This is a genomic window from Corynebacterium falsenii (assembly GCF_020099275.1).
In the GTDB taxonomy this organism is placed as follows: domain Bacteria; phylum Actinomycetota; class Actinomycetes; order Mycobacteriales; family Mycobacteriaceae; genus Corynebacterium; species Corynebacterium falsenii.
Genome location: NZ_CP083646.1, coordinates 1,094,833 through 1,152,378, shown reverse-complemented (window position 1 = coordinate 1,152,378; position 57,546 = coordinate 1,094,833). Strand labels below are relative to the sequence as shown.

Annotated in this window: 52 protein-coding genes and 4 tRNA genes (1 of these 56 only partly in view); 21 read left to right on the top strand and 35 right to left on the bottom strand. The window is 62.5% G+C overall.

Annotation, left to right across the window (positions count from 1 at the left end; all coding sequences use genetic code 11):
* The 3 genes in view from pepN to LA343_RS05100 are tightly spaced (at most 40 nt apart) and all read left to right on the top strand, a layout consistent with a single transcriptional unit that may run on beyond the window.
* Positions 1–814: the 3' end of an aminopeptidase N gene (gene pepN / locus LA343_RS05110; RefSeq protein ID WP_025402275.1), read on the top strand. It extends 1,913 nt beyond the left edge of the window; the window shows 814 of its 2,727 coding nt (coding positions 1,914–2,727); the start codon falls outside the window, past its left edge; it ends in the stop codon at positions 812–814.
* Between the two features lie 40 nt (positions 815–854).
* Entirely contained in the window at positions 855–1,244 is a 390-nt protein-coding gene (locus LA343_RS05105; protein ID WP_025402274.1) for a globin, read from the top strand.
* Between the two features lie 26 nt (positions 1,245–1,270).
* Positions 1,271–2,044 (top strand): TSUP family transporter, encoded by a 774-nt coding sequence (locus LA343_RS05100; RefSeq protein ID WP_025402273.1) that lies wholly within the window; start codon positions 1,271–1,273, stop codon positions 2,042–2,044.
* A 63-nt stretch (positions 2,045–2,107) separates the two neighbouring features.
* Here LA343_RS05100 and LA343_RS05095 read toward each other — a convergent pair whose 3' ends face one another.
* From LA343_RS05095 to LA343_RS05075, 5 genes are all read right to left on the bottom strand, one after another.
* On the bottom strand, positions 2,108–2,854 hold the full coding sequence (locus tag LA343_RS05095) for a DUF8185 domain-containing protein (protein ID WP_224209223.1): 747 nt from the start codon (positions 2,852–2,854) through the stop codon (positions 2,108–2,110).
* 21 nt (positions 2,855–2,875) lie between these two features.
* Complete coding sequence (locus LA343_RS05090) at positions 2,876–3,391, bottom strand: acyl-CoA thioesterase (RefSeq protein WP_025402272.1); 516 nt, start codon at positions 3,389–3,391, stop codon at positions 2,876–2,878.
* 231 nt (positions 3,392–3,622) lie between these two features.
* A complete protein-coding gene (gene ettA, locus LA343_RS05085; RefSeq protein ID WP_025402271.1) occupies positions 3,623–5,293 on the bottom strand; it encodes an energy-dependent translational throttle protein EttA in 1,671 nt (556 codons plus the stop codon).
* Between the two features lie 422 nt (positions 5,294–5,715).
* Positions 5,716–6,330, bottom strand: coding sequence for a single-stranded DNA-binding protein (locus LA343_RS05080; RefSeq protein WP_025402270.1), 615 nt, complete (start codon positions 6,328–6,330; stop codon positions 5,716–5,718).
* A 207-nt stretch (positions 6,331–6,537) separates the two neighbouring features.
* Positions 6,538–8,790, bottom strand: coding sequence for a cytochrome c oxidase assembly protein (locus tag LA343_RS05075; RefSeq protein ID WP_025402269.1), 2,253 nt, complete (start codon positions 8,788–8,790; stop codon positions 6,538–6,540).
* Positions 8,791–8,969: 179 nt separating this feature from the next.
* Here LA343_RS05075 and LA343_RS05070 point away from each other — a divergent pair.
* The 5 genes from LA343_RS05070 to LA343_RS05050 all read left to right on the top strand — a co-directional run bounded on the left by LA343_RS05070 (position 8,970) and on the right by LA343_RS05050 (position 11,770).
* A tRNA-Arg gene (locus LA343_RS05070) sits at positions 8,970–9,043 on the top strand.
* 121 nt (positions 9,044–9,164) lie between these two features.
* The gene (gene cmrA / locus LA343_RS05065; protein WP_025402268.1) at positions 9,165–10,067 is read left to right on the top strand and encodes a mycolate reductase; all 903 of its coding nucleotides are present in this window, start codon (positions 9,165–9,167) and stop codon (positions 10,065–10,067) included.
* Positions 10,068–10,130: 63 nt separating this feature from the next.
* Positions 10,131–10,703, top strand: coding sequence for an oligoribonuclease (gene orn / locus LA343_RS05060; RefSeq protein ID WP_052337630.1), 573 nt, complete (start codon positions 10,131–10,133; stop codon positions 10,701–10,703).
* A 162-nt stretch (positions 10,704–10,865) separates the two neighbouring features.
* Positions 10,866–10,941, top strand: a tRNA-His gene (locus LA343_RS05055).
* Between the two features lie 229 nt (positions 10,942–11,170).
* Positions 11,171–11,770: a flavin reductase family protein gene (locus LA343_RS05050; protein ID WP_025402266.1), complete on the top strand. Its 600-nt coding sequence runs from the start codon at positions 11,171–11,173 to the stop codon at positions 11,768–11,770.
* A 27-nt stretch (positions 11,771–11,797) separates the two neighbouring features.
* Here the strand turns inward: LA343_RS05050 and LA343_RS05045 are convergent, their stop codons facing one another.
* Together LA343_RS05045 and LA343_RS05040 are read right to left on the bottom strand one after the other, a co-directional pair.
* Positions 11,798–12,022, bottom strand: coding sequence for a heavy-metal-associated domain-containing protein (locus LA343_RS05045; protein ID WP_025402265.1), 225 nt, complete (start codon positions 12,020–12,022; stop codon positions 11,798–11,800).
* Positions 12,023–12,160: 138 nt separating this feature from the next.
* Positions 12,161–13,387, bottom strand: coding sequence for a L,D-transpeptidase (locus tag LA343_RS05040; protein WP_052337629.1), 1,227 nt, complete (start codon positions 13,385–13,387; stop codon positions 12,161–12,163).
* Between the two features lie 590 nt (positions 13,388–13,977).
* Here LA343_RS05040 and LA343_RS05035 point away from each other — a divergent pair.
* Positions 13,978–14,050: transfer RNA gene (locus LA343_RS05035), tRNA-Lys, on the top strand.
* Positions 14,051–14,322: 272 nt separating this feature from the next.
* Here LA343_RS05035 and LA343_RS05030 read toward each other — a convergent pair.
* From LA343_RS05030 to LA343_RS05020, 3 genes are all read right to left on the bottom strand, one after another.
* On the bottom strand, positions 14,323–16,197 hold the full coding sequence (locus tag LA343_RS05030) for an HNH endonuclease signature motif containing protein (protein ID WP_025402263.1): 1,875 nt from the start codon (positions 16,195–16,197) through the stop codon (positions 14,323–14,325).
* Between the two features lie 331 nt (positions 16,198–16,528).
* Positions 16,529–17,818, bottom strand: a complete 1,290-nt coding sequence (locus LA343_RS05025; RefSeq protein ID WP_025402262.1) for an MFS transporter — start codon at positions 17,816–17,818, stop codon at positions 16,529–16,531.
* Complete coding sequence (locus LA343_RS05020; RefSeq protein WP_081737276.1) at positions 17,815–19,398, bottom strand: glycoside hydrolase family 1 protein; 1,584 nt, start codon at positions 19,396–19,398, stop codon at positions 17,815–17,817. Before LA343_RS05020 ends, LA343_RS05025 begins: the two co-directional genes overlap by 4 nt.
* A 183-nt stretch (positions 19,399–19,581) precedes the next feature.
* Between LA343_RS05020 and LA343_RS05015 the strand changes: the two genes are divergently transcribed.
* Positions 19,582–20,577: an LLM class flavin-dependent oxidoreductase gene (locus LA343_RS05015; RefSeq protein WP_025402260.1), complete on the top strand. Its 996-nt coding sequence runs from the start codon at positions 19,582–19,584 to the stop codon at positions 20,575–20,577.
* A gap of 30 nt (positions 20,578–20,607) precedes the next feature.
* Here LA343_RS05015 and LA343_RS05010 read toward each other — a convergent pair whose 3' ends face one another.
* Both LA343_RS05010 and LA343_RS05005 read right to left on the bottom strand, forming a co-directional pair.
* Complete coding sequence (locus LA343_RS05010; protein WP_396021878.1) at positions 20,608–21,648, bottom strand: AbrB family transcriptional regulator; 1,041 nt, start codon at positions 21,646–21,648, stop codon at positions 20,608–20,610.
* 63 nt (positions 21,649–21,711) lie between these two features.
* On the bottom strand, positions 21,712–21,990 hold the full coding sequence (locus tag LA343_RS05005) for a DUF3618 domain-containing protein (protein ID WP_025402258.1): 279 nt from the start codon (positions 21,988–21,990) through the stop codon (positions 21,712–21,714).
* Between the two features lie 222 nt (positions 21,991–22,212).
* Here LA343_RS05005 and bcp point away from each other — a divergent pair, with 222 nt between their 5' ends.
* Positions 22,213–22,719 carry a thioredoxin-dependent thiol peroxidase gene (bcp, locus tag LA343_RS05000; RefSeq protein WP_039911196.1) on the top strand — a complete coding sequence of 169 codons (507 nt, stop codon included), beginning with the start codon at positions 22,213–22,215 and terminating at the stop codon, positions 22,717–22,719.
* Positions 22,720–22,919: 200 nt separating this feature from the next.
* On the opposite strand, the gene LA343_RS04995 is transcribed toward bcp, so the two are convergent.
* Positions 22,920–23,789, bottom strand: coding sequence for a hypothetical protein (locus tag LA343_RS04995; RefSeq protein ID WP_144084482.1), 870 nt, complete (start codon positions 23,787–23,789; stop codon positions 22,920–22,922).
* A gap of 421 nt (positions 23,790–24,210) precedes the next feature.
* On the opposite strand from LA343_RS04995, the gene LA343_RS04990 reads away from it, so the two are divergent.
* Entirely contained in the window at positions 24,211–24,630 is a 420-nt protein-coding gene (locus LA343_RS04990) for a hypothetical protein (protein WP_025402255.1), read from the top strand.
* Positions 24,631–24,923: 293 nt separating this feature from the next.
* On the opposite strand, the gene LA343_RS04985 is transcribed toward LA343_RS04990, so the two are convergent.
* Positions 24,924–25,008: transfer RNA gene (locus LA343_RS04985), tRNA-Leu, on the bottom strand.
* 172 nt (positions 25,009–25,180) lie between these two features.
* Here LA343_RS04985 and LA343_RS04980 point away from each other — a divergent pair.
* Complete coding sequence (locus tag LA343_RS04980) at positions 25,181–25,672, top strand: hypothetical protein (protein ID WP_025402254.1); 492 nt, start codon at positions 25,181–25,183, stop codon at positions 25,670–25,672.
* Positions 25,672–26,046 carry a DUF3817 domain-containing protein gene (locus LA343_RS04975; protein WP_025402253.1) on the top strand — a complete coding sequence of 125 codons (375 nt, stop codon included), beginning with the start codon at positions 25,672–25,674 and terminating at the stop codon, positions 26,044–26,046. Before LA343_RS04980 ends, LA343_RS04975 begins: the two co-directional genes overlap by 1 nt.
* Positions 26,047–26,079: 33 nt before the next feature.
* On the opposite strand, the gene LA343_RS04970 is transcribed toward LA343_RS04975, so the two are convergent.
* The 9 genes from LA343_RS04970 to clpS form a co-directional block, all read right to left on the bottom strand.
* Positions 26,080–27,456 carry an amidohydrolase gene (locus LA343_RS04970; protein ID WP_025402252.1) on the bottom strand — a complete coding sequence of 459 codons (1,377 nt, stop codon included), beginning with the start codon at positions 27,454–27,456 and terminating at the stop codon, positions 26,080–26,082.
* A 118-nt stretch (positions 27,457–27,574) separates the two neighbouring features.
* Positions 27,575–28,213 carry a non-canonical purine NTP pyrophosphatase gene (locus tag LA343_RS04965; protein WP_025402251.1) on the bottom strand — a complete coding sequence of 213 codons (639 nt, stop codon included), beginning with the start codon at positions 28,211–28,213 and terminating at the stop codon, positions 27,575–27,577.
* 10 nt (positions 28,214–28,223) lie between these two features.
* Positions 28,224–28,994: a ribonuclease PH gene (gene rph, locus LA343_RS04960; protein ID WP_025402250.1), complete on the bottom strand. Its 771-nt coding sequence runs from the start codon at positions 28,992–28,994 to the stop codon at positions 28,224–28,226.
* A gap of 75 nt (positions 28,995–29,069) precedes the next feature.
* On the bottom strand, positions 29,070–29,867 hold the full coding sequence (locus LA343_RS04955) for an MBL fold metallo-hydrolase (protein ID WP_025402249.1): 798 nt from the start codon (positions 29,865–29,867) through the stop codon (positions 29,070–29,072).
* 118 nt (positions 29,868–29,985) lie between these two features.
* Positions 29,986–30,813: a glutamate racemase gene (gene murI / locus LA343_RS04950; RefSeq protein WP_039910876.1), complete on the bottom strand. Its 828-nt coding sequence runs from the start codon at positions 30,811–30,813 to the stop codon at positions 29,986–29,988.
* A 109-nt stretch (positions 30,814–30,922) separates the two neighbouring features.
* Positions 30,923–31,591 (bottom strand): rhomboid family intramembrane serine protease, encoded by a 669-nt coding sequence (locus LA343_RS04945; protein ID WP_025402248.1) that lies wholly within the window; start codon positions 31,589–31,591, stop codon positions 30,923–30,925.
* Complete coding sequence (locus tag LA343_RS04940; RefSeq protein WP_025402247.1) at positions 31,592–32,737, bottom strand: P1 family peptidase; 1,146 nt, start codon at positions 32,735–32,737, stop codon at positions 31,592–31,594.
* 23 nt (positions 32,738–32,760) lie between these two features.
* The gene (locus LA343_RS04935; protein WP_025402246.1) at positions 32,761–33,336 is read right to left on the bottom strand and encodes a DUF2017 domain-containing protein; all 576 of its coding nucleotides are present in this window, start codon (positions 33,334–33,336) and stop codon (positions 32,761–32,763) included.
* A 135-nt stretch (positions 33,337–33,471) separates the two neighbouring features.
* Positions 33,472–33,777, bottom strand: a complete 306-nt coding sequence (gene clpS / locus LA343_RS04930) for an ATP-dependent Clp protease adapter ClpS (RefSeq protein WP_025402245.1) — start codon at positions 33,775–33,777, stop codon at positions 33,472–33,474.
* 244 nt (positions 33,778–34,021) lie between these two features.
* Between clpS and LA343_RS04925 the strand changes: the two genes are divergently transcribed.
* From LA343_RS04925 to LA343_RS04915, 3 genes are all read left to right on the top strand, one after another.
* A complete protein-coding gene (locus LA343_RS04925) occupies positions 34,022–35,335 on the top strand; it encodes a nicotinate phosphoribosyltransferase (RefSeq protein WP_039911193.1) in 1,314 nt (437 codons plus the stop codon).
* A gap of 9 nt (positions 35,336–35,344) precedes the next feature.
* On the top strand, positions 35,345–37,348 hold the full coding sequence (locus tag LA343_RS04920; protein WP_025402243.1) for an ATP-dependent DNA helicase: 2,004 nt from the start codon (positions 35,345–35,347) through the stop codon (positions 37,346–37,348).
* Between the two features lie 120 nt (positions 37,349–37,468).
* On the top strand, positions 37,469–37,798 hold the full coding sequence (locus LA343_RS04915) for a hypothetical protein (RefSeq protein ID WP_025402242.1): 330 nt from the start codon (positions 37,469–37,471) through the stop codon (positions 37,796–37,798).
* 68 nt (positions 37,799–37,866) lie between these two features.
* Here LA343_RS04915 and LA343_RS04910 read toward each other — a convergent pair whose 3' ends face one another.
* The 4 genes from LA343_RS04910 to LA343_RS04895 form a co-directional block, all read right to left on the bottom strand.
* Positions 37,867–39,285 carry a hypothetical protein gene (locus tag LA343_RS04910; RefSeq protein ID WP_144084481.1) on the bottom strand — a complete coding sequence of 473 codons (1,419 nt, stop codon included), beginning with the start codon at positions 39,283–39,285 and terminating at the stop codon, positions 37,867–37,869.
* Between the two features lie 131 nt (positions 39,286–39,416).
* Positions 39,417–40,868 (bottom strand): dicarboxylate/amino acid:cation symporter, encoded by a 1,452-nt coding sequence (locus LA343_RS04905; protein ID WP_025402240.1) that lies wholly within the window; start codon positions 40,866–40,868, stop codon positions 39,417–39,419.
* 148 nt (positions 40,869–41,016) lie between these two features.
* A complete protein-coding gene (locus LA343_RS04900; protein ID WP_025402239.1) occupies positions 41,017–41,217 on the bottom strand; it encodes a rubredoxin in 201 nt (66 codons plus the stop codon).
* Positions 41,218–41,569: 352 nt separating this feature from the next.
* Positions 41,570–42,796 carry an alkane 1-monooxygenase gene (locus tag LA343_RS04895; RefSeq protein ID WP_025402237.1) on the bottom strand — a complete coding sequence of 409 codons (1,227 nt, stop codon included), beginning with the start codon at positions 42,794–42,796 and terminating at the stop codon, positions 41,570–41,572.
* A gap of 436 nt (positions 42,797–43,232) precedes the next feature.
* Between LA343_RS04895 and LA343_RS04890 the strand changes: the two genes are divergently transcribed.
* The 3 genes from LA343_RS04890 (at position 43,233) to LA343_RS04880 (ending at position 46,530) form a co-directional block, all read left to right on the top strand.
* A complete protein-coding gene (locus LA343_RS04890) occupies positions 43,233–44,039 on the top strand; it encodes a PaaI family thioesterase (RefSeq protein WP_025402236.1) in 807 nt (268 codons plus the stop codon).
* Between the two features lie 32 nt (positions 44,040–44,071).
* On the top strand, positions 44,072–44,857 hold the full coding sequence (locus tag LA343_RS04885; RefSeq protein WP_081737274.1) for a CPBP family intramembrane glutamic endopeptidase: 786 nt from the start codon (positions 44,072–44,074) through the stop codon (positions 44,855–44,857).
* 113 nt (positions 44,858–44,970) lie between these two features.
* Positions 44,971–46,530: an AMP-binding protein gene (locus LA343_RS04880; protein ID WP_025402234.1), complete on the top strand. Its 1,560-nt coding sequence runs from the start codon at positions 44,971–44,973 to the stop codon at positions 46,528–46,530.
* Here the strand turns inward: LA343_RS04880 and LA343_RS04875 are convergent.
* The 4 genes from LA343_RS04875 to nrdF form a co-directional block, all read right to left on the bottom strand.
* Entirely contained in the window at positions 46,527–47,288 is a 762-nt protein-coding gene (locus LA343_RS04875) for an aminoacyl-tRNA hydrolase (RefSeq protein WP_025402233.1), read from the bottom strand. The genes LA343_RS04880 and LA343_RS04875 overlap by 4 nt on opposite strands.
* Before the next feature lie 31 nt (positions 47,289–47,319).
* Positions 47,320–48,636, bottom strand: coding sequence for a phosphoserine phosphatase SerB (serB, locus tag LA343_RS04870; RefSeq protein ID WP_396021877.1), 1,317 nt, complete (start codon positions 48,634–48,636; stop codon positions 47,320–47,322).
* Between the two features lie 228 nt (positions 48,637–48,864).
* Positions 48,865–50,562 carry an aa3-type cytochrome oxidase subunit I gene (ctaD, locus tag LA343_RS04865; protein WP_025402231.1) on the bottom strand — a complete coding sequence of 566 codons (1,698 nt, stop codon included), beginning with the start codon at positions 50,560–50,562 and terminating at the stop codon, positions 48,865–48,867.
* Between the two features lie 394 nt (positions 50,563–50,956).
* Positions 50,957–51,952, bottom strand: coding sequence for a class 1b ribonucleoside-diphosphate reductase subunit beta (gene nrdF / locus LA343_RS04860; protein WP_025402230.1), 996 nt, complete (start codon positions 51,950–51,952; stop codon positions 50,957–50,959).
* 248 nt (positions 51,953–52,200) lie between these two features.
* On the opposite strand from nrdF, the gene LA343_RS04855 reads away from it, so the two are divergent.
* The gene (locus LA343_RS04855) at positions 52,201–52,695 is read left to right on the top strand and encodes a ferritin (protein ID WP_025402229.1); all 495 of its coding nucleotides are present in this window, start codon (positions 52,201–52,203) and stop codon (positions 52,693–52,695) included.
* A gap of 123 nt (positions 52,696–52,818) precedes the next feature.
* Here the strand turns inward: LA343_RS04855 and nrdE are convergent, their stop codons facing one another.
* From nrdE to nrdH, 4 genes are all read right to left on the bottom strand, one after another.
* Positions 52,819–54,981 (bottom strand): class 1b ribonucleoside-diphosphate reductase subunit alpha, encoded by a 2,163-nt coding sequence (gene nrdE / locus LA343_RS04850; protein WP_025402228.1) that lies wholly within the window; start codon positions 54,979–54,981, stop codon positions 52,819–52,821.
* 57 nt (positions 54,982–55,038) lie between these two features.
* Positions 55,039–55,506, bottom strand: coding sequence for a class Ib ribonucleoside-diphosphate reductase assembly flavoprotein NrdI (gene nrdI / locus LA343_RS04845; protein ID WP_025402227.1), 468 nt, complete (start codon positions 55,504–55,506; stop codon positions 55,039–55,041).
* Complete coding sequence (locus LA343_RS04840) at positions 55,506–56,894, bottom strand: MFS transporter (protein ID WP_025402226.1); 1,389 nt, start codon at positions 56,892–56,894, stop codon at positions 55,506–55,508. The genes nrdI and LA343_RS04840 overlap by 1 nt, the downstream gene beginning before the upstream one ends.
* Positions 56,895–57,089: 195 nt before the next feature.
* Complete coding sequence (gene nrdH / locus LA343_RS04835; protein WP_025402225.1) at positions 57,090–57,320, bottom strand: glutaredoxin-like protein NrdH; 231 nt, start codon at positions 57,318–57,320, stop codon at positions 57,090–57,092.
* Positions 57,321–57,546 lie beyond the last annotated feature (226 nt).

The window sequence follows — 57,546 nt, the reverse complement described above, 5'->3', positions numbered from 1 at the left end:
AGCCGTGCTGGAGCAGATCCTCGCGCAGAGCCGCCTCGCAGTGCAGCGTTACGCCGATCCGGACTGGGCGGAGCAGGAGGGCTGGAAGATTCTCCGCGACGCTTTCCTGGATGGGGCTCGCTCCACGACCGGGCAGGCTCAGCTCTCCTTCATCCGCGCGTACGCCGGGTGTGTGCACACGGCTGAGTCCGCCGCGGTACTGCGCGGGCTTCTTGGCGAGGAGGCCGGTGGGCAGTCCAATGAGCAGACCAGTGAGCACTCCGCCGAGCTGCCCCAGCTGGATGTGGACCAGGATCTGCGCTGGACTCTTATCACCGCGCTGACTGCCTCTGCCCGGGCAACCGGCGAATCGGTCGACGAGCTGCGGGCCCGCATTTCCCGCGAGGCGGAGAAGGACACCTCCTCCACGGGCGCGATGGCTGCACTGCAGGCAGAATCTGCCATCCCCACCCAAGAGGCGAAGCGCGAGGTGTGGGAGGAGCTAACCACCAACGGTGCGTCCCAGACCAACCTGCAGCTGCGCCACCGCAACGCGGGATTCGTCCACGTGGGCCACGATGATCTGCTCGCGGAATTCGGTCCGAAGTATGCTGAGATCGCAGCAGATCTGTGGCGGGGCCTGTCTTCCGAGATGGCTCTGCGCACCCTCGAGGGGCTCTACCCCGCGTGGGATTACTCAGAGAGCACGGATGCGGCTATCGCGAAGGTCATCGAGGCGGAGGACACTCCCGCCGGCCTGCGCCGCGTGCTCAAGGAGGGCCGCGACGGAGTTGCTCGTGCCAAGAAGGCTCGGGCGGCCGACAGCGCCCAGTAGCAGCCTGCGTGACAAACCAACCAGTGTGAAAGGTGACACCATGACCAGCTTCTACGATGCCGTCGGTGGCGATGCCACGTTCCGGGCTCTCGTCCACGGTTTCTACGAGCAGGTGAAGACGGACGATATCCTGGGCCCCATGTATCCCGCCGAGGATCTCGAGGGTGCCGAGGATCGCCTGCGCTGGTTCCTCGCCCAGTACTGGGGCGGTCCGGAAGAGTTCAACGAAAAGCGTGGGCACCCGCGCCTGCGGATGCGCCACGCCCGCTTCCCCATCGACACCGCCGCCAGGGATCGCTGGCTCGAGCTCATGGCTAACTCCATGGCCACCATCGATTCCAACACCCTCCCCGACGAGCATCGAGCAGCCATGTGGGATCACATGGAACGAGTGGCACAGATGCTGGTCAACAAGCCCGACCACATTTAGCCACCACACAACGCACTGGATTACAGATGCTCGCTGCCCTCATCGCCGGTTCGGCCATGGCCGGGTTCGTCGACGCCGTCGTGGGCGGTGGCGGGCTCATCCTCATCCCGCTGCTCATGGTTTTTCTGCCCGGCACTCCTGCGGTGTCGGCCATCGCCACGAACAAGGTGGCATCAGTCAGCGGCACGGCTTCGGCGACGGTGAGCCTGCTGCGCACCGTCCGCGTCGACCGCAGGCTCGTCTCCGTGGGAGTTCCCATCGCCCTGCTCAGCGCGGCAATCGGTGCCCTGCTCGCCTCACTGATGAGCAATGCGGTGTTGCGCCCAATCGCCATCATCCTTCTTGTTGCCGTCGGCTGCTACGTGGCTCTGAAACCCAGCTTCGGCCAAGCCGTCACCGGCCCACACGCTCGGGGCACGAAACCCATCACCGGCGGGTGGCGTTGGGCGATCGCCCTCATCGCCATCGGCATCATCGCTATCTACGACGGCTTTTTCGGCCCCGGCACCGGCACCTTCCTCATCATCGTGCTCACTGCTCTTCTCGGCCGCAATTTCATCGAATCCGTCACGATGGCAAAAATCTTCAACACGTCCACGAACCTTGGCGCCCTCGTGGTGTTCACCCTCAGCGGCGTGGTGATGTGGAAATTGGGGATCATCCTCGCTGTGGCCAACATCGTCGGCGCGCAGATCGGGGCTCGCATGGTGATCACGAAGGGCACGGGCTTTGTCCGCGCCATGCTGCTCGTGGTCGTGACGGTCATGGCGATCAAGCTCACCGTTGACCTCCTGATGTAGATCCCCTTCCCAGATTCCCCCAGATTCCCCCCAGATTCCCCCCCAGAGTCCCCTCGGCCCCACTCACGGCACGCGCGCCAGCCCACCGGGCCGCGGCGCATAGATGCTTCCATACAGCCCATCGACGCGAATCCACGACCCCGTCACCGACACCCGCGCGAAGTCGTAGCGGCTCATCGCACCCGTCGGCTGCTGCACGAGCCCCAGCGCCCCCATCGCGGCTACGATTCGTCCCTCCAGCGCCACCTCGTTACCGTCGTTTTCTTCGTTCGACGCCACCCCCAGCACCTTCTGCTCCAGCAAGCTCCGGGCAATCCCCAGTGGTCCCCCGTGTTGTGAGTTTTCCGCAGCCATGTCTGCGTGCAGGGTGCGGATCGCCTCGGCGGGGATGGTGTCTACCAGGGTGTAACCGGCCTCCGGGGGCAGTCCACCCCGCCAGAGCAGGGGGCATTCGGGGCCGAAATCCAGCGGCTCGTCCCCCGTGAACGCGCCCAGTGCCGTGAGCGCGCCCGCTAGGTGGGCCACCGTCGGCGCATCGACGCTCGGGAGTCTACCGGGAATGCGCTGGGCGGCAACGCAGCCTAGTGGCGTCGAAATAAAAAGATCCACCGACTTCGCACCGACTGGGCGCAGGCGGACAACGGCTGCGGGATCCATGGCGGCTGCGCGGGAGGCGACGGTGCGGGCGCGGCGGACGGCTCCCAGCGCGGCGGCCGCGGTCTTGGTTGGGTTGGTGGAGTCTGTGGAGTCTGTGGAGTTGGTGGGTCCAGCGGGTCCAGTGGGTTCGGCGAGGTCGACCAGCACGTTCATGCGACCCATCCTAGGGAAGGGTCAGCTGAAGGACTCGATGGGGCGGGTGTTCTCAATTTTTCCCAGTTCGTGCTCGGGTTCGTCGAGCTCGTCGGCGTCGTCGACTGGGATGAGGAAGCGGTTGAGATTCTCGATGTCGCTGGGGGTCCACTCGCGAGACTTGCCGGTCATCATGTCGATGCCCACCATGACGGTGTCGATGGTGCAGGCGACTTGGCCGAGCGAATCGCGGACCTGCTGGCGCATGGTGCAGGATTTGCGGCCGACCTTGGTGAAGAAGCTGCTCACGGCGACTTCGGCCTCCCCGGGCGACAGCGGACGCGGGTAGTCGATGGTCGTGTAGCGGACGAAGAACGGCGGCACGGCGATGTCCATTTCCATGAGGACGTCCTTGAGGAACACCATGCGGGCGTCTTGCCCGAACTCCAGGTACTTGGCGTTGTTGACGTGCTGGTACTGATCGAAGTCGGACCACCGGAGTTCCCGGTGGCAGGTGTGCCAGCGGGTGCCGGTGGCGTCGTTGTCAATAAACGGCATAGCTTGATTCACCCTCGTTTAGTTTTTGCGTCAAAACCTATACTTACACACAACGACGGGAAAGTGTAAAAGTTACGGATGTTACTGCTGTTTTCTACTGTTAATTTTGTGACTGTCGTGGCTGCATGCGCTGGGAGGTAGGCCAACGCAAAAGACCCCTCGCGAACGTCTCGATGACGATCGGCGAGGGGTCTCAGTACGTTGAGTCAGCAAGCAAGCCGACGGGCCGACTTAGCGGGTCAGCTTGCGGTGGGTCACGCGGTGCGGGCGGGCGGCCTCGGCACCGAGGCGCTCAACCTTGTTCTTCTCGTAATCCTCGAAGTTACCCTCGAACCAGTACCACTGGCCCTCGGCAACGTTGCCCTCCCAGGCGAGGATGTGGGTACAGGTGCGGTCCAGGAACCAGCGGTCGTGCGAGATGACCACGGCACAACCCGGGAACTGCTGCAGAGCGTTCTCCAGCGAGGACAGGGTCTCCACGTCCAGGTCGTTGGTCGGCTCATCGAGCAGGATCAGGTTTCCGCCCTGCTTTAGCGTCAGTGCCAGGTTCAGGCGGTTGCGCTCACCACCGGACAGCACCTTGGACGGCTTCTGCTGATCCGGACCCTTGAAGCCGAAAGCAGACAGGTAAGCGCGCGACGGCATCTCGTTCTGGCCAACGTGGATGTAATCCAGGCCATCGGAGACGACCTCCCACACGGTCTTTTCCGGGTCGATGTTGGCGCGGTTCTGGTCCACGTAGCTGAGCTGCACGGTGGAGCCGACCTTCACCTCGCCGGAATCGGGCTCTTCTAGCCCCACGATGGTCTTGAACAGCGTGGTCTTACCGACGCCGTTAGGGCCGATCACGCCAACAATGCCGTTGCGCGGCAGGGTGAAGGACAGATCCTTGATGAGGGTACGGCCATCGAAGCCCTTGGTGAGGTTCGTGACCTCCACGACCTGATTACCCAGACGCGGCGGGGTGGGGATCTGGATCTCTTCGAAGTCGAGCTTCTTGTACTGCTCCGCCTCGGCGGCCATTTCCTCGTAACGCTGCAGGCGGGCCTTGTTCTTGGCCTGGCGAGCCTTGGCGCCGGAACGCACCCAGGCGAGCTCTTCCTTCAGGCGCTTCTGCAGCTTGGCATCCTTCTTGCCTGCGACCTCGAGGCGCTTAGCCTTGGTCTCCAGGTAGGTGGAGTAGTTGCCCTCGTAGGGGTAGAGCTTGCCGCGGTCGACCTCACAGATCCAGCCCGCAACGTGGTCGAGGAAGTAACGGTCGTGGGTCACGGCCAGGACGGCGCCGGGGTACTTGGCCAGGTGCTGCTCGAGCCACAGCACGGACTCGGCATCCAAGTGGTTGGTGGGCTCGTCGAGGAGCAGCAGGTCCGGCTCGCTGAGCAGCAGCTTGGCCAGGGCCACGCGGCGGCGCTCACCACCGGACAGGTTGGTGACGGGGGCATCGGCCGGCGGGCAGCGCAGGGCGTCCATGGCCTGCTCCACCTTGGAGTCGAGCTCCCAGGCATCAGCCGCGTCGATCTTCTCCTGGAGGGTGGTCATCTCCTCCATGAGCTCATCGGTGTAGTTGGTGGCCATTTCCTCGGCGATCTCCTCGTAGCGCTGGCGCACCTGGAAGATCTCACCCATGCCCTCTTCGACGTTCTCGCGAACGGTCTTTTCCTCATTCAGCGGAGGCTCCTGCTGGAGGATGCCCACGGATGCGCCCGGGTCGAGGAAGGCCTCGCCGTTGGAGGGCTGGTCGAGGCCCGCCATGATCTTCAGGATCGAGGACTTACCGGCGCCGTTGGGGCCAACCACGCCGATCTTCGCCCCGGGGTAGAAGGCCATCGTGACGTTGTCGAGGATGACCTTATCGCCGTGCGCCTTGCGCACGTTCTTCATGGTGTAAATGAATTCGCCCACGGTGAACTTCAGTGACCTTTCCACGAGTCGTTTCAACTGTTGAACGGTTTACGCGCGGATGCGCGCAAATACTCGTTCGTTGGCTGTTTCTAGCTCTTTTGGCAACCGTGAGCCCCGACCCGGTGTTTGCTCGTTTGGGGGTCGGCTGGCGACAACGCTGGGTAAAGCAAAACACTAGGGGCGGCGGCTCGGTAGCCACACAATCCCCTAGTGTACGTTGTCCCCGCCCCAACGCGATCGATAGCGTGCCGGCGGTTGCCAGCACTTCCCCACCGTGGCCGCTGCTCGCCTGGGTGCTCCCCCACACGCACTGCACGCGGGCTCCCGCACTGCGCTCCCCCAAGCGCACTGCGGAACCTATCCTGCGCGAGCAATCAGACGCCCGACCCCCTATGATCGCGTCAACGCGCCTTCTCGAGCTCCTAGAACGGGGGCTTCCCGTCGGCGCCAGCAGCCACGAGCGAGCCCTCCTGCTCCGCTGCCGGCATGGAGCCATCCGCCGCCGGGTAGTCGGGCTCACCGGGCTGGCCGGGCTGACTGGGGTGACTGGGGTGACTGGGGTGACTCGGCTGGCCGGGCCGGCCCGGTCGCTCCTGCTGACCCTGCTGACCCTGCTGACCCTCCGATGCGCCCGTTTGCTCGGCATCCTCATCGGTGAACGGCTTGAACGTGCGCGCCATTCGGTTGTTCAGATCCGGACCCACGTGGCTGGCCTTGACGCGCAAAACGCTGCGACGCTGGGTGCTGCCGTCGTCGTTCGTGGACTCCCACGTGGACTGCACGAGCCGTCCGATCACGATGATGGGCATGCCCTTCTTCACGGAAAAATCCACGTTGACGCCCAACTTGTTCCAACACTGGACTTCCACATAGGTGGTATCCCCATCGGTCCACTTACCGTCGTTGGCAAGGTATCGGCTGTTGACTGCCATGCGAACGCTCACGAGGCCCCGGCCTTGGTCGTCCGCATGGAAAATGGTTTCTGGATCTTTGACTGCGTTGCCCACGAGGTGGACGCTTGCAAGGTTGCTCGACATGATGCCGTGTCAACTCCTTCACTGAGTTTGCTGAGTGTTACTGAGTTCCCCCGCCAGCGGCTTATTCCCCCGGCGCGTGGCCCCAGTGTGGCAAGCTCCGACCGCGACGGCGACACCCTCTGCTCGCCCCTGTGGACAACACAAAGCAAAACCCCCGCTGTCCACAGGTGGGGACAGCGGGGGTTGACATTTTCACGTCACGAGCGCCTAGAGGTGCTTCTCATGGTCGTGCTCACGGTCGTGCTCATGGTCGTGCTCGTGGTCACGCCCTGAGTCCTGCTCCGGGTCGTGCTCTGAATCGTGCTCCAGGTCGTGCTCCAGATCATGGTGATACTTATGCTTGCGCATCTTCTGCTTGTAGCTGTTGGAGTGCAGGGCGCTTTGCACCTCGCTGTCGTGGTAATCGTCGCCGTAGTACCCACGATTGCCGGTGTCCGTGGTGCCCGCCGCCAGGCCGGCGAGCATCGCGTTGTACGCCTCCAGCTCCTGGTCGCCGGACCGCTCTTCCTTGCGGTCGTGCCGCTTGGCGTCCTTCTGGTCGGAGCGCAGCCACTGGAAACCGTGTGCGATCGTCACGATCAACAGCGGGATCTCGCCCAGGCCCCACGTGATACCGCCGCCAAGGTTCTGCTGCTGCGCCAAATCCACGTCGAAGGGGAAGTTCAGTTGGTTGTAGAAGTCAGCATTCAGTGGCTCCGACATTTGCATCATGGCGATGCCGAACCACGCGTGGAACGTGACCATGCCAAACAGTGTCAGCATCTTGATAAATGGAGACAGCTGACGCGGTGCGGCGTCGACGCCAATAACCACCCAATAGAAGATGTATCCCGAGATCAGGAAGTGCAGCATCATGAACAGGTGGCCTGCGTGCTCCGGTGCCATCCAGTTGAACAGCGGCGAGAGGTACAGGTAGTAGAACCCGACCACGAACTGCGTTGCGGCCACGATGGGGTTGGTGAGGAAACGCGAAACCGGGTTGTTGATGAACACCACCAGCCATTCGCGCGGTCCCGGTGGCTGATTCTTGCCTGCGGGAGGGAGCGCACGCAGCAGCAGAGTCATCGGGCCGCCGAGGACCCAGAACACCGGGATGACCATCGACAGGATCACGTGCTGCAGCATGTGCGGCGCGAACATCGCCATGGAGTACATGCCCAGCCCGGAAGACGTCGCAAAAATCAACGTCACGTTACCGGCCGTCCACCACCACAGTCGGGAGATGGGCCAGGCGTCGCCGCGCTTACGCAGCGTCCACCACGCCCACATGTAACCGGCCTGCAGTAGCAGAGCACCAGTACCAAACACCAGATCAAACCGGAACATCGTGAAGTAATTCAGCACGCTCGGCGGCTCGGTCAGGGTGTAGCCGAGCAGCACGTCCTGCTGCGTGAGGTTCGCGTTGCGCTCCACGGGCGGGGGGATGCGCGAGAGGCTCACGGCCACGCCGATGGTGGCGGCCATGATCATGACCTCCACGGTGGCGAAGCGGATGAATGGCCAGCGCTGCTCCATCGTGGCCTTGCCGCCTTCTGCCTCGGCGGCCTCCAGCTGCGGGATGATCTTCTCGCGGTGGACCCAGCCACACCACGCCAGCGCCAGGGTCAGTGCCATCTTGGTGAGGATCACCCAGCCGTACTGCGTGGTCACCAGCTCCACCGGCTTCACGCGCAGCAGCGCGTTGATGACACCAGAAACCGCCAGAGCAATGATGGAAAACAGCGCCAGAAAGCTGTAGCGCTTCACGATGAGCGCCAGGTGCGGGCCGCGGCGGCCGGCGTAGGCGATCAGGGCCATGAGGCCACCGACCCACAGGCTGGTGAACACGATGTGCCACAGCAGGGAGTTCACGCCGTAATCGTGATTGCCGCCGGCCGCAGAGTGCCCCTCCAGCGCCAGCGGGATGAGCGACAGAATGGAAATAGCCAGGAAGATCGGCTGCCAGATCCACTTGCGCGTCAGCAGGCTCACCACGCCCACGAACGCGGCGAAGATGCTGACCCACAGCCACGACTTCGCCGCAGACACCTGTTCCAAGGCGATGCCCCAGTACCGCGGCTTGAGGGTCTCCTTGAGAGGGGAGCCTGAGACGTCGGACATGTACATCGGGATGAGCATGAACGAACACGCCGCCCACAGGATCATCGACCAGCTGCCCGTGCGGGCGGCCTTGAAGCCGTCGAGGTCGAGAGTCCCATCCTTGCGCGGCGCTGCCCCGAAGGCAGCCATGAGGAACCCGCCGATGCCGATACACGCGATGAAGATGCCCGCCGAGCGCAGGAATGGCAGGCCGATGGTGGTGGGCTCGCCGGGATCGGGGATGCCCAGCAGCGCCAGTGATTCACCCAGGAAGCTGTAGCCGATGATCGCGCCAATCGCGGCGGAAACCAGCACACCCAGCACGTATACCGTGCGCGGATTGTGCAGCTTCTGCGCGGGTTGGGGTTGTGCATCTACCATGCACTTGACCTTACCGCTGATTGCCCCGCCTTCCTATCCGCGTGCTGTCCGCTTCCCGTCCGCGTGCTATCTGCGTCCTATCTCCGTGCTATCTGCATCCTGTCTGTGTGCTACCCGCCCCCCTTTAGCGCCGCCGCGATCGACGGTGCATTAGTCTAGGTGTGTTCACATTGGACGTTGCCTCCGTAGCTCAGTGGATGAGAGCAGTGGGTTTCTACCCCATGTGTCGCGGGTTCGAATCCTGCCGGGGGCACATTTTTTTGCGTAGCATCAGGTGTGTCGACACCATCGCCCGGCGCACCCGCGCAACCGGCGGTAACGGCGCTGGCTCAGCCAGTTCAGTTCCAGTTCAGCTAAGGAGCACCCTGATTTTTATGGCAGACAAGCATCTTCCCTCCCCCGCGCCTGGTAAATGGGCGGTGATAACTGGGGCGTCGTCGGGCATCGGCAAGGCGATCGCCTTGGAGCTCGGCCGCCGAGGCCACGACCTGATCCTCGTTGCTCGCTCCACGGGCCCGATGGAGGAGGTCGCCGCCGCCCTTCCTGGCCGGGAGGTTCGGGTTCGGTCTGTCGATCTATCCGACGCCACCCCCCGCGCCGAATTCCTCGAAGAATTGAAGGGACTGGACGTAAACATCATCGTCAACAGCGCAGGTATTGCGACCTTCGGCAACTTCTCCGATCTCGATTACGGGTACGAGCGCTCGCAGTTTGAACTCAACGCGACTGCTCTGTTTGAGCTCACCGCCGCGGTGATCCCGGGGATGATCGCTGCGGGCGAGGGCGGCATTGTCAACGTCGGCTCGGCCGCCGGAAACATGGCGATTCCCGGCAACGCCACCTACGTGGGCACGAAGGCAATGGTGAACACCTTCACCGAGTCCCTGCACTACGAGCTGAAGCCGCACGGCGTCCACTGCACGCTACTGGCTCCGGGGCCGGTGCGGGAGGCGCGCAAGGACGACGATGAGCGCACCGAGGTCGACGACGCGGTGCCGGACTTCCTGTGGACCACCTACGAGGACTGCGCCGTGGAGACGCTCGAGGCGCTAGCGGCGAACAAGCTGCGCGTGGTGCCCGGCCCGCTGTCGAAGGCGATGAACGTGGCGTCGACTTACCTGCCGCGGCGCCTGACTGCGCCGATCATGGGCAAGTTCTACTCCAAGATGGCTGCGGACGCCGCAGAGGACGCTGCACACACTGCCGACGCCGCAGTAAACACCGCAGGCGCCGCACACGCCACAGACGCAGCAGACGCCGCAGATAAGGGAAGGTAAAAAGTGCCAAACACACCCAACCAGGTATCGAAGAACGACCGCATCGTCTGGGCCGATTGCGAGATGACTGGGCTCGATCCGGATCAGCACGTGCTGGTGGAGATCGCCGTGATCGTCACGGATGCCCAGCTCAACCCCCTCGATGAGGGCATCGACCTGGTCATTCACGCCACCGAGGACGAGCTGTCGCGCATGGACGATTTCGTGCGCAAGATGCACGGTGGCTCGGGACTAACGGAGCAGATCCGCGAGTCGCAGATCAGCCTGGCCGAGGCTGAGCGACAGGTGCTGGAGTATGTGAAGAAGTTCGTGCCGGTGGCGCGGATGGCCCCGCTGGCGGGCAACTCGATCGGCACGGATCGTACCTTCATTGCCCGCTATATGCCCACGCTGAATGAGTACCTGCACTATCGCATGATCGACGTCTCCAGCGTGAAGGAGCTCGCTCGGCGCTGGTACCCGCGGGTGTACAACGGTCAGCCGGAAAAGGGCATGGCGCACCGCGCGTTGGCTGACATCAAGGAATCGATCCGCGAGCTGGCGTACTACCGCTCGGCGCTGATGGTTCCGGAGCAGCCGGAGCTGGAGGCGATCACTGCGGCGCGGCGCGAGGCGGAGGACCGCTTCCCGATCTAGCTTGGGGCTCGGGTCTGGGGCTGGCTCGGGTCTGGGGCTGGCTCGGGCTGGCTGGGTTGGCTCGGGCTGGCTGGGCTCGTGCGCGGCGCGCGTCGTGACCTGCCCTTTTGGAACAGGTAGGGTGCGTGGTCTAACATAAGTCCCGCTGCTACAACAGCGATGGTGACTGTAGTTCAGCTGGTAGAGCACTAGGTTGTGATCCTAGGTGTCGCGGGTTCGAGTCCCGTCAGTCACCCCATATCCGGGCCGGACAATTTCCTTCAATGGAAGTTGCCCGGCCCGGTTTTCGTCTGTGCACATCGTTCTGCTCGCTGTACTGCATCCCGGCGGCACATCCCGGCGGCACATCCCGGCGGCACATCCCGGCGGCACATCCCGGTACTGCGTCTCCGCAAGTCGCTATTGCCGTGCCACCGAGACCATGCCCCTGTGCGCCTAGTATCCGGTGGCGGCTAGGGTGGATGGTCATGAGCTCACAACAGCAAGCGCAGTTCCGGGACGTCTTCCGCGGCCACCCGGCCGGGGTCACTCTCATCAGCGCCACCGTCGACGGTCGGCCGGTGGGGCTCACGGCATCGTCGGTGTCGTCGCTGTCGCTGGATCCGCTCTCGGTGAGTTTCTCCTTCATGAAGGACACGGGCTCGGCCGGTGAGCTGCTGCGCGCCGATAGCGTCCTCATCCACTTCCTCACCCAGGATCAGGCAGACGTGGCGGCTACCTTCGCGGCACCGTCGGGTGGCGGGGCTGTGGCGTCGACAATGAAAACAGAGAAAACGACCACGCAAACGACCACCAAATCGGAAGACCCCCACACAGACGCAACCGTGAGCGACCGTTTCGCTGCCGCTCACGGTTGGACCACCTCCCCCACCGGTGAGCCGCTGCTGCCCGGGTGCCGGGCGGTGATGCGGGCGCGGTACATCTCGACCATGCCGGCGGGACATTCCACGCTGGTGGCGGCGGAGGTGCTTGACGTGCTGGAGCAGGACCCCGAGACGGAGCCGCTGCTGTTTATGGGGCACAAGTTTTACGGCACGAAGCCGCTGGCCCCTGTGCTGGACAGTTAACTCAGCTGACTCAGCTAAGTCAGCAAGTTACTGAGCAGGCTTGGCCTCGTAGCCGGCTTCGTCGACGGCGTCGAGGATGGCCTGCTCGCTGGCGGAGCCGTCGTTGTCGAGCACGAGGGTGCCCTCGGAGGCGCTGACCTTCACGTTGCTCACGCCTTCGACGCGGGAGACTTCCTCCAGGACGGCGTTTTCGCAGTGGTCGCAGCTCATGCCGGTGACGGTGAATGTCTGCTCGGTGGTTCCTTCGCTCATGATTGCTCAGCTCCCTTGTGGGGTTGGGGTTTATGCGTACTCTTTCGAGTTATACCCTTGTTCGCCGAAACTATCAGGCGATGCGATCCAGAGGACCCTGTTCGCTGTTGAACACGCCGTTACTCGGTGGCCGGCACCCTAAGAGTTGTCGTTGCCACCCTTCCAGGTGCTCCACGGGATGTTCCAGTCGCCGAGACCATCGGCGCCGTTGAGGGTGCCGCCGGTGGTGTTCTTCACCTCGACGATGTCGCCGCGGCCCATGTTGTTCAGCACCCACAGGGCGTTTTCCGGAGACACGTTCACGCAGCCGTGCGAGGTGTTCGTGTTGCCCTGTGCCCACACGCTCCACGGGGCGGAGTGGATGTAAATACCGGAGTAGCTCATCTGGGTGGCGTAGGCGACGTCCTGCTTGTAGCCGCCGGCCTCCAGGGGCAGGCCATAGGTGCGGGAGTCCATGACGATCGACTGGTGCTGGTCGCCGATCATGTAGATGCCGTTGGGGGTCGGGTACTGATCGTCGCGGCCGAGGGAGACCGGCATGGTCTTGATGACCTCACCGTTGTGGTAGACGGTCATGGTCTTGGTGTTGTCGTCGACGACGGCACGGGTCTCGTCGCCGATGGTGAACTTCGCGCTCATGTCGGCATCGCCGTAGGCGCCGTCGCCAAGATCGACGCCGTAAAGATCCACCTTCACCGAGACCTTCGTTCCGGGCTTCCAGAAGTGCTCTGGGCGCCAGCGAACTTCCTGATTGGTGATCCAGTAGAAGGCGCCCTCCACGTGCGGGTCGGTTTCGATGGAGATGGCCTTTTCGATGGCCTTGCGGTCGGTGGGTACGCCTTCGAAGCGGATGGCGATGGTCTGGCCGACGCCCACGGTGGATCCGTCCATCGGGGACAGCGAGTAGCCGAGGGTGTAGTCGGGAGTGACGGTGGTGAAGGTCTCATTCAGCTTCTCGGAGCCGGACTTCGCCTCGAGGGTGTAGGTGCGCCCGAACCCGAGCTTCTCGTTGGCGGTCCACTTGGTGTGATCGTCGTTGAAGGTGCCTTTCACTTCGACGCCCTCAGGATTGACCAGCGACACGGAGTCGATCTTCTCGTCAGCGGTGACCTCGACTGGCTTGGTGATGTCCGCGGAGGTTGCACCGTCCTTGAAGTTAGACTTCAGGTGAGCCTTGGACTTTTGCTCGCGGTCACCGTTGCTCGAGTTCGCCGCCTGGCTGCTGTCCACATTCGCGCTGTCGTTGCCGATGGTGCAGGCGCTGGTGAGGGCAAGGGCGCTCACGGCGATGACTGCACCGATGGCACGTGCGGATGTGGCGGTCTTGCGACCGCGGAATGGTGAACGGCGGGAACCGGTGGTGATACGCAATGTTTCTCCGAGAACTTCTTTGTATGGCTCTTAGGCTATAACGACTCTAGCCCTTCTTTTTCAGTAACTGTTAAGCGTTGACGGGTGTTTGGACAGGTTGTGGCCGAACTGTTACGAACTGCTCAGGAAGCACTACGGTTGGGTGGCTTTTTGTGCACTACTTCGTGCGTTTTGCGCATCGTTGTGTCCACCTATTTGCATCGGTGGTATTTGCATCGGTGGTATTTGCATCGGTGGTCTTTGCATCGGTGGTCGCAGATTGGCTGTTGTGCATTAGTTGGTGCGCATCCATCATTGCCGACGCGTTCTTGCCTATCGATCTTTCGCCACCGAGCTTCCCTGCCGACCTTTGCCCGTGGCGACCCCGCCTGAGGGTCCCGCCTGTAGTTGTCGCCAGCAACCGCCGACTGGGCACAGAAACAACGAAAGCCAACAGAAATCGACGGAACCACTGTCTTTCCACCGAAAAGGTAGCTCTTCAGTACCCCGTATTATCCGCTCTGAGCAGGCGATTTGTGTAACGGGTCGAGTGCGTTATAAAGTTCTCTTCGTTGCAGCGAGCGAGAGCACGCAGACAACAGACTGGGTCATTAGCTCAATTGGCAGAGCAGCTGACTCTTAATCAGCGGGTTCGGGGTTCGAGTCCCTGATGACCCACAGTCCGCCCTCACCGGGGTTATTCCTGGTGGGGGCTTTTCCAATTTCTCAGAACTGGACGCGTGTGAACTTAGCCACTCGCCTCAGAGAAGACTACGGAGGATGACAGTTTCCAACTGCTGAATGAGCATACCGGGCCGCACAGTGGACTGCTGGATGTGTTCTCTGGTCTCTATCTAGCTTCATGATTGCGTCCGGATTCCGGATCGGCTCGGATTGGGTTTGGGTTTGGGGTGGGGCTCGGTGCTGGGTTGCTGGGTGTTGGTGGTGGGTCATGATGCTCGATCACCGTGGTGTCCTGGGGACTGTGGTTGTGGTGGGTCGAACAGTGCCTGAACCTCCGTGCTGCCCCAGTCCTGGTCCGGTACTTTGGCGCCGGGGGCTTGGCTGGCGGTGGTGGACGTGTTCACCACCACCGTGTCACTCAACCGAGGATGCGGACGCGGGCGCACGCGCGGGCCCGACCCTGAAGGTTCGGTGACCGGTGACCCAGACGAGGACGGATCGGTTCCTGTTGGGGTTGTTGGTGGTGGCGCCCCGGGCAGGTCCGGTAGACCCTCATGGTGGTGGCGGGCTTCCCTCCACCCGACGCGTCCGGAATCCGGATCAACCTCGGCATGACCCATACCCACACCACCATCATGCTGATCCCTATTCATCCGATGATGCGTGCGACACAGCAACGTCAAATTATCGATGGTCGTTCGTCCCCCATGGGACCAAGCTGTGATGTGGTGAACATCGCAGTCCACCGCTGCACGGTTACACCCCGGATACGCACAACACAACTGCTCAGCAACAAGCATGAGCTTCTGCTCCACCGTGGCATGCCGCTTCATCCGCGCGGCAGTGATGGCGCGTCCGGAATCCGGATCAAGCACTACCCCGAGATCATGCTCGGCCAAACCCAACCGGAGAATATCGATCGGGTGCAGCCGTGCATTCGTGTTCGTGGGGAACCACACACCAGGTGTGGTGAGCGATGTGTTGGATGCCGCGGGTGGTGATCCAATCCCGTCCGGATCAGAGGCGGACTGGATCGTGGGGCTGGCTTTCACGCCAGGGTCCGCATCAGCATCAGTGGTGTTGGTGGGCAGTGTGGTGAGGTCCTTGGCAGACAACGCCACCACCAAAGAGGCCAGCCCGCGTGTGCGTGGGGCGGTGGCGGCGTCAGCATCCTCGGCCCAGGTTTCCAACATGGACATGAACATATCCGCCCGGCGTTGCGGCATGGTCCTACGGTCCTCGTCTGTGTTCACCCCACGACTGCGGTCGAAGGCCGCTAACCGTGCTGGGGACATCAGGGTTTCCAACAATGCGTGCCCAGTCCGGGGTAGCACGGCGGTCACCCGCACGTTGCCGTGGGTGTCGGCGGGTGACCAGAGGAGTTTACGTGCCCGATAGTCAGCGGTTGGATCCACCACAGTGCTATTCAACGTGCGGACTTGGGTGCGCAGGTGAAGTTTGAGGTCTTCGACGGTGGTGGTTGTTGCCATGGTGGTGGCGTTGTCGAACAGGATGTGGTGATGCTCGGTGTGCAGGCTGGGGTGGAGGTGTTCGAGTTCGCGGTTGATCTCAGCCAGTTTCGCATCGCTAAGCTTCCGGGCTTGTTTCCGCGCCTGGGCCTGAGCAGCCAGGTGGGCTTGGTGGGCCTCGTGCGCCCGGCGGCGTTCGGCGAGTCGGTCGGCACGATGCTGGGCATCGTCGGTGTCATCGTCGTCACCGTCGGCTGTGTCACCTTCAGGGGCGGTGGTCTTATCTGTGGGTGGTTCGGGTGGTTTGTACAGGCTTATCCCAAGGTTGATCCATTGGCGTGCTTGGTATTCGGACGTGTCCAACAACCTCGCGAGGTAGGTCGACGTGCGTGTCGTGCCCGCCACACGGGAAACGTGTGCTTCGTGGGCAGCGTAGGCGAATGCCGCATACAGGGTGTCGGTGTGGCTGATGGTTGTCAACAGGCGGATGATGTCAGCACGGTGAGAGTGGAATAGCTCGGCGGTGGGGGTGGTGAGGATGTCGGTGACCGCTGTCATGGATGCTTCGATGAGATCAACATGCGTGGCCAGATCAATGACACCATCATTACTGGTATCGTTTGTGCGTTCGTCTTTCCTGGTTGGTTCTGTGGCGTATGGTGTGGTGGTCATGATGGTAATTCCCCGACGATTCCCCTGTTGTGGTCCCTGACTTGGCCTGAAATGCAACCCGATATACCTGCTGAAATCCAGCATATCCGGATGTTACCTGGCGTTTCCCCGCGGTGCGGTGTCCCCGTGTGGTGTTGTTGGTTTCTATAGTACAGGCGTGTGCGACACCCGGCAAGTGGTTTAGGTAATATTTTCGAAAAATATTTTGTCCCCTGACCAGATCGAAAAAGATGCAGCGAGCGCCCAGAATGTCTGTGCAGGCACTACCTGCAACCACCCGCGCTCAACCCAACAAAAACAGGCTGGTGGCGTCGGCGGAAAAGAACCCCGACTACCGAACCGTCCGCACGCGCATGATCAACACCGCCCCCACCGCGCTCAACACGCCAGCGAACAAGTAGAGCCCCGGGTAGCCACCGAGCAAGCTGAGCGACGCCGCAGCCAACACCGGCGCCGCCATATTCGGCCCGGCCACCGCCACGTTCATCAGCCCCAGGTCGCGACCGCGCTGCCCCGCCTGCGGCAGAACTTCGTTGATCAGCGCCTGATCGACGGCCATGTACACTCCCCACGACAGCCCCAGCAGAACCGCCGCCCCCACCACCACGGCAAACGTGCTGGCCACAGCCATCATCGCGCACGCGGCAGCCACGCCGAGGGAGGCGACGATGACGTAGATTTTTCGGCGTCCGCTGGCATCGGAGCGTCGCCCGGACACCACCGCTGTCAGCACCACACAGACGGCATACACGACCGTGAGGATCAGCACTCCCCCGTCGGGATTCGCGTAGCCAATCCCATCGCGCAGGAAGTAGAAGAGGTAGAACAGCGCCACCATGTTGCCTGCCGTCACGAGGAACCGCGCCACGAACACCCACCAAAAGTCCGCGTACCGTCGTCCCACTCCCCCGTTTGCTCCACCAATGGCCGGTGCATCGGGGGCGGCTGGTGGCGTCGAACCAATCGAACCTGTCGAGCCAACCGAGCCAACCGACCCAGCCGAACCACAACACCGAGAACGACCACCCGGCCGAAAGAACACCACGAACTGCACCACGCCCACAACCACCGCCGCGGCCGTGATCCAATAAGCCGGCGCCAAAGGTACCGCCGCGGCCACGCCCGTGCCGACCACAATCGCCAAGGTGTACGTCAAACCCATCACACCGGAGACCACACCGTACTGCCTCTCCGGAACCTCATCCGGAGGTATCGCCTGACCTGCATTAATGGACCCAGCGATGGCCAGCTGGAACACCGCCCACAACGCAGTGAGCGCCACAAACCCACCCGCCAGCGGCATGAGCACCAGCATCACGGCAGCCACCACGGCTCCGCCCAATACCCACGGAATCCGGTTGCCCCAGCGCCCTCTCGTGCGATCGGATAGCCACCCCGTCAGCGGATGCCCCACCACGCTGCACACCCCGCCGATCGCCATGAGCAGCGCGAGTTTCTGCTCCTTATTCTCCGGATACCAGGCCAAAATCTGCTGCGCCAACAGCAACTGACTCGGCGCGGACCAAGACATATTCTGCGCCAGGTAGAGCAGTCCGAACCGCGTGATCCACTGTCGCGATACCGGCGCGCGCCCCTCCAAACGCCCATCCGCCACACTCACGACACACCACCCTCCCCCGGAAACACCGGATAACTCTGCCCAGCCGCGTACGTCCGCCACATCTCGCGAGTAATCCGCCCCGTCGCCGCGAGCTCCGCCAGCAACCGCCCGGACGGCTTCACCACCCGCTCGCCCGTCCCCTCGACCATCCCGACCACGCCGAACCGCGGCCAATATCCCTCTGACCACTCCCAATTGTCCACGAAACACCAGTGGTAATAGCGCTCAATCGGCGCCTCCGACCCCGCGATCGCCTGCAGGTGCTCCAGAATAAACCGACTGCGGAAGGACTCCGATCCCGCATCTTCTTTGTTCCCGACGACGCCCCCAGCCGCCCAATTGTCACACGTGCCGTTTTCGGTCACCCACACAGGCGCGCCAAAACGGCGGTGCAGCCACTCCGCTTGCTCGGCCAGGCCGCGCGGATAGATTTCCCAGTCCAGATCGTTGACGGGCACGTCGGGGAGGGTGCCGTCCGAGATGCCGCGCACAGCAGTGCGGGAGTAGTAGTTCAGGCCGAGGAAGTCGTAGTACCTGCCCCTGCCCACTTTGCGGCTGATGCGAGGCCCGCCGAGGAGGGGGTGGAAGTGGCCGGTGAGGGCGGCGTCGGCGATGATGTCTTGAAACAATGTGCGGTCAATGGTGGTCATGAGCCGGTGGATGGGGTTGCGGGGACGCAGCGGTGTGAAGGAGCGAGCGTGGTGAGCAAAGCCGACCTGGATGCGCCGCTGCGCGCGGGAGGCCCCACCCGCCTCGGCACCCGGGGTTTCGGTGTGGATGATGCGGTACGCCGCGATGTGCGCCAGCGCCATGTGCCGGAGGGTCAGCATGGCGTCGCGCCACGATGCGTTGCCGGGCGGGGCCTCGCGGAACAGGTGCGCTTGGGTGGCGTACACGTTGGGTTCGTTGATGGTGATCCATTCAGAGACGATGTCACCGAGCTCGGCCACGACTTTCCGCACGTAGCGGCTAAAAATCCCCACGGAGTCTGCCGTGCAGAATCCTCCACGGTCGGTGAACCAGAGGGGGTTGACGAAGTGGTGGAGGGTCACCAGCGGCTCGATTCCCCGCGCCTGGAGGTCGGCGATCTCGTCCCGGTAGCGAGCGATGACGGCCTGATCGAAGCACCCCGGTTCAGGCTCGATGCGGGCCCATTCCAGGCCGATGCGCGCTATAGGGAAACCGAGCTGCTCCATGAGCGCGTTGTCCTCGCGCCACCGTGACCAGTGATGGGTGGCGGGTTCGGGCGTGGAGCCGTCGGCAATCGCACCGGGGATCTGTGCCCACCTCGACCAATCGTTCGGGGCGCACTCTCCCTCGATCTGCAGCGCCGCCGAGGCCGTGCCGATGAGGAGGCCTGCGAGATCCACCTCTGCCCCTTCCCCGCTGTGGGACTGATTGCTGTGGGACTGGTTGCTCGCGCCCGATAACCGCGGTCGTAGCGTCCGCGGTTGGCGCGGCTCGGGTGGCGTGACAGGTTGCAGCGGCCGGTTCGCTAGTGCTCGTCGCGACGTCACCGCGAGGACAATGCCTCCAGCAATGAGCGCCCCACCGCGGCGCAGACCATCTTTCAGTTTCATAGCCAAAACCATAACCAGCCGCGCGGGCTGATTCGCTCACATTGCGGGAATCGCCCCCAACTCACCCAACGGAATATCCCAGTCCTCCCCGGCGTTGCCACCACACGGACGAAAAACGTAGAAAACGTAGATCAAAAAAACACATCACAACGCACCTACTGGCCCCCGGAAGGAAAACGCACCTTGACCATCCCACTGTCCCTCATTGACTTCGCAACCGTGTACAAGGGCGAGCGCCCCGGCGATGCTTTCCGCCGATCCGTGGAGTGGGCTCAGAACGCCGAGCGCCTCGGCTACCGGCGCATTTGGTATTCCGAGCACCACAACATGAAGTCCATCGCCAGCTCCGCCCCGGCGGTGCTGATCGCACACGTCGGCGCACATACCGAATCCATCAACCTGGGCTCCGGCGGAGTGATGCTGCCGAACCACGCCCCGTTGGTCATCGCTGAGCAGTTCGGCACCCTCGCCGAGCTTTACCCTGGCCGCATCGACCTTGGTCTCGGCCGCGCACCCGGCACCGACCAGATGACACTGCGCGCCCTGCGCCGCGATGCCCGCGCCGCCGAGCGTTTCCCCCAGGATGTGCAGGAACTCAACGGCTACCTCAACGGCGATTCCCTCATCCCCGGCGTGGAGGCCACTCCCGGCAAGGGCACCAACGTGCCGCTCTACATCCTCGGCAGTTCCCTGTTCGGCGCCCAACTGGCCGCCCAGCTGGGCATGCCGTACAGCTTCGCCTCGCACTTCGCCCCGGCGGCGCTCACCCAAGCGGTACGGGTGTACCGCGAGACGTATCAGCCCAGCGAGCGGCACCCCGAGCCCTACGTCATCGCGGCTGTGAACGTCACCGCCGCCGACTCCGAGGAGGAGGCGGAGGAGCAAAACCGCATCGTGAGGCGCAACCGTGTGCAGACCATGGCCGCTCGCGGCAAGTCTCTCACCGATGAGGAGCTCGATCTGCTCGTGGACTCCCCCGCCGGCCGGCAGATCCTCGGCATGCTGCAGTACTCCGCTGTGGGCACCGGCGAGCAGGTCGCGGATTACCTCACCGACTTCGCCGAGCATGCGCAGGCGGATGAGCTCATGGTGTCTCTCAATTCCCCGTCTACCGCGGAGTCGCTGCGGTCGATGGAGGTGCTGGCCGACTCCTGGTACGGCAAGGACAACAACGCCTAGCACGCCCTAGTACCCCCGCCTAGCGCATCCTTAGCGCGCCTTCTGCCGCCCAAAGAGCAGCCGGATGATCTGCGGCGCATACGCGCCCACGACCAGCATGGTGATCATGCGCATCACCTGAATGACGGTCACAATCGGTGCGGAGCCCGCGTCGTGCGCGAACGCGAGCACCGCGTAGATCCCGCCGGGCACGGTCGCCAGGTAGGCGTCGAGAACCCGAAAATTCCACAGCCCAGCGATCACAAAAGCGGTGACAATCGACAGCCCGATCATCAGCGCAATCACCGAAATGATGATCGGCAGGGCCTTAATGAACTGCCGCAACGCGCCCTTCGTGAGGGTGCCGCCCGCCTGCACACCAATGAGTGCGTAGGCGATTTTCACCAGCACACCGTCTGGCGTGATGAAGGCGTGGGGCACGCCGAAGACCATCACCGCGATCATGGCGAATGCGATACTGACCAGCAGGTATGGGCTGCTGATCGTGAACCATCGGCTCGTCAGCTTCGTAAACGCCCACACGGCGCAACCGACCACGAGGCAGCCCACGACTCCCTGCCAGCTGGTCGATAGGTCAAGGAGTTGATTATCCGACGCCGCAACGCTCCCCTCACTCGAGGTTCCCCCGAGACTGCCCAGGATCCCCACGATCGCGGGCAACGTGAGCACCACGATCGACACGCGCAGATACTGCGTGAGGGTGACGAAGCGGGTGTCCGCCTTCAGTTCGGTGGACAGCATGACCATGGCGCTGGCGCCGCCGGCCAGCGTGGACAGCACAGCGGTCTGGGGGCTGGTGCGGTGCACGCGCACGAGCAGCCAGGCAGCGAGCGCGCAGACGGACAACGTCACGACCAGAGAGATAATCGTGGGCCCCGCGTAGGACACGATGGTGCCAACGGTGGTGGTCGTCAACGGCGCGGTACATAGCAGCGCGATGATCACCTGCGAGGGGATCATGGCCTTGCGCGGGGGCGAGACCTGGCGGTCGCCGAAGATGGCGTAGATGCCGAAGACGATGAGGAACGCAAAGATCCAGGCAGCAGGAACTCCAACGGCCTCGCACGCAATGGCGAGGCCGATGGAGATGATGCTGAGGATTACGACGCTAAACGTGGGAATTCCCTGACGGACTTAGCGGGTGGCGGCGAGGAGGCGCTGGATTTCCTTGATCTGCTTCTTCTCCTTGCGCTTGGAGCCCACGGCGAGGGCGGTGAGCAGCAGCACGCCGGCGACGACGCCGCCGAGAACCATCTGCACCTTGGGGTCCTTCGCGGTGTCCATGACCTGGCCGCGGGCATCGTCGGCGAGGTTCTTAGGGTCTGCGCGGACGGACAGCTCGTCGAGGGTCTTAGCCAGCTGGTTGCGAGTGCGCTCAATATCGCGCTGGATGGCATCGATGCTACGGGCCACGGAGATACTCCCTTGTCAGAAAAAGTGGGTGATCAATCTTGAAAGTTTGTCTATCCGCATATTGTAGAGGATCGACGCCGGATTGTTGGTGCTGGGTTGAGATCGGCCTTGCATGTGCTGTGGCGCGGCCCTGGCTGGTCGCACTTGCGTGCACATGCTGGACCATGGTCGCACTTGGTCGCACGGCTGAGGGGCGGGATGGAAGTGCGTACAGTGGATCGTGTGACTGAGAACACTACTGACAACAATTCCGCATCCAACGAACCCGTCCGCTTGGAAGAAGGCCAGCAGGCGCCCGATTTCACGCTGACCGATGATTCCGGCAATTCCGTGAGCCTGTCCGATTACAAGGGCAAGAAGGTCATCGTGTACTTCTACCCCAAGGCCAACACTCCGGGCTGCACCACCGAGGCCTGCGACTTCCGCGATTCCCTCACTGACCTCAACAACCAGGGCGTGGACGTTGTGGGCATCTCCCCCGACAAGGTCCAAGCCCTGGAGAAGTTCAAGCAGGATCACGACCTCACCTTCCCGCTGCTGTCTGACCCCGAGAAGTCGGTCCTGAAGGCGTACGGCGCATACGGGGAGAAGAAGAACTACGGCAAGGTCGTGGAGGGCGTTATCCGCTCCACCTTCGTGGTCGACGAAGAGGGCAAGATCGAGCTGGCTAAGTACAACGTGAAGGCCACCGGCCACGTTGCCCGCATTGCCAAGGAACTGCAGGGCTAATCAGCTCTCGGGGAGTCCTTTTGCTCCCCGCTGTTACTCCCGCAGCTCCCACCGCACGATCCGGCGCCAACGCGTGAGGGGTGTGGAGTGGGCGCACTCCGCAGCGTCCGTGTAGAACGCTGTGGGGATCGAGACTGCGGGGATCGAACGCAAGGATCGAGCACTGTGACCAGCTCTGCGTGGGTCGCGCGGGTGGAACCCTAGTTGGTACCCGCAGGAGCGGTAGCGCCTTCCGGCTGCTCACCTGCTCCGGAGCTAGAACCGGGAAGTTGGTTACCGAAGATCCCGGTGAAGAAGTTCTGGAAAGTTTCCACGACCCGGTTGAAGAACTCAATGATCGAGATGAGCGCCGGAATGCTGGTGGTGACGCTCCCCGCGACGGTGGGGTTATCGGACGAGCCGGTGGCGACAGATCCTGCGGATCCCAACTGATCTCCAACCTGCTGGAAGAAGATGGAATCCTCAATGCCCTTGTAGGTGGTGAGGTTGGTGCCAAAGAAACCGTCGCACAGGATGACTGCGACCGCATCCTTGTCTGGCGAGGTGGCGGTCCAGGTGCGGTTTGCTCCCGGTTCAGTGGCGGGAAGCAGACCGGAGGTTGTTGCCCCCATCGTTCCCTTTGACGCCTTACCCTTTGCATCCGCGCCGGATAGTGATGCAGGCTGCTTCACTCCGTCAGCGTCCTTCTCGTAGAAAAGCACTGCGGAATTGCCCTGATTAACGATGTCAAAGAGGGTGCCGAGAAGGTTGAGCCCGGAGGGGCCATCCGGCTTGTCGAGCCCCTTGGCAACTACCTGATCGTAGGGCAGTACCAGCCCGGAGCACTTCTGGGGCTTCTCGGTTTCGTTGGTGTACGTGACGGTGAGGCCTTCCGCGTTGCGCTTGACCTTCACTGGTCCATTCAGTGCCTCGTTGGCCGTGTTAAGGCTGTCGAGGATGGAGGATGAGCCACCGGCTCCCATGGCAGGTGGCGTCCCGGCATCTTGTGCGTGGACTGCGGGCGCGGCGGCGAAGCCGAGGGTTGCCGCGAGTGAGCCGGCAACGAGGATGCGTGAGTAACGAGGTATCAAAGGTCCTAACTGGAATGAATCCTGAACTGGGTCGCACGGGCATCAGTGCCCGTTGGCCCTCTGTGAGAAACGTTGGGAATGGAATAGGCTGAACGACCGTGTAGTTTTGCCGGCCAGACCAAACCATCCGCCTAGAATCTACCCAGACAGCACAAGAATTTCTTGTCATTTGGGTTATTAGGCACAACTTTTTGCCCTTGAAATCACACAAGCCCCATGAGCCCCATTGGTTACTCTTATGTCAGCCAGCTACTCCCCAGGGTCGTGGAATCGCTTACTCTCTTGCCAATCCCCTCTCGAGAAATGGGATCTCCGTCAATCGAAAGAATGAAGGATCCCTCCAACATCGGTCACCCCCGGCGCTGAACCACATTCGAACAAAAGCCCTCACGGTGTCCAGGATGAGGGCTACATTGATCACATGCCAACCGAGAAAACGAATGCAACAGCGAAGAAGCTGAGTAAGAGAACAATCATGACAGGCGTCATCGCCGCAGCAACCCTACCTCTCTTAGGCTGCGGCGAATCGGATGAATGGGAGTCGCAAGCACAGCGCAACAAGGCGTTTCAAGAATACGCATGCGTGAAGATGGAGACGGAAAACCCTGACATCGTAGCGGGCAGGATCATGTCGAAAATCGATAGCACTCAGGCTGGTCGTGTCAATCTTTTCAGACAAACTCAAATGGTAATTCGCGGAGCGATTGAGCCCACCTGCGATACTTCCAGCCCTTACTACATCCCTGAGTTCGAACAGCTCTGGAGGGAAAGTCTAGAAGAGAGCGAGGGAGACTCATTCAAACCGTCCACCGCTCGTGAGGCGGGCATTACCGTGAATTAGCCGCTTATCGAACTCTGGGCTTTTCAAGGTACATTAAAGCTGAACACGTCAGGGCGCAGCGCGGAGTATCGATGTAGCAAAAGGGACCGGTCAATCAAGCAGTGACGCTGCGGTAGACCCACTGGTGGAGTAGCCAGCGTCCTAATCGACCCCTAACTTGGATCATCCCACTAGGGAATGAAATACGCTCGTCTCCGACTCACATATGCTTACACGGTCGATGTTACGCAGGTGGCCCAGCAACGAGGACTTTCGAACTTTGTGAGAAAAACCCCGCTAAGCAGGGGTTTTAGTGGTGCGCCTGGGGAGACTTGAACTCCCACGTCATAAGACACTGGAACCTAAATCCAGCGCGTCTGCCAATTCCGCCACAGGCGCAGAATACTGCCGACCGCCCTCGAGGGCCTCGAGGGCACGGCCTGGTGCAATAGTAACAACCCGGCTGCGCAGAAGTGAAAACAACCACTCGATGCCTCTCCAGCGCGACTGGCACGCCGCAGGAGTGCAGCGAGTTTCCCCCGGTTATCCGGCGTGGGTAGAGTGGTCAGGTGTGAACGATAAGGAACTTCATCACCCCGATGCTTCCTCGGACGAGCCTTTTTCCCTGAGGGTTCGCATCGTCCAGTACATCTTCGTCTTCTTGGGCGTCATCCTCACGCTCGCTCTCGCCTGGTGGCAGTGGACCACCTGGCAATCCTCCGGCGGCACCTTCCAGAACCTCGGATACGCCATTCAGTGGCCCATCTTCGGCGCGTTCCTCGTCTTCGGCTACCGCAAGTACATCCAGTACGAACGCGACCGCCTTCTCGGTGATGACCAAGCCGCAGTGTCCAAGAAGCTCCGCACCGAAATGACGGAAATCCCAGACGACTTCTTGGCAGACGTGACCAAGAGCGATCACACTGCTGCGGATGTCTCGCGGTCCGACGTCGACGATGATCGACGGCGCCGGGCACGGCGCGCATCGACCGAAGACACCGCACCGGAATCAGCACCAGAATCAGGCACCACCCCAGACTCAGGCACAAAGGACAACAATTGATGACCACCCCGAATCAGCAACTTCACCCCGCCCGGCAGCGTCGTGTGGCGCGCTCGCTGAAGATCTACTCTATCGCCGCCATCGTCACCGGTATCTGGCTACTCATCCTCGTTGCCGAGATGATCATGAAATACATCGTGCTCGGCCAGGAGAACACACCCTCCTGGGTGGAGTTCATTGGCCCCGCCCACGGCCTGGTGTTCATGGTGTACGCGATCACCTGCCTGGATCTCGGCACGAAGGCACGCTGGGAGCCCAGCAAGTGGCTCACCACCATCCTCGCCGGCGTGGTTCCCTTCCTCAGCTTCTACGTCGAGAAGAAGCGACACGACGAGGTCACCAAGGCCTTCCACCTCGACGAGCTCAAGAAGTAACCAGCGCAGGCCAGCACAGGCCAGCGCCACCCCCTAATCGACGCTCGATGTCTCCACAGACACGGCGTCGATTTCTTCGTCCGTGGGCGAGACCGCGCCCATCCGCGGCAGCGGCTCCGCAGGCTCCTCCCACGTCGCCTGGAGGCAAGACAGCACGCCCACGGCCGCAGCCCGCGTGCTCACCGGCAGGCTAGACAGATCCGGCAGGAAGCTGGGGTTGTGGTTGGTCGGAATGTCCTCGTTGAGGCGGTTCGCCGCCTCCGCGCGCTTCCACTGCTTCCGCGGCGTAATGCCCACGGTCCACAGCAGGTACGGGCACCCGAAGGACTTCGGGATCACGCTGAAGTCCTCCGAAGCCGTCCACGGTTCCATGCGCAGCGAGTCTTCACCAAAAGCCTCGTCGAAGGCGGGGCGCACCACGTCGTAGACCTCAGAAGAGTTATCCGTAGCTCCGAGCATGCCCACGAACTTAAACTGCGGATCGCGGTCCGCACCGGCGGCCATGGCCTCGGCGCGCACCACGCGCTTGATCGAGTCCACGCATTTCTTGCGCAGCGCCTCGTCGTAGAACCGGCACGAGAGCGCGATCTTTGCAGAATCCGGAATCACGTTGTTGGCCTTGCCCGCTTCCACGGAGGCCACGGTGATGACTGCGAACTTATTCGGAGGAACTTCGCGCGACACGATCGTCTGCAGCTTCATGATCACAGACGCTGCCAGCACCACCGGGTCGATCGAGCGATCCGGCATGGATGCGTGCGCACCACGGCCGAACAAGGTGATCTCAATGGTCGTCGAGGAGGTCATCACCGGCCCCGGCGCGGAATACACCTGGCCGGCCGGCCCCGCGATGACGTGCTGTGCCAAGCACACATCCGGGCGCGGGATGACGTTTGCCAGCCCATCCGAGACCATCCGGTGCGCGCCAATCGAGGCTTCTTCGGCCGGCTGAAACAGTGCGATGAACGTTCCCGACCACTTATCCCGCACATCATCCAGAATGCGCATGGCCCCCAGAAGGCTGGTGATGTGCTGGTCGTGGCCGCAGGCGTGCATCGTGGGGACGCGCTCACCGGATGCGTTGAGCTGGGAGTTCTTGGAGGCGTAGTCCACGTCCGTGTGCTCCGCCACGGGAAGGCCATCAAAGTCGGCGCGCATCAGCACCGTGGGGCCATCGCCATTACGCAGCACGGCGGTGATGCCGTAGCCGCCGATGTTTGGGGTTACCTCCCAACCCTTGTCCTGATAGAACTGCAGCTGTTGACGGATGTGAGCTGCGGTCTGCTCCTCGGCGCCGGAGAGTTCAGGATACTGGTGGAAGTGCTTGTAGACATCCTCCAGCCAACTCAAATCCGCCGTCGAGCTATCGACGATACTGGCGGGGCTACCGGAGTGTCCGGAGGCGGTCACTGACACAGGTCCTTCCTCTTTCGGGGTTGGTCGGGGTCTTAACCACACCCATGATACAGGCACTTTTCTGCATCAGCTCGCCAAAGACCAGCTCAATCCGCCAGTCTTAACACTGCCTTTACCTCTCTCCATTGGAGAGTTCGCGGAGCACCTCCACGAGTTGCGCCAGCGCCTTGCCGCGGTGGCTCAGCTCATCCTTCCGCTCGGGCGATAGCTCCGCCGCCGAGTGCCCCGGGGTTTCCCCCGGCTCGAACAGTGGGTCGTAGCCGAAGCCGCCGTCGCCCTGAGGTTCGCGCAGCACGCGCCCCTCCCAGGTTCCCTCCACGACGTATTCGGTGTCCATCCCCTTGGCCGCCGCCACGTCCTCGGGCAGTTGCAGCACGCACACGGACACGTAGTGTGCCCCGCGGCGCTCGTCCGGGGTATCCCCCAGCTGTCCTAACAGCAGCCGGTTGTTCGCCTCGTCATCGCCGTGTGCCCCGCTCCACCGGGCGCTCAGGATCCCCGGCATGCCACGCAGCTCGTCCACGGCGATGCCGGAATCGTCGGCGATCGTGGGGAGCCCGGTGTGCGCAACTCCGTCGGCGGTCTTGATCCGCGCGTTATCGGCGAACGTCGCGCCCGTCTCTGGTGTCTCGGGGTAGTCGGGCACGTCCGACAGTCCTACCAGCTCGATCCCGGTAACCTGGGCCGCCTCGAGCACACGGTTGAGTTCCTTGAGTTTTTTGGCATTTCTCGACGCCACCAGCACCCGCATCGTCATTCTCCTATTCGGTCGTTCCAGCCAGCGCCTTCTTCTGCTCAGCGATGAGCTGATGCAGACCCGATTCCGCGAGATCGAGCAGCTGGTTAAGCTCCTCGCGGGAGAACTCAGCGTGCTCCCCGGTGCCCTGGATCTCCACGAAACGTCCGGATTCGGTCATGACCACGTTCATGTCTACGTCTGCGCGGGAGTCCTCCTCATAGGGAAGATCCAGGCAGGGCACGCCGTCGATGATGCCCACGGACACGGCGGCCACGGGCGGCAGCAGCGGCTGGCCGGGAACCACGCCACGCTCCTGAAGCACGGCGAGGGCATCTGCGAGGGCCACGTAAGCGCCGGTGATCGCGGCGGTGCGGGTGCCACCATCGGCCTGCAGCACGTCGCAGTCGATGGCGATGGTGTTCTCGCCCAATTCGCGCAGGTCCACTGCGGCGCGCAGGGCGCGGCCGACGAGGCGGGAAATCTCGTGCGTGCGGCCCTTGACCTTGCCCTTCATGGATTCGCGGGGCATACGCTCGTGAGTGCTGGAGGGCAGCATGGCGTACTCGGCCGTGAGCCAGCCTTCGCCGGAATCGCGCTTGAACCGCGGCACGCCCTCTTCCACGGAGGCGGTGCACATCACGCGGGTGTTGCCGAACTCGACGAGCACGCTGCCCGCAGGGTTGGAGGTGAACCCGCGGGTGATGCGCACGGGGCGCAGTTCGTCGGTGGCACGGCCATCGGCTCGGGTGAAGTTCCCGCTGACGTTTCGGTCGGTATCAGTCACAGAAGTCATGCCCGCCAGCATAGCGCGGCACGGCCTCCCCCTCGGCTAGAGCACCTACGGCCGGGGCTCTTGCGGGTAGCTCTCCTAGAGCTGCACGCGCATGCCCTGGCGGGCAAGTTCGATATCGCCGTCAAAGTGCTTTGCGGCTCCGCGCACTGCGCCTTCTCCGTCGCCCCACGGCGGGATGTGCGTGAGAATGAGCTTGCGCACCCCGGCGCGGGCGGCTGCCTTGCCGGCATCCTCGCCGCTGATGTGCATGCCGCTGGGCTTGCTGTCACCGTTTTCTCCCCAGGTGGCCTCGCAGAGCAACACGTCCGCCCCGTGGGCAATGTCAGCCAAGTTATCGGTCCACGCGGTATCGCCCGTGTACACAACGCTATGGCCCTGCTTGTCTTCCACGCGGATCATGTACGACTCGGTGGGGTGAATGGCTTCGGCCGCGTAGAGAGTGAACTCGCCGATGGTGGCGTGGGGATACCTGGTGGCGTCGAAAATGCCGGAACCGGCAGTGAAGACGCTGATATTAAAGGTGTCGCTGAAATCGTCCGGGGCATCCGGAGCGTCGGCGCCGGCGCGCGACAAGTGCTCAAAGGCGATGCTCGGCCCGATGAACTCGTGCGAGGCAGAAGCCGGGGCGGCGGGGTGGAATCGGCGCCAGACCAGCAGGGATGGGAAATCCAGGCAGTGATCCGCGTGGATGTGGGTGAGGGCCACGTGGCAGGCGGCCGGGTCGATATCGGGCTCGCGCTGCATGGCGGCGAGCACGCCCGGCCCCATGTCCAGCAGAAGATCATCACCGGCCTGACCCTTGATGAGGTAACCAGACGCAGGTGCTTGAGGTCCCTCGACGCTGCCCGAGCAGCCCAGCACTACCAGTTCCATAGCAGGTCATTTTGCCATGAATCGGACACGCTAGTGCGATATGGCAGTTGTTTTGGCCCACTTTCCGGTGACTGCGCGGTAGCAGCCCGGCCTGTTGAGTGGTGCTAGCAGCGTGGTGTTAGCGCAGAAACTCGGGGATCTGAGACACCGAGGTAATCGCCGGGCCGAGGAAACGCCCAGCCAGGTTGGCGAAACGCTGCGGATCACCGGTGGACTCAAACGACCACGTCACCTCGCGATCCGGGTCCTGGTCGGCGAGCTGATCGCTTTCGGCAAGCTTGCGGTAGACCATCTTGGCGGTCTCCTCGGCGCTGTTGATGAGCGTGACGTTATCGCCCATGACCAGCTGCACCACGCCCGTGAGCAGTGGATAGTGGGTGCAGCCGAGCACGAGGGTGTCCACATCCGCGTCCTTGAGCGGCTGCAGGTAGTTCTCCGCCAGGCCCATGAGCTGCCGGCCGCTGGTGATGCCGCGCTCCACGAACGGCACGAACTGCGGGCAGGCCTGGGCGAAAGACTCTACGTTGGGGCTGGCGGCAAAGAGGTCCTGGTAGGCCTGGCTGTTCACCGTGGCCGAGGTGCCGATCACGCCGATCTTGCCATTGCGCGTGGCTGCGACCGCGCGGCGCACGGCTGGCAGAATCACCTCGACGACGGGCACGGGGTAGCGCTCGCGAGCATCGCGCACAAAGGCAGACGACGCCGAATTGCACGCCACCACGATCATCTTGCACCCGCGATCAACCAACTCGTCGGCCACGGCGATGGAGAGCTCGCGCACCCGTGCCAAGGGCTTATCGCCGTAGGGAGCGTTGGCGGTATCGCCGATGTAGACCACGTTCTCATGTGGCAGCTGATCCACGATGGCTCGGGCCACGGTCAGGCCGCCCACGCCCGAGTCGAAGACCCCAATGGGAGCGTTATTGCCTGCTGGCTCATCGATCACGTGCTCATTCCTCGCTTCATCACTTCATCACTTCATAGCTTCATCATTTTTCTGCGGGCATTCCAGCTAGATTCCCGCTGCGTTCCAACTACATTCCCGCGCCGAGGTGCTACCCCGCTGGCCCCACCGAGCCCGCCGCGGGCTTCGACCCCGACCGGCCCAGCAGCCACGCGGCCACCACACCGCCGATCGCGCCGAACATGTGCCCCTGCCAACTTACTCCGGGCGTGCCGGGCAACACTCCCCACAGCACACCGCCGTAGGCCAGCAGCAGCACAACACCCACGAGGAGCTGCACAAACCGCTTGGTAAACAGCCCCCGAGTCATGAGAAACGTCAGCCACCCGAAGATCAACCCAGACGCCCCGATATGAACCGAATACGGCTGGCCCGTCAGCCACGTGCCCACCCCAGCGATGAGCACAATGACGATCGACGACAACCACACCACCCGCCGGCCACTCAGCGCCACCATGAACAGCAACACCGCAGCCAGGGTGCTGTTCGCAATGAGGTGCGACCAGCTGCCGTGAATGAAAGGTGCGGTGACGATGCCAATGAGCCCGTCGACCTCGCGCGGTCTGATTCCGAAGGCCGTCAGCCGATAACCACTGAGCGCGTTGATCGCCTGCACGATCCACAGGATCGCCAGGAACGTCACGGTGGTGGCGAGCGCCTGGCCAAACCGACCGCGCTCACCGCTCCGCGAACGCTGCGCGCCCCGCGAACCCCCCGAACCTCGACCAGAAAACATGGTGGATTGTCGCGCCGCGTTCATCTACGACTCCCACGCCACGTCGCGCCAACTCGGCGTATCAAACGCCGTCTCGGCCGCGAGCACCGCGTGCACGATCGCCCGCTCTACCGCGTTCGCGGCCACAGCGGAAATCATGCTCATCGCCACGGGATCCACTGTCTGAGCAGCCTTATCGGCATCCTCTGCTGCCTTCTCCCCCACGCTCATGCCAAAGATCGTGTCACCATCCATCGGCATGTGCGCCGGCCTGATCGCCCGCGCGAGCCCATCGTGACTACTCATCGCCATGCGCTTGGCCTGCGCCTTTGTCAGCGGCGCGTCGGTCGCCACCACGCCAATTGTGGTGTTCAGCGCCTCGGTCGTGATCTTCGTGCCCAACAGGTTCATGCTTCGCATTTTTTCGACGCCACCAGCCGGCACCTCCCCACGCCTATCCACTCCGTAGCGCGAGAACTCGTTGCCCAATTCGGCGGCTACGCCCCAGGGCAGTCCCGTAGCGGGGTCGAAGATAGCGCCCTGCGGGTTGACCACCATCGCGGCGGCCACGGTCACCCCAGCCAGCGGCGTGCCCTCGGGGAACACCGCGCTGGCCTGGCCGAATCCGCCCTTGAGCGCACCCGCCGCCGCGCCCAGCCCGGCGCCGAGGTTTCCGCTGACATGCGGGTCGCCGGTTGGTTCGCTATCCAGCTCAGTATCCAACGCGGTATCCAACGCAGCGAGGGCAGCACGAGTCGCCTCCCGGCCCGTGCTCGCGGTCGGGCGCGAGTCCCACTTCCCTAACAGCAGGTCAAAGATGACAGCCGCGGGGACAATGGGAACGATCTTGTCCGGGTGTTCCGCCCCGAGGACGGGGAAACCGATCCCGCGATGCTCTAATTCGGCCATGGCGCCTGTAGCGGCGTCGAGACCAAAGGCGGAACCACCGCACAGGGCGATCGCGTGGATGGCCTCCACGGTGTTCGGCGGAGACAACAAGTCCGTCTCGCGGGTGCCGGGACCGCCGCCGCGAACATCAACGCTGGCCGTGGCGCCCGATGGGGTGGCGATGACGGTGACTCCCGAATCGCCCTGGCCGTCGTCGCAGATGGCGTGACCCACGCCGATACCCGCGATGTCCATGATGGAATTGTGGGGGCCGGGGGTGCAGCCGAAGAGGTCAATGCTCATGGTGAGGTGCGCCCTGCTCTCGTCTACTCGTCGATATCCAACGCGCCCATGAGGGCGGTGAGGAGGCCGTCCTGGAAATATCCGAGCCAATCCAGGTAGTTCTTCGCGGCCATCACTTGGTTGGAGTCCGCGCTAATGTCGTTCTTGAACTGCTCGTACTGCGCGGAGTGATAATTGCGGATGTCCGTGACGGCATTGACCCACGGCTGCACTTCCTCCGCCGTGAGCGAGAGATTGACCGAGCCGTTGGGGCCGAGGGCATCGAGGAGATGACGAAGATTCACCAGCTTCAGTTTGATGATGTCCGTCTCGTTGAGCTGACGTGTCAGGGAGGCATCGCCCTCGACATCCTCCTTGCCCTCCGCGAAGAAGCTGGGCAGAAGACGCGCTAGCCCGGGATCGGTGGGGGCGTCGGCGTGGCCGCTGGGCATGCCGGTCATCTCGGCGAGCTCGTCCTTGGGGGCGGTGCGGGCGCGCTCCATGAGCTTGTCGGAGACCGTGGCGGCGGAATCGCCGAGCATTTCGCGCTCCAAAGGGTCCAGCGTGGTGATGTAGCGCGTTCCACGCAGCACGCTCTTCTTCTTCGTCCACGGTTGCATCCGGTGTGTTCTCCTCTGGTGGTCTTTCTGGTGTGGTGTGTGGGCTGTGGGGATTGGTGTGGGCTGTGGTGAGGGCGGTTCCTGGCCTATTCCGCGACCTATGCCACGGCCTATCTCATGGCCAATCTCACGGCCTTAACCCTCGGCGCGCTCCATCGTGGCCCACAGGCCCGCGGTGTGCAGCTTCTTCACGTCACCCTCAACCTTGTCCCGCTCGCCGGAGCTCACCACGGCCTTGCCCTCGGTGTGGACCTGCATCATCAGCTCGATGGCTCGCTTGCGCGAATAACCGAGCACTGTCTGGAAGACGTAGGTGACATAACTCATGAGGTTCACCGGGTCATCCCAGCAGATGCACATCCAGGGCAGGTTCGCTTCCGTTTGCGTCTCCGGGAGTTTTTCCTCCACGGGAGTCGCGGTAGGTGCTGCAGGTGAAGTCATGTGTTCTAGGATACCGAGTTCAGCGACATCGGGCGGGAGCGTGGGGTATCCCACCATCGCGCACCTTTGCGGACCATTGCGGACCATTGCGGACCGTTGCGCGCCAATGTCACCCTCACGGACCCCACCTTCGGTGGAGGAGCCCAGCCTCCGGTTCGGCGCCCTGTCCCAGCAGTGTTCTAGACTGGGCGAGGTGACTACCGAAAACACCTCGCAAAATACCTCCAGCAAGTCCTCGGCCCACATTCACCACGGTCCCGAGCCCCGTTCCTCCGCACTGCTCACCGATATGTATGAGCTCACGATGCTGGAGGCCGCCATCAAGGACGGCACGGTTGATCGCCCCGTGGCCTTCGAGGTGTTTACCCGCCGCCTGCCCAACGAGCGCCGCTACGGCGTGGTGGCCGGCACCGCCCGCGTACTGCGCGCCGTCCGCGATTTCGTGTTCACCGACGAGCAGGTAGATAAGCTCGACTTCCTCAACGACGCCACCAAGGAATACCTCCGCAACTACCGCTTCACCGGCGATATCGACGGCTACCGCGAGGGCGAGCTGTACTTCCCGCACTCCCCGCTGCTCACGGTGCGCGGCACCTTCGGCGAATGCGTGGTGCTCGAGACGGTGATCCTCTCCATTCTTAATGCTGACTCCGCCGTGGCCTCCGCTGCCGCGCGTATGGTCACCGCCGCCGAGGGCCGGCCGATCCTGGAAATGGGTTCGCGCCGCACCCACGAATATGCCGCCGTGTCCGCTGCCCGCGCGGCCTACCTAGCTGGCTTCACCGCCACCTCAAACCTAGAAGCCGCGCAGCGCTACGGCATCCCCAGCTCCGGCACATCCGCCCACGCATGGACTTTGCTGCACACGGACCCAGATGGCACCCCGAACGAACTCGCCGCATTCAAGGCACAGGTGGAGGCGCTGGGCACTGGCACCACCTTGCTGGTCGATACCTACGACATCACCAAGGGCGTCGAGAATGCGATCAAGGCAGGCGGCACCGAGCTCGGGGGCGTGCGCATCGACTCCGGCGACCTCGGCGTGTTGTCCCGCCAGGTCCGCAAGCAGCTCGATGACCTTGGGGCCACGTCCACGAAGATTGTGGTCTCCTCCGACATGGACGAATTCTCCATCGCCGCACTACGCAGCGAGCCGGTGGATGTCTTCGGCGTGGGCACCTCCGTGGTCACGGGCTCCGGTGCACCCACCGCGGGGCTGGTCTACAAGCTGGTCGAGGTCGATGGCGTGCCGGTAGCCAAGCGTTCCCGCGGCAAGGCCAGCCGCGGCGGTGCCAAGGGGGCGGTCCGTTTCACCCGCCCCACGGGCACGGCCGTGGAGGAGGTCACCTACCCGCTGGATGGCAACCCTCCCGCCAGCGATCTGTATGAGACGGTGCAGCTCACCGTCCCGCTGATCCGCAACGGCACGCTCACCGAACAGTGCCCCACCTTGGAGGAATCCCGCGATTACCTGGCCCAGCAGCTCGTCACGCTGCCGTGGGAGGGCCTGGCTCTCACCCGCGACGAGCCCGCGCTGCAAGTCCGCCACACCGCCTAGCCCGCACGTATGGCTTCATCAGTTCTCGATCTGCTCAGCCTGGCCGTCTCCGACCTCGGCGGCGCACCCCGCCCCGGTCAGCAAAAGATGGCCACAGCAGTGGAAAAGGCCCTGGACGAGGAAAAACACCTCGCCGTGCAGGCAGGCACGGGCACGGGTAAGTCCCTGGCGTACCTCATCCCGGCGATCTCGAAGGCCATGGCGGAGGACTTGCCCGTCATCGTGTCCACCGCAACCATCGCGCTGCAGCGCCAGCTCGTGGAGCGTGACCTCCCCCGCCTGGCCAACGCGCTCAAGCCAGAGCTGGATCGCCCGCTCGAGTTCGCCATCCAAAAGGGCCGCAGCAACTACCTCTGCCTCAACAAGGTCAACGGGATGGCCACCGATTCCGGGATGAACCCGGAGGAGGAAGCACTGATGGATGCCTCGCAGGTTTCCGCCACGGGCCGCCAAGTATCCCGGCTGCACACGTGGGCTCAGGAAACGGAGGACGGCGACCGCGATAACCTGCCGCGCGGCGTCTCCGACCAGGCGTGGCGGCAGGTGTCCGTGACCGCCCGCGAATGCTTGGGGGCTACCCGCTGCCCCTTCGGTGAAGATTGCTTCGCAGAACAAGCGCGCGCCCGAGCCGCCCAGGCGGACATTGTGGTCACCAACCACGCGCTGCTGGCCATCGACGCCCTGGTTGAAGCTCCCGTGCTCCCCGAGCACAAGTTCGTGGTGATCGATGAGGCGCACGAGCTCGAAGACCGCATCACCTCCGTGGCCACCGCAGAGCTCTCCCCCACCGCCGTGGCCATCCTGGCCAAGCGCGCTGGGAAGCTCGGTCCCGAAGGAACCGGTGATGATCTGCAGGCCGCCGGCGATGCGTGGCTGGAGGCCCTGCGCGGCGAGCTGGCGGTCACGGATATCACCGGCCGGTGGACCTCCGTGCCCTCTGCCCTCGAGGTTCCCCTGACCACGTTGAAGGATGCCGCCTGGAAGACCAACCGCCAGATCAACGCTATCCCGGCGGGTGAGGTCGCCAACGACCCGGAGAAGGCCGGTGAGCGACAGGCTGTGCTCGTTGCGACCGAGGAGCTGCACGATACGTGCGTGCGCATTCTCGACGCTTCCTCTCCGGAAGCCGCCGACGATAGCGAAGACCTCCTTGGCGAGGACGTGGTGTGGCTGTCCGCCGACCACAATCGCCAGGTGGTCTACGTGGCCCCGCTGAGTGTGGCAGACCTGCTGCGTCAGCGCCTGTTCGGCCGTAACACCGTGGTTCTCACCTCCGCCACGTTGGCTCTTGGTGGTCGTTTTACCTCCATGTTGGCGTCGTGGGGTCTGGGGTCCGACGCCACCACGTTGGACGTTGGCACGCCCTTCGAGGCTCGGACGCATGGCATCCTCTACGTGGCGCGGCATCTTCCCCCACCCGGGAGGGACGGCGCATCGCAGCAGTCCGTCGATGAGCTCTCCCGGCTGATTAACGCCGCCGGCGGGCGCACGCTGGGGCTTTTCAGTTCCCGGCGCGCGGCCGAGGAGATGGCCGATAAGCTCCGCGCCGTCAGCCCCTACAAGATCCTGCTGCAGGGTGAGGACTCGCTGAGTTCTCTGGTGGAGAAGTTCCGCGACGAAGAGTCCACGTGCCTGTTCGGCACCCTGGGCTTGTGGCAGGGTGTGGACGTTCCCGGCCGCTCATTGTCGCTGGTGGTGATGGACCGGATCCCCTTCCCCCGCCCGGATGATCCGCTATTGCAGGCTCGTAAGGAAGCGGTCGACGCCGCCGGCCGCAGCGGCTTCATGGAGGTGGCGGCTAATCATGCCGCGCTGCTCATGGCTCAGGGCGCGGGGCGTTTGCTGCGGTCTGTCGATGACCGCGGCGTGGTGGCCGTGCTGGATCCGCGCTTGAAGACGGCGCGCTATGGGTCCTACATTCGCGCCTCCATGCCGGATTTCTGGGAGACCACGGATGGCGACAAGGTGCGCGGGGCGCTGGGGCGGTTGGTGCAGCAACCGGGCGCCCGTTAATTTTCCATCAAGACATTGCTGATGTGACCTCGGTGAGTTTTCTACTAGACGGGGTCCGCTGAAAACGCGGATCGTTCTGTGAATAGCTCTGTGAAAACTCGTGGAAAGAGGTTTTATCGAATGCGTCCAGCAGTGGTGTCCACCGGCTTAGCCCTCGCAGCGGCCGGAATCGTCCTCATTGCAGTGGCCAGCAGCCCAGATTCGATCCCCGCCGTCGTGGGGTACAGCTTCCTCGCCCAGGCCTTCGCTGTGTTCGCCGTGGGAAGCATACGGGATTCCGAGTACGCCACAATCGAGGAAGGCGGGACGTTGAACCTCTCCGAACGCCGACGGCGCACTCTCAAACTCCAACGCGACCGTGATGGGCTCGCGGTTGTTGTTCGTCGGCTGCGTCGTGACTACCCCCACCTGACTATGCTCGACGCCGCTCGCATCGCCCGTTCGTGGTAGTTGTCTGGGCGGCTACTGCACGGTCCCTGGCCCCACACGACCACATGGCCAATAAATACCAGGTGTCCTCACTTCAGGGCCTCTGCGCCGGTGACGACTCCGCCCGAGATAACGGGCGTTACGATCCATGTCCCCTCACTGGATTGGTCTAAACGGTAAAGCTCACCATCGGCGATCCACAGCGTTTGTTCGCAATCCTCAACGATAAATGGGCACGTCCGATTCACAGGTGCCGAGGCAACGATCGTCATCGTTGTGGGATCCCACAGGTCGAGAACCCATCGGTGAGCCAGATCATCAGCGCTGTCGCTGTCATCGCGATTGACAGTCACCGAGACAAACCAGTCCCCCACGGTCGATGCCCATTGCCCTTGATAAGGAATCCTCTGCTGCAGCTCCATATCCTCGCTAAATAGGCTTACTGCCTCCGTGCTGAACACCGCGATCCGGTCACCGGCAACCGCTGGTTGCGGAGGTCGATCATCTGGACCGGCGCTAGCATCCACAAGTAGGTCCTGTGAGGAGTGAGGCCGCTTCCAGTAGACGCGGTTACGGAGCCAACCTCGCTCGCCGTTCTCGGGGTCCTCTTGCCACTGTTGGCACCCCACGATCACGCCTCCCTTGGGGTGTGCCGACTCTCTGCAATCGCCAGCTCCATCGTTGGCCTCGGGTTCCCCCAAATCATGGGCAGTATAGAGAATCTCTTCAATCTTTCCCGTTTTTCTATCGACCTGCCACGCCAATTCTGCGCGATCGGAATACACACGCAGAGTTTCGCGTTCCACATTGACGCGCGAGAGGCTGGTTAGCCCATTCGCCGCTGCGCAGTTCGCCATGACCTCCTCACTGTCCATGATTGTTCCTTCCGGAACGAATAGCGATGTGTCCGGTTCAATGCCTGCCTCGAAGTCCACAAGCTCGGCGATGATTGATCCGTCCGCGCCACGAATTCCCACGAGAAGCCCGGTTTCTTGGTCAATTATCAGATCCCGCACCTGCTTGATCAGCCACGAACCCGGAATGATGAAGACCGAACTCCCATTGAATTCCGCAGTCTCCACGGCAGCGGTGGGATACCCCGAATCGAGCGCTCTCAGGATCAGATCGAGCGCAATGAATTCCTCGGCAGCCATCGACACGTTCAGACGGTAGGGATCGTCGATGCGAATTGTCACGCCGTTGGGATAATCCTGTGCCCCGTTCACGTAGGTTTCAGCTGCTCGGATAAACCTCCGTCCATCCGATCTGCTGTGCACAGTCATCCAGCCCTGGGAGTTTCTGGCGATCACGTACTCCCCTGGCCCCAAATGGAGGTTGATCATTTCATCAGGTGGGAACATGTGCCAGCGAGCATGCCTGACATCTTCGTCATCGAAGCCGGCTTCGTAGACTTTCAAGGTGGCGCTGTAGGGTGCGCGAAACCCGGCGGCGATGGTATCCCGTACCATCATCCACCGGGTTTGGGGAGTGTGTGGTGAGGAATCCATTCCCTCACTCTAGACCCGTCATACAACCGTGCGTCGTCTTTTAACGCTCCACATTCCTACCTTCCTCTTTGCTTATCTTCCGTTGTGGCGTGCCAAGCGACTTCGTCGAGGGTTCAACGCCAGAGTCGAAATCAGTGCACCGCCGAGGTCAGCTGATCCGCGCGATCCCGAGAAGATTCTTGCGGGTTTTCGTGCGTAGGGGCGTCGGCGTTCCAGGGACCTTCACCCGCATCCCAGGTGGGTTGATCGAGGATCCCGGCGCGCTTGGCCACGACGGTGGCGGCCAACGACTGACCAGTGACGTTCACCGCGGTGCGGCCCATGTCAACGATGGGTTCGATGGCCAGCAACAGGCCCACGCCGGCCAACGGCAGACCCAGGGTGGACAGGGTAAGGGTGAGCATGACCGTAGCGCCCGTAGTGCCGGCAGTGGCGGCCGAACCGATGACGGAGACGAAGATGATCAGCAGGTAATCGACGAAGTCGAGCTGCACACCGTAGAACTGCGCCACGAAGATCGCGGCCACAGCCGGGTAGACGGAGGCGCAACCATCCATCTTTGTGGTCGCCCCGAGCGGCACGGCGAAGGAGGCGTATTCGCTGGGCACGCCCATGCGCTGCTCTGTGACTCGCTGGGTCACGGGCATCACGCCCATGGACGAGCGAGTGACGAAGCCGAGCGAGGTGACCGGCCAGACGCGGCGGTAGAAACCTGCGACGGGCAGTCGGTTAAAGGCCAGGACGGCGGGGTACACCACACCAAGCACGATGGCCAGACCCACGTAAATGGCGAGCACAAACATGCCGAGGGAGCCCAGGGCGTCCCAACCGTAATCCGCGACAGCGTGGCCGATGAGGGCAGCCGTGCCGATCGGTGCCAGGCGAATGATCCACCACAGGACGGTCTGGATGATCTTCAGCAGCGATTCGGTGAACCCCAGGAAGGGCTCGGCGGCGGGGCCGGTCTTGACCGCTGCTATGCCGATGGCCAGGGAGATGACGAGCAGCTGGAGCACGTTGAAGGAAAGCCCCACGCTGTCGCCGGAATCGGAGAGCTTCGCGCCGAGACCCAGGATATTCTCCGGGACGATGCCCTGGATGAAGGCTAGCCAGCTGCCGGTGCTGCCGGGGTCGGCGGCGGCTGTGGCGTCCACGCTGGTGTTCTCGCCGGGGCGGATAATGAGGCCCACTCCGATGCCGACGAGCACGGAGAAGAAGGCGGTGATGGCGAACCAGATCAGCGTGCTGGCGGCGAGGCGGGCGGCGTTGGTGACCTTGCGGAGGTTAGCCACCGAGGTGATCACGGCGGTGATCACCAGCGGCGGGACCATCACCTTGAGCAGCTGTACATACGCCGAGCCCACGCCGTCGAGGAGACCGCTGAGCCACGAGTCCTCGTTGGCCGGTAGGCCGGCATTCTGCCCCTTGGCGATGAAGCCGAGGATGAGGCCGATAATGAGGCCGGCGATGACTTGGGCGCCGAAGCCGGTCATCCACTGTGGGAGGAGGCGGTTGCGCCCTCGGCGGGTCTTTTGTGTGGCGGCCGAAGGTGAGGCCGGTGTTGAGGCCGAAGTTGAGGCCATTGTGGTAGCCCTTTCATTCAGATCGTTCAGACTGGTCTGTCTATTTGATTCGAGCAGCAGTCTACCCGTGCATTGCTACGGCACTGCAACGGGGTAGCGACCGAATGTATTCCACGCGCGCCGGGATTCGTGCCCTTTCGGAGAGCCGCTAGGCAACCGGTTCGAAATCGACCTTGTCCCGCACGCCGCAATCCGGGCATTCCCAGTCATCGGGAATGTCGGCAAAGGGCGTGCCCGCCGCGAAGCCTTCCTTAGGTTCGCCCAGATCAGGGTCGTAGACGTAATTGCAGCAGGGGCACTCGTACTTTTGTGCGGAGGAGGTTGCGGCGAAATTGGAATCGGTAGTCATGCGTAAGACTCCTTTGCTCGATAGCTGGAAGTGGATAATGATCAGGACTGGGCGCCGCTCGGATTTCTGGAGGCAGCGCTAGCGCGGGTGGCAGCCTCAGCGCGAGTCGCAGCGCTAGTGCGGGTGCGTTGCTTCGGCCTAGGGATGACGTAGTCGGAGGGCTTGCCAAGGCCACGGTAGAGCCCCACCAGCCCTGGACCCGCGACAAAAAGGGTTACCAAGAGCAGGATTGGATAGAGATAGCTCAAGACTGGAACACCCAGCATGCCCGCGATGGCGAGGGCCAGGATCCCTAGCCCCAATGCGACGGCAAGCGAGCATCGAATCTTGAATTGGTTTTCGGGCGTTGTCATCACTGGCTCCCCTCCTTCGCCGTTGCAGTTCCCCACTTACGCTCCAAGCGCTTCCGTGCTGGGGCGTAAACATTAGCCTTGCTCAAGTCATTGCCATAGTGGGCCATGAGCCGCTTATCCATCACCGCAAACCACAGTGGCGGTATCGATGCGAGGGCAATCATCGTGGCGTAGCCGGCGGGGAGCTCGGGGGCCAGCACATCCGACCGAAGCGACTGGTACCTGCGGGTGGGATTGGCATGATGATCGCTGTGCCTCTGAAGTTGATACAGAAACACGTTGGTGGTGAGGTTGTCGGAATTCCAGCTGTGTTCCGGACTGGTTCGCTCGTAGCGGCCATCAGGACCCATCTGGCGAAGCAGTCCGTAATGCTCCAGGTAATTCACAAACTCCAACAGGGCAATACCCACCACCGCCTGGATGAGCATGAACGGCAGGATGTACCAGCCGAAAATGACGAGCAGAACCGCCCAGAGCACCACCGTCACTGCCCACGCATTGAGGACGTTGTTGTCCCAGTGAAAGGCAGATTTCCCAGATCGACTCAGCCGCTTCTTCTCGATATTCCACGCGCGAGGAACTTGACGGGGAATGGAGCGAAGAAGGTAGCGGTAAACGTCTTCTCCCATGCGAGAGCTCACTGGATCTTCCGGGGTAGCGACCTTCACATGGTGCCCTCGGTTGTGCTCAATGTAGAAGTGACCATAGGCCGGCACCGCCAGGCAGATCTTGCCCAACCATCGCTCGAACTCACCCTTCTTATGTCCGAGCTCGTGAGCGGCGACGATTCCGATGCCAGAGGTCATGCCCATGGACCACGCCAAACCGATGTTGTCGTACCACGTCATTCCCTCGCGGGTCCAGAGGTAACAACACGCGATGAGCGATGCGAACATCAGCGGGAAGTACAGATAGCTGATGATCCGATAGAACTTCGTCTCCTCGAGCCACGGCACGAACTCCTCGGGCACATTCTCCCCATCTCGGCCCAAAACCGCGTCAGTAAATGGGATCAGAATGAAAACGGCAAACGGACCCAACCACCACACCACGTGGAGAACTGGGATGGGAGCATCCAGTTGCCCCATCCAGGCCCAGACTCCCCACAAGATCAATGGGATGAGAGCCGGAACGAGGCTCAACACCCAGGTGTACTTCTTCGAATCTTTCCATCCCTCAACAGGAGCATTCCGTTGAGCAGCTTGTGGCCTCTCTGCAATCGTCATGGCCATTCTCCACCCTCGTCGCGAGCATCTGTCCTCGTGAGGCAGCTAACTTTGCCGTTCGCCAGCACCAGCTGGGAGCTGCCGCCATCTGTCCGGAACTACCGACAGGACCACGATCAACAATTGCTATCCCTCACAAAACTAAGACTACTTTCGCACCGCTAATTCACGACCAGTTCCACAAACTCACTCACACATACGTGCCCTTTTCCAAACTTTTGGAGGCAAGTGTTTCCGGAAAAGATCGAAGAACACCCACGTCACACCCAGAAATCAGGAGCCAATCACAGCAATTCCCGCAACTCACACACCACACCCCAGCGCCACTCCCATTCGACGGATTCCCGCGAAACCCACCCCCATCACCACCAGGACACCTATGTTTACATACAAAACCGTTTGCTACACCTATACCCACGACCGCTAGCGAGGCACCATGTCACGTCCATCCGCACTGCTACGCAGGGTCTACCCGCTCGCCTTCTCCACACCTCGGCGCCTCCGCATCGCCCTCAATCTCTTCCCACCACTCGGCGCGTCCGGAATCCACATCCGCGAGGTCGCCGACGACTGGTCCTATGCCCGCATCACCCTGCGCCTGCGCTGGTGGAACAAGAACATGCACGGCGCCGCATTCGGCGGGACGCTGTTCAGCATGACCGATGCCTTCTTCGGCACCCTCGTCATGAACCGCCTCGGGCCGGACTACGAAGCATGGACCCGCACCGGAACCTTTCAATACCTCAACCCCGGCCGCACCGGCGACACCCTCCATGTCTCCGTGCCAGACGAACTCATCGCACAGATCCGCACGGAAGTCGACGAGGACGGCTTCTGCAACATCCCCCACACCTCCGTCATCACCGCCCCGGACGGCACCACCGTGGGCATTGGCCAGCAGGTCCTCCACGTACGCAAGAAACGCAGCCGGGAGGCGCGCCGCTCCGCCGAGCAGCGGGCACAATTCCAGCACTCGGTTGCCCGCCCGCCCACGGACGCGTTGCGGCGTCGAGACCCACGAGGCGTGGCGTTGGCCAGCATCGCCACAGCAGTAGCGTGGCGTGCGTTCGGGGATGACCCCGGAAAGCTCGCCAGCATCACCAGCCATCAACGGCGAATCGCCGACCCAGAGGAGCAGGCGCGGTACGTCTGCCGCGAAGCACTCGCCGCCGGTGCCGTGACCGCGGACGAACTGAATACCCTGCGAATTCCCAGGAAAGTATTAGATTCAATTATCTTTTAATATCCACCCACCCAGGAGTACGGTGGAATCTAATGCTTAATCTTTTCCGTACCCCCGCTGTGGCCGGCACGACCGCCGCAGCCGCGTCTCCCCTTCGCCGCCTCTGGCTGCGCTCTGAGGGATCGCGACGCCAGGCAATGGACATCGTTGCCGTCATCGCCACCCTGCTGGCGATTAACCTCACCGCTCACTTCACCCCGCTGAGCACCGCCGCCGCAACCGTTCCGGTCGGCGTTGTCGCCCTCTTGGCCTACGCCAAACTGCGCGGCATGACCTGGGGCGATCTTGGCCTGTCCAAGGACAATGCCCGCAAGGGTGTGCGCTGGGGTTCCGGCGCCGCCATCGTGGTCCTCACCGCCGTGGGCATCGCCCTGGCGATCCCCACCACCCGCGGTTTCTTCTTCAACGAGTCCTACGCGAACGTGCGCCACGCCGTGCTCGCCGCGCTCATCATCATCCCGCTGCAGACGGTCCTGCCGGAGGAACTCGCCTTCCGCGGCATCCTCCACGGCTCGCTGACCCGACTGGGCGGCACGAAGCTGGCCTTCATCGCCGGTTCCATGTTGTTTGGCCTGTGGCACATCGCGTCGTCGCTGAACCTGAGCGCCACCAACGCGGGCCTGACCTCCGTGCTCGGCACCGGCTCCTTCGCCCAGTGGGTGGGTGTGGGCCTGGCCGTGGTCGCCACCAGCGCCGCGGGTGCTGGCCTAACCTGGCTGCGCCACCACACTGGTAGCGTGTGGGCCCCGGTGGGGCTGCACTGGGCACTGAACGCCGTGGGTGCGCTGGCCGCTGCCCTGGCGTGGCAGATGCTGTAATCGCTGCCCTGGCGTGGCAGATGCTGTAGTTTCTCCGCAGAAACCTCCCCCACGCGGGCGACAATGACCCTAGGATGTTGGTGTACCCCAACGCCTGTCCTAGGAGGCCATACATGCCCGTAAAAAGTAAGCTCCCAGACATCGAATTGTCGGACAAAGGCCTCTACGACTACGTCTTTGCAGACCTCTCCGCCGACGACGAAGAACGCATCGCGGTCATCGATGTTGCCGACGGTTCCGAAACCAGCTTCGCGCAACTGCGCAGCTACGTGGAGTCCACCGCCGGCTGGCTACACTCCAAGGGCATCCGCAAGGGCGACGTTGTCGCTGTTCACTTGCCGAATTCACTGGCCTTTATCGTGAGTGCCTACGCCCTGTGGCGCCTGGGCGCGGCCATCTCGCCGATTTCCCTTTTGGCGACGCCACTATCCGTGAAAACCCAAATCGAAGACTCGTCCTCCAAGATGCTCTTGACCGCGGCGGCCTTGGGGGATGCGTCCTCCGAGGGCGCCCGCGCGGCCGGCCTCAGCGATGACGAGATCGTGCTGCTGGATACGAACTCCGGGCTGCAGCAGATCCTCGGCGAGCGCCGCTCCGCCCCGTCCGTGACGGTGACGGACAAGGATCTGGCGGCGCTGCCGTATTCCTCGGGCACCACGGGCCTGCCGAAGGGCGTGCAGCTCACACACCACCAGCTGGTGAACAACGTGCGCCAGGCGCAGGCGATCGAGCTGGTGCGCCCCGATGACACGGTTTACGCTGTGCTGCCGTTCTTCCACATCTACGGCCTCACCGCGCTGGTCAACCTGGCGCTGGCCCAGCGCGCCACGCTCGTGGTGGTGCCACGGTTTGAGCTGCGCAGCTTCCTGGAGCACCACCAGAAGTACAACGTGACGTTCACCCTCATCGCCCCTCCGATCGCCGTGGTGTTGGCGAAGCACCCGATGGTCGATGACTTTGACTTGAGCTCACTGCGGGCGCTGTTCTCCGGCGCGGCATCGCTGGATGCTGACTTGGCCTTGGCCGTGGAAAAGCGCCTGGGATTGCATGTGCAGCAGGGCTTCGGCATGACGGAAACCTCCCCGCTGGCTCACGCCAACCAGGATCCCACCCTCGACCGCGGTTCCATCGGCCCGCCCGCCCCGAGCACCGAACACCAGATCGTCAACCCCGAAACCGGCGAGGAAATCCCGCTACCAACCGAGGGCAAGTCCGACGTCGGCGAGCTGTGGGTGCGCGGCCCCCAGATCATGATCGGCTACCTCAACAAGCCCGAGGAAACGGCCAACGCCCTGCCGGGCGACGGATGGCTCCGCACCGGCGATCTGGCCTGCCACGATTCCGAAGGCAATGTCTACATCGTGGATCGCCTCAAAGAGCTCATCAAGTACAAGGGCTACCAGGTTCCCCCGGCAGAGCTGGAGGCGCTGCTGCTCACCCACGACCGCATCGCAGATGCCGCCGTGGTGGGCATCTACCGCGAGGATGACGGCGAGGAGATCCCCAAGGCCTTCGTTGTGGTCCAAGAGGGTGCCGAGCTCACCGAGCAGGAGGTCATGGACTTCGTGGCCGAGCGCGTGGCCCCCTACAAAAAGATCCGCGCGGTGGAGTTCATCCCCCAGGTTCCCAAGTCCGCGACGGGCAAGATCCTGCGCCGCGAACTACGGGGCTAGATTCCCCTGCCTCCGGCCGTCGCGATGACCGTGACGGAGCCGGGGGCGATTTCTGTATACCCCGCATCCGTGACCATCGCAGCGGCCCCGGCGTTACCGGTGCGGAACACGGTACCGCGGTGCTCCCCCGCCCCGGGGGTTCCCGCCAGGGCGCGCATCTGCTCCCGCAATCCTGCGAAGTCCCCGCCGGAAACCTCGCGCACGACCAGCGGGAAGCCTGCCTGCTCCCACCGAGTACAGGCGTCCTCATCCAGTGCGGCAGCGAGCAGCATCGAGCCGTGCCCCACCTGCGCGGCAGCTTTGCCCACCGTCATCGACAGTGAGGCATCCACGTAGATCACGGGGCACGGCTCATCGGCCCACAGCCCCTCGCTCGGCACCTCTGCCAGGGTCACGGGCAGATCCGCGCCCTCGATCTGCAGCTTGGCCACGCGCGGATCAACCTCGGAGACCGGAGCCGGCCACAACGCGCGAGCAGAGGCGGTGCCCGTGGTGACGGTTGCCCCGCTCAGCCCCTGAACAGCATCCCACTTGCTGGCCCGGGCTCGGCGGGCGATTTTCCGAATGGCGGCGTCGTACCACGGAAAAAGAAACTGCTCGGCCGCGGGATCGAGACACACAGCCACACTCGCGCGGGCGGCGGCGCTCAGCAGATCCGCGCGGACGGGTGGATCGGTCTTCGGCAGGTGCATGATGACCGGCATGGCCCGGACGGTCGACGGATCCGCGGGGTCCTCGTGGCCCGTGCGGCTGAGCACGCCCCGCAAACGACCGTGCGGGGTGGCGGGATTACATTCCATCGATGGGAACGCGGCGGTAGGTGCCGTCGCGGAGGTCTGCGTCCTCGATCTCGTGGCGGGAAATACCGAGGATAAACAGAACCTGGTCGAGGAAGGGATAGTTCACCGACGTGTCAGCGACCTCCTTGAGGGCCGGCTTCGCGTTAAAGGCGATGCCCAAGCCCGCGGTGGAAAGCATGTCGATGTCATTGGCGCCATCACCCACAGCGACGGTCTGGTGGAGCTTGATGCCATTGGACCACGCAAACTCCTTGAGGCTTTCCGCCTTCGCCTTGCGGTCGATGACAGGGCCAATGACGCGGCCGGTGAGCTTGCCGTCGACGATCTCCAGGGTATTGGCGCGGGCGAAATCCAGGTCCAAGTCCCGAGCAAGCGGCTCGATGACCTGAATGAAGCCACCGGAGACCACGCCGGCCTTGTACCCCAGGCGCTTGAGGGTGCGGATCGTGGTGCGAGCGCCGGGAGTCAGCTGGATATCCCGGGCAACCTTCTCCACCACGGAGGCATCCAGGCCGGCAAGGGCCTTAACGCGCTCGTGGAGGGACTCGGCGAAATCCAACTCGCCGCGCATGGCGCGCTCGGTGACGGCGGCGACTTCAGCCTCGCGGCCGGCGTAAGCGGCGAGCATCTCGATGACCTCGTGCTGAATCAGAGTAGAATCCACGTCAAAGCAGATGAGGCGCTTCGAGCGGCGAGCGAGGCCCGCGCGCTCGATGGCGATGTCCACGCCGATCTCGGTCGTCAGTGTGGCGAGGGCCTTGCGCAGCGGCACACCGCCACCCGGGGCAGGGTTGGCAACGGTGAGGTTGAACTCCAGGCCGGTGACGGGGTAATCCGCGATGCCGCTGATCGTGTCGATGTTTGCGCCGTAGTCGGCGAGGGTCTGGCCGATGCGCGAGATGTGCGAGGCGGTCAGGGGGCGCCCGAGCACCACCATCACGTGCGTGGAGTGGGGGCGCGTGGAGGCGAGGTTCTTGTCCATCTCCACCTCGGCGGTCATGCCGTAGGAAGACAACGTGCCTTGGAGGCCCTCGGCGAGAGGTTCGGCGTCTTGCTCGGCCACGCCCACGAGGGCGGCGAGGGCGAGCTTGCCGCGGAACACGGACTGCTCGACATCGAGGAGCTGCACGCCGTAGGAAGTCAGCACACGGAAAAACGCGGCGGAGACTCCTGGGCGGTCGGGTCCGGTGACGGTGATGACGGCGGGGAGGAGCCCTTCGGCGAGGGAGTCCTCCAAGCAGGATTCGAATTGGGGATCCAGCTGAGGGTTCTCGGTGGTGTCTTGAGCTTCAGTCACGATGACTATTCTTGCACTTCAGGTCGCTGAGCGCGCGATTGGGGTCGCGTGAGCGGGGAATTCTGTGCGCGCAGCAAAAAGCCACACCCCGCGTAGTTGGGGTGTGGCTGTGGTTGAGCGTTCAGTCGCTCGGTCTGTCAGTCGCGCTGACTGTTAGTCGCGTTGACTATTAGTCGTGCTATCTGTCAGTGGCTCGGACTCCGGACCAGATTCCGACCCGGAGTCCAAGTCAGACTGTTAGAAGTGGCGACCAACGTGTGCTTCGTCGCGCATGCGCTTGACCATGTGCGGGTGGTGCAGCTCGAACGCGGGGCGCTCGGAGCGGATGCGCGGCATGGAGGTGAAGTTGTGGCGCGGGGGCGGGCAAGAGGTTGCCCACTCCAGGGAGTTGCCGTAACCCCACGGATCGTCGACGGTAACGACCTCGCCGTAGCGCACGCTCTTGAACACGTTCCACAGGAACGGGATCATGGAGATGGCCAGGATGCAGGCACCGACCGTGGAGATCTGGTTGTACATCGTGAAGCCGTCGGTCGGGAGGTAGTCAGCGTAACGACGGGGCATACCGGCGTTACCAGCCCAGTGCTGCACCAGGAAGGTGGTGTGGAAGCCGATGAAGACCAACCAGAAGTGGATCTTGCCCAGTTTCTCGTCCAGCATGCGGCCGGTCATCTTCGGGAACCAGAAGTAGACTCCGGCGAAGGATGCGAAGGCCACGGTGCCGAACAGGGTGTAGTGGAAGTGAGCCACCACGAAGTAGGTGTCAGAGACGTGGAAGTCCAGTGCGGGGGCGGCCAGCATAATACCGGTCAGGCCACCGAACAGGAAGGTTACGAAGAAGCCGATGGCGAAGATCATCGGGGTCTCGAAGGTGAGCTTGCCCCTCCACATGGTTCCCAACCAGTTGAAGAACTTCATGCCGGTTGGCACGGCGATCAGGAAGGTCATGAAGGAGAAGAACGGCAGCAGCACGGCGCCGGTCACGAACATGTGGTGAGCCCACACGGCCATGGATAGGGCGGCGATGGACAGCGTTGCGAAGACCAGGCCGACGTAACCGAAGACGGGCTTGCGGGAGAAGACCGGGAAGATCTCGGACACGATGCCGAAGAATGGCAGGGCGAGGACGTACACCTCGGGGTGGCCGAAGAACCAGAACAGGTGCTGCCACAGGATGGCGCCGCCGTTACCAGCGTCGTAAATGTGGCCGCCGAACTTGCGGTCGTAGAGGACACCCAGAGCGGCTGCGGTCAGCAGCGGGAAGATCATCAGCACCAGCAGAGAGGTGGTGAGGATCGTCCAGGTGAACACCGGCATGCGGAACATCGTCATACCCGGTGCGCGGAGGCACAGGATGGTGGTGATCATGTTGACGGCGGAAAGGATGGTACCCACACCACCGACACCGACGCCCAAGATCCACAGCTCGGCGCCCACACCCGGGGAGTGCGTTGCGTCGGACAGCGGAGCGTACATGGTCCAGCCGAAGTCTGCGGCACCACCGGGAGTGATGAAGCCCAGCAGCATCACGGTGCCGCCGGCGGTAGTCAGCCAGAAGCCGAAGGCGTTCAGACGCGGGAAGGCCACGTCGGGAGCGCCGATCTGCAGCGGCATGATGTAGTTAGCGAAGCCGAACACCATCGGGGAACCGTACAGCAGCAGCATGATGGTGCCGTGCATGGTGAACAGCTGGTTGAATTGCTCCGTGGACAGGAACTGCATGCCCGGAGCGAACAGCTCGAGGCGGATAAGCAGTGCCATCAGGCCACCGATCATGAAGAAGGTGTAGGACATGATCAAGTACATGATGCCCAACAGCTTGTGGTCGGTGGTCGTTAGGATTTTCCAGGCCAGGTTGCCGCGGGGCACCTTGCCGAAGGGAGCAGGCCGAGACGGCGCGACCTCATGGCCCGCCCGTGGCGCTACTGCGGTCATTCGTTCCTCCTGACTACGCGTGGCGGAGATTGTGTCTCCGCCACCCAAAAGAATGATCTCTCCAGGCAACTACGGATCGATCTCGTCAATCATCGACCCATAGGTGCAGGAATGAGTCCAATGTTAGCCCTTAATGGGAATTTTCAATAGCCGTGCACAGTATCCGCCTAAACGCCTCCACGTTTTTGGGGGTGCCACACAGGGAACCGTTGCGGTTCTGTGACCGAACGTCACCTCGCGGCCACCTTCACGATCGGCGGACGATCGGCGGACGATCGGCGGACGATCGAGACACGACCAGTCCCTCGACCAGCCCTCGATCAGCACACGATCTGCACACAGCGTCACAACTTTGTAATTTTTGGTGCTCTGAGCGGGTTTTACGAGCGGGGTTTTAGAAGTCCCAGTCGTCGTCGGTCGTGCTCTCGGCCTTGCCGATAACGTAGGAAGATCCCGACCCCGAGAAGAAGTCGTGATTTTCGTCACCACCGGGGTTCAGCGCCGACAAGATCGCCGGAGACACCTTCGTTTCGTCCGCGGGGAACAGCCCCTCATAGCCAAGGTTGTTCAGCGCCTTGTTGGCGTTGTAGCGCAGGAAGCGCTTGACGTCCTCGGTCCAGCCGAGCTCGTCGTAAAGATCCTCAGTGTACTGCGCCTCGTTGTCGTAGAGTTCCAGCAGCAGGTCGAAGGTGTGCTCCTTGAGCTCCTCCTGACGCTCCGGGGTCTCCTTCTCCAGCGCGCGCTGATACTTGTAGCCAATGTAGTACCCGTGGACCGACTCGTCGCGAATGATAAGCCGGATAATATCGGCCGTGTTGGTCAGCTTCGCATGCGAGGACCAGTACATCGGCAGGTAGAAGCCGGAGTAGAACAGGAAGCTCTCCAGCAGCACGGAGGCAATCTTCTTCTTGAGCGGGTCATCGCCCTCGTAGAAGTCCAAAACAATCTGAGCCTTGCGCTGCAGTTTCTCGTTTTCTTCGGACCACCTGAAGGCGTCGTTAATCTCCGGAGTGCTAGCGAGCGTCATGAAGATCGACGAGTACGACTTCGCGTGCACCGATTCCATGAACGCAATGTTGGTGAACACGGCCTCTTCATGGGGAGTGACGGAGTCTTCGATGAGTTTTACGGCGCCCACCGTGCCCTGGATCGTGTCCAGCATGGTGAGTCCGGTGAATACGCGCATGGTGGTTTGCCGTTCCATGTCGTTGAGCGTGTTCCAGCTCTGCACGTCGTTGGACAGCGGCACCTTCTCTGGCAGCCAGAAATTTGCGGTGAGCCGATCCCAGACCTCTAAGTCCTTGTCGTCCGGAATGCTATTCCAGTTGATGGCCGAGATGGGATCACCCGCGACGCGGTGCACAGGGGTGTGCGGTGCGTGTGCGCTCATGGCTGCAGTCTCCTTCGTCAGTTGCACGTACTGTGACGATCGTACCCTGTTGTGCCCCGCTGAGTTCACCCGCCTGATTGCTTCTTCCTTTTTCGACGCCACCAGCCTCCCCCACCCCACGCCCCCTAGGGTTAGCCAACCCTTACCCCTTCTTTATGTGAGCCTGACCTGTGCTTATGTGGTGAGCATAGGCTAATGTGCATTGGTGCTTCATGGCACGCGGGCGGTGAATTCTGTAACCTCGTGCCATGGCTATCAACGAAAAGTTCCAAAAGCAGCTCAACGACCAGGTCGTCGCCGAGCACCAGGCCGCTCTCGTCTACACCCAGCTTGCGTACGAGCTGGATCGGTTGTCTTTCCCCGGCATGCGGGACTGGATGTTCCAGCAGGCCGCCGAGGAGCGTGTCCACGCGCAGAAGTTCGCCCAGCACCTCCTCGACCGCGAAGCCCGCGTGGACATCGAGACCGTCGAGATGCCGAGCCTGAAGATCTCCACTCCCCTCGACGCATTCGAGGCATCCCTGGAGCACGAGAAGAAGGTCTCCGCGATGATCCGCGACCTCGTTCACACCGCCGAGGAGGTCGGCGACATTGACTCCCGCAGCCTACTGAACTTCTTCCTCGACGAGCAGATCGAGGAAGAGGCGACGGTCAGCGAAATCATCGACCGCATCAAGCTGGTCGGCAACGATGGCTCGGGCCTGCTGCGCATCGATTCTGAGTTGGCCAAGCGTAACGCATAAGACCCCAGGATCAGCTGCCATCTGCGATCTGCGGTGTGCGCACCCAATTAAAGCCACCCTCCCTTTGTGGGAGGGTGGCTTTGTCTATGCATCTAGGGCCGGGCTAGAGCATGCAGGGCCAGGCTAGAGCATGCAGCTCACGCAGCCCTCGACCTCGGTGCCCATGAGTGCGGTCTGGCGCAGACGAATGTAGTAGATCGTCTTGATGCCCTTGCGCCATGCGTAGATCTGGGCGCGGTTAATATCGCGCGTCGTGGCGGTGTCCTTGAAGAACAGGGTCAAGGACAGGCCCTGGTCCACGTACTTCGTCGCCACCGCGTAGGTGTCGATGATCTTCTCGTACCCGATCTCGTAGGCATCCTCGTAGTAGTCGAGGTTCTCGTTCGACATGTAGGGGGCCGGGTAGTACACGCGACCGATCTTGCCTTCCTTGCGGATCTCGATTTTGGAGGCAATGGGGTGGATGGACGAGGTGGAGTTGTTGATGTAGCTGATGGAACCCGTTGGCGGGATGGCCTGCAGGTTGCGATTGTAGAGGCCGTGCTCCATAACGCTAGCCTTCAGCGCCGCCCAGTCCTCCTGGGTGGGAACCGCGATGCTGGACTCCGCGAACAGTTCCTTCACGCGCTCGGTCGTGGGTGCGAAGTCATCCGGGTTGTAGCGATCGAAGAACTCGCCGGTAGCGTACTGGGAGTTCTCGAAGTCATGGAAAGTAGTCCCGCGCTCCTGGGCGATGACGTTCGATGCCTTGATGGCCTCGTACATCACGGCAGCAAAGTAGGCGTTGGTGAAGTCCAATGCTTCCTCGGAGCCGTAGTGAATGTGCTCGCGGCCCAGGTAGCCGTGCAGGTTCATCTGCCCCAGGCCGATGGCGTGGGAGTGGTCGTTGCCTTGGCGGACGGACGGCACGGAATCGATGCTCGTCTGGTCGGCCACGGCGGTGAGGCCGCGGATGGCGGTCTCGATGGTCTTGGAAAAGTCGTCCGAGTCCATGGCCTTGGCGATGTTCATCGATCCCAGGTTGCAGGAAATGTCGTCGCCGACCTTCTGGTAGGTGAGGTCCTCATTGAACAACGACGGCGTGGAGACCTGCAAAATCTCGGAGCACAGGTTCGAGTGAGTAATCCGCCCCGCGATGGGGTTGGACTTGTTCACGGTGTCCTCAAACATGATGTACGGGTAGCCCGACTCGAACTGGATCTCGGCCAGCGTCTGGAAGAAGGCGCGGGCGTTGATCTTGCGCTTGCGAATGCGCGGGTCCTCGACCATCTCCTCGTAGTGTTCGGTGATGGACACGTCGGCGAACGGCTTACCATAGATGCGTTCCACATCGTAGGGGCTGAACAGGTACATGTCATCGTTGCGCTTAGCGAGCTCGAAAGTGATGTCTGGGATCACCACGCCGTGGGACAGCGTCTTGATGCGTATCTTCTCGTCGGCGTTCTCTCGCTTGGTATCGAGGAAGCGCAGGATATCCGGGTGGTGCGCATGCAGGTACACCGCACCGGCACCCTGGCGGGCGCCCAGCTGGTTGGCGTAGCTAAAGGCATCCTCGAGCAGCTTCATCACGGGGATGACGCCCGAGGACTGGTTCTCGATGTGCTTAATGGGGGCGCCGGACTCGCGCAAATTGGACAGAAGTAGGGCCACGCCACCGCCGCGCTTGGACAGCTGCAGGGCCGAGTTGATGGATCGTCCAATGGACTCCATGTTGTCTTCGATGCGGAGCAGGAAGCAGGACACGGGCTCGCCGCGCTGTGCCTTGCCCACGTTGAGGAACGTCGGGGTGGCGGGCTGGAAGCGGCCGTCCATGATCTCGTCCACAAGGTTCTCAGCAAGCTGCTTGTCACCATCGGCCAGGCCGAGCGAGACCATGCACACGCGATCTTCGAAGCGCTCGAGGTAGCGGCGACCGTCAAAGGTCTTCAGGGTGTAGGACGTGTAGTACTTGTACGCACCCAGGAAAGATTGGAAGCGGAACTTCTTGGCGTATGCCCGCTTAAACAGGGCCTTCACAAACGGGAAGTCGTACTTCTCGAGCACGGCCGGATCATAGTAGTCGTTGTTGACCAGGTAATCCATCTTCTCTTCCAAGTCGTGGAAGAAGACGGTGTTCTGGTTGACGTGCTGCAGGAAGTACTGGTTCGCTGCTTCCCGGTCCTTATCAAACTGAATCTGACCTGCGTCGTCGTAGAGATTCAGCATAGCGTTCAGCGCATGGTAATCGAGCTGTTCGCTTTGCTTGACGGGTTCTGCCACGGTTTTTCCAACCTCAGCTGTGGTCATGTGTGTGTTTCTCCCTGTGATGGTTGTTTGTCTGGAAGTCTATCGAACTTGTGTGGTTTAGCTAGCGGTTAGGTTGGGGGTTGTGCTGGCAGCATCCCAGTGCCCCTCGCGGCGCAGGGCGGCTTCAAATTCGGCAAGCCCCGTCTGTACTCGAAGAACGTCTTCGTCCGTGCCCATGAGCTCAAACCTATATAGATAAGGAACGTTGCATTTCGCCGCGATGATGTCTCCGGCTTTGCAGAAGTCGGGGCCGAAGTTGAGGTTGCCCGCGGCAATGACTCCACGCAACAAATCTCGGTTGGGTTTGTGGTTCAGGAAGCGGATGACTTGCTTAGGCACGGGACGACTAAAATCGCCTGTCATTCCGGCCCCTCCGCCGTAGGTCGGCACGATAAGCACATGCGGTTCGTCGACGTGAAGGTCTCCCTCGGTTCGACGCAGCGGTATGCGCCGGGCGGGCAGACCCAACTTGGCCACGAATCGGTGCGTATTCTCCGTGGTTGAAGAGAAGTAGGTGATGAGCATCAGACCGTTCCTTCGGGTGAATCTTTAGTGGGCGACTGTGTGGGCGATTGTGCGATGGGGCGGGTCATCTCAGCACGGGGCGTCCAGCGGAGGAATTGCGGCACGCAGGCCACCGCGATGAGGGTTCCCACGATCACCCCTACCCCACCAATCCAGGTGACCGTTCCGGCTCCAGCATGGGTGCCACCCCAGCCGTGGATAATGTCGGCGATCCTAGGGCCTCCCACCACCACAACAATGAACACCCCTTGGAGCCTGCCGCGAAGGTTATCGTCCGCGGCCTCTTGGAGCATGGTCGAGCGCAGGACGGCGCTGAACATGTCCGCCGCTCCTCCCAACGCGAAGGCGGCCAATGCCACCCATGCGAAGACATTGACGCTGCCATGGGCCTGGTTCACCGCCCAACCCATCACGACGATGGATGCTCCCCAGATGAGCACGCTGATCGTCACACCGAGTCCGCGTCGAGCAATCGCCACGATGCGGCCGGAGAAGACCCCGCCGATCACGGCGCCGAAGGGAAGGGCGGCGAACAACAGCGCGTACATGATGCCTCCTTCGGCCGGCTCGCCGAAGTCCACGTGGGACATCTGGGGAATGAGCGCGCGGGGCTGACCGAAGATCATCGCAATGAGGTCGATGACGAACGTCATCAACAGGATGGGATGGACCCAGAGGAAAGCAAACCCGGAGAGCACGCTGGCAAATCCTGCGCGCTGTTTAGCCTCTTGCCTCGTCCCGTGCTTCGTCCCCTGCGCAATCTCTTCGGCAGACTCCGCCGCAATATCCGGATCGGGCGGCAGGTGCGGCAGCTTGTGGACCGCCCACAGCGTGGCGAACAGCGCAAGGAAATCGAGGAAGTACAGACACGAAAACCCGAGGACGGGGATGAGGCCTCCGCCCACAACAGGCCCAACGATCGCTCCTGCCTGCATGACAGTCATATTCAGCGACGTGGCCGCCGCGATATTGTCCTTCCCCACCAGCTTGGGGATGATCGCGGTGCGCGTGGGCTGATTGATGGCAAAGAAGGCCTGTTGAACAGAGAAAAGGCTCAGGATCACCCAGACGTTATCCACGCCTGCTGCCGCCTGCGCCCAAAACCCGGCTGCCGTGGCAATCAATCCGAACGTGGTGATGTGCAGCAGGAGGCGTCGATCCATGTGGTCGGCCAACGAACCACCGTACAGTCCGAAGATCACCAGGGGGACGAGACCAAACAGGCCGGCGAGACCGACGTAAGCGGAGCTTCCCGTGATGACATAGATCTGCGCGGGCACGGCAATGATGTTGAGCTGTGCGCCGATGACGGTGACGATGTTGGCTGTCCAGAGACGGCGAAAGTCCACGTGCCGCAGCGGGGTGATATCCGCGAGGAGCGAGCGCATGGACATGATGGGCCTCTGATCGGGTGGAGTTGCTTGGGTATGTGGGTTGTCTGGGTATGTGGGGTCGCGTGGCGTTGTTTGGGTTACGTGTTGTACAGAGCTGTCTGCGGTGTAACACCGAACATGACAAAGCCTCCCGCGCCATTCGACGAGGGAGGCCACGCTTGAGGGTGTGAGGTACCCTCAGCGGAGTTGTTAGGCGGCCTCGACAGCCAGGGCGCGGATGCGGTCGGGACGGAAGCCGGACCAGTGGTTTTCGCCTGCCACGACAACCGGTGCCTGCAGGTGGCCGAGAGCCATGACGTAGTCACGGGCCTCGTCATCCAGGCTGATGTCCACCATGGTGTATTCCAGACCGGCCTTATCGAGGGCCTTCTTGGTGGCGGTGCACTGGACGCAAGCGGGCTTGGTGTAAACGGTGATCATGACGGCGGGATCTCCTGGGAAAGTGTGAAACGTGGGCGTAAAAGAGCGCGAGGTGGTCGGTGTCTCACCGGCGTGTGTGACGCGCTGACTTGATTGAGAATACACATTACAAGCGTGTGAGACAACACGAAGAACCACTACATTTTGGGGTCACATCTCACCACAATCACAATATCTGGTAGTTACAAGCGAGGAATTCGCAGGTGGGCAATTCCTGACACCACAA

Coding starts and splice junctions, on each gene's coding strand:
- LA343_RS05080 (WP_025402270.1), bottom strand. CDS start 6,330: ATGTCGAGCAACCTTGCAAGCGTCCACCTCGTGGGCAACGCAGTCAAA.
- nrdH (WP_025402225.1), bottom strand. CDS start 57,320: ATGATCACCGTTTACACCAAGCCCGCTTGCGTCCAGTGCACCGCCACC.
- clpS (WP_025402245.1), bottom strand. CDS start 33,777: ATGACTTCACCTGCAGCACCTACCGCGACTCCCGTGGAGGAAAAACTC.
- LA343_RS04855 (WP_025402229.1), top strand. CDS start 52,201: ATGGCTATCAACGAAAAGTTCCAAAAGCAGCTCAACGACCAGGTCGTC.
- LA343_RS04910 (WP_144084481.1), bottom strand. CDS start 39,285: ATGGATTCCTCACCACACACTCCCCAAACCCGGTGGATGATGGTACGG.
- LA343_RS04945 (WP_025402248.1), bottom strand. CDS start 31,591: ATGAACGCGGCGCGACAATCCACCATGTTTTCTGGTCGAGGTTCGGGG.
- LA343_RS05105 (WP_025402274.1), top strand. CDS start 855: ATGACCAGCTTCTACGATGCCGTCGGTGGCGATGCCACGTTCCGGGCT.
- LA343_RS05050 (WP_025402266.1), top strand. CDS start 11,171: ATGAGCTCACAACAGCAAGCGCAGTTCCGGGACGTCTTCCGCGGCCAC.
- LA343_RS04900 (WP_025402239.1), bottom strand. CDS start 41,217: ATGACTACCGATTCCAATTTCGCCGCAACCTCCTCCGCACAAAAGTAC.
- LA343_RS05100 (WP_025402273.1), top strand. CDS start 1,271: ATGCTCGCTGCCCTCATCGCCGGTTCGGCCATGGCCGGGTTCGTCGAC.
- cmrA (WP_025402268.1), top strand. CDS start 9,165: ATGGCAGACAAGCATCTTCCCTCCCCCGCGCCTGGTAAATGGGCGGTG.
- LA343_RS04915 (WP_025402242.1), top strand. CDS start 37,469: ATGCGTCCAGCAGTGGTGTCCACCGGCTTAGCCCTCGCAGCGGCCGGA.
- LA343_RS04880 (WP_025402234.1), top strand. CDS start 44,971: ATGCCCGTAAAAAGTAAGCTCCCAGACATCGAATTGTCGGACAAAGGC.
- ctaD (WP_025402231.1), bottom strand. CDS start 50,562: ATGACCGCAGTAGCGCCACGGGCGGGCCATGAGGTCGCGCCGTCTCGG.
- LA343_RS04935 (WP_025402246.1), bottom strand. CDS start 33,336: ATGCAACCGTGGACGAAGAAGAAGAGCGTGCTGCGTGGAACGCGCTAC.
- nrdF (WP_025402230.1), bottom strand. CDS start 51,952: ATGAGCGCACACGCACCGCACACCCCTGTGCACCGCGTCGCGGGTGAT.
- rph (WP_025402250.1), bottom strand. CDS start 28,994: ATGACTTCTGTGACTGATACCGACCGAAACGTCAGCGGGAACTTCACC.
- nrdI (WP_025402227.1), bottom strand. CDS start 55,506: ATGCTCATCACCTACTTCTCTTCAACCACGGAGAATACGCACCGATTC.
- LA343_RS04895 (WP_025402237.1), bottom strand. CDS start 42,796: ATGACGATTGCAGAGAGGCCACAAGCTGCTCAACGGAATGCTCCTGTT.
- LA343_RS05090 (WP_025402272.1), bottom strand. CDS start 3,391: ATGCCGTTTATTGACAACGACGCCACCGGCACCCGCTGGCACACCTGC.
- LA343_RS04890 (WP_025402236.1), top strand. CDS start 43,233: ATGTCACGTCCATCCGCACTGCTACGCAGGGTCTACCCGCTCGCCTTC.
- LA343_RS04965 (WP_025402251.1), bottom strand. CDS start 28,213: ATGCGGGTGCTGGTGGCGTCGAGAAATGCCAAAAAACTCAAGGAACTC.
- LA343_RS04975 (WP_025402253.1), top strand. CDS start 25,672: ATGACCACCCCGAATCAGCAACTTCACCCCGCCCGGCAGCGTCGTGTG.
- orn (WP_052337630.1), top strand. CDS start 10,131: ATGACTGGGCTCGATCCGGATCAGCACGTGCTGGTGGAGATCGCCGTG.
- LA343_RS05075 (WP_025402269.1), bottom strand. CDS start 8,790: ATGGTAGATGCACAACCCCAACCCGCGCAGAAGCTGCACAATCCGCGC.
- nrdE (WP_025402228.1), bottom strand. CDS start 54,981: ATGACCACAGCTGAGGTTGGAAAAACCGTGGCAGAACCCGTCAAGCAA.
- LA343_RS05030 (WP_025402263.1), bottom strand. CDS start 16,197: ATGACCACCACACCATACGCCACAGAACCAACCAGGAAAGACGAACGC.
- LA343_RS05020 (WP_081737276.1), bottom strand. CDS start 19,398: ATGAAACTGAAAGATGGTCTGCGCCGCGGTGGGGCGCTCATTGCTGGA.
- LA343_RS04940 (WP_025402247.1), bottom strand. CDS start 32,737: ATGAGCATTGACCTCTTCGGCTGCACCCCCGGCCCCCACAATTCCATC.
- LA343_RS05095 (WP_224209223.1), bottom strand. CDS start 2,854: ATGAACGTGCTGGTCGACCTCGCCGAACCCACTGGACCCGCTGGACCC.
- LA343_RS05045 (WP_025402265.1), bottom strand. CDS start 12,022: ATGAGCGAAGGAACCACCGAGCAGACATTCACCGTCACCGGCATGAGC.
- LA343_RS04885 (WP_081737274.1), top strand. CDS start 44,072: ATGCTTAATCTTTTCCGTACCCCCGCTGTGGCCGGCACGACCGCCGCA.
- LA343_RS04840 (WP_025402226.1), bottom strand. CDS start 56,894: ATGCGCTCGCTCCTCGCGGATATCACCCCGCTGCGGCACGTGGACTTT.
- LA343_RS04955 (WP_025402249.1), bottom strand. CDS start 29,867: ATGGAACTGGTAGTGCTGGGCTGCTCGGGCAGCGTCGAGGGACCTCAA.
- LA343_RS04990 (WP_025402255.1), top strand. CDS start 24,211: ATGCCAACCGAGAAAACGAATGCAACAGCGAAGAAGCTGAGTAAGAGA.
- LA343_RS04905 (WP_025402240.1), bottom strand. CDS start 40,868: ATGGCCTCAACTTCGGCCTCAACACCGGCCTCACCTTCGGCCGCCACA.
- LA343_RS04920 (WP_025402243.1), top strand. CDS start 35,345: ATGGCTTCATCAGTTCTCGATCTGCTCAGCCTGGCCGTCTCCGACCTC.